The 57,671-nt window shown below is 47.7% G+C and carries 49 protein-coding genes (1 of these 49 running past the window's edge); 24 read left to right on the top strand and 25 right to left on the bottom strand.

The annotated features are described in order from the left end of the window. Window positions 1–59: 59 nt before the first annotated feature. Both NG796_RS21530 and ribBA read right to left on the bottom strand, forming a co-directional pair. On the bottom strand, window positions 60–536 hold the full coding sequence (locus tag NG796_RS21530) for a DUF4118 domain-containing protein (RefSeq protein ID WP_261209160.1): 477 nt from the start codon (window positions 534–536) through the stop codon (window positions 60–62). A gap of 306 nt (window positions 537–842) precedes the next feature. Then, entirely contained in the window at window positions 843–2,540 is a 1,698-nt protein-coding gene (gene ribBA / locus NG796_RS21535; protein WP_261209161.1) for a bifunctional 3,4-dihydroxy-2-butanone-4-phosphate synthase/GTP cyclohydrolase II, read from the bottom strand. Window positions 2,541–2,818: 278 nt separating this feature from the next. Here ribBA and NG796_RS21540 point away from each other — a divergent pair, with 278 nt between their 5' ends. From NG796_RS21540 to NG796_RS21555, 4 genes are all read left to right on the top strand, one after another. Further along, window positions 2,819–3,976, top strand: coding sequence for an ABC transporter permease (locus NG796_RS21540; protein WP_261209162.1), 1,158 nt, complete (start codon window positions 2,819–2,821; stop codon window positions 3,974–3,976). A 2-nt stretch (window positions 3,977–3,978) separates the two neighbouring features. Continuing rightward, window positions 3,979–4,668 carry an ABC transporter ATP-binding protein gene (locus tag NG796_RS21545; protein WP_261209163.1) on the top strand — a complete coding sequence of 230 codons (690 nt, stop codon included), beginning with the start codon at window positions 3,979–3,981 and terminating at the stop codon, window positions 4,666–4,668. Between the two features lie 85 nt (window positions 4,669–4,753). Beyond that, window positions 4,754–6,784, top strand: coding sequence for an NAD-dependent DNA ligase LigA (gene ligA, locus NG796_RS21550; RefSeq protein WP_261209164.1), 2,031 nt, complete (start codon window positions 4,754–4,756; stop codon window positions 6,782–6,784). 261 nt (window positions 6,785–7,045) lie between these two features. Next, window positions 7,046–8,011 (top strand): DMT family transporter, encoded by a 966-nt coding sequence (locus tag NG796_RS21555; protein WP_261209165.1) that lies wholly within the window; start codon window positions 7,046–7,048, stop codon window positions 8,009–8,011. A 110-nt stretch (window positions 8,012–8,121) separates the two neighbouring features. Here the strand turns inward: NG796_RS21555 and NG796_RS21560 are convergent, their stop codons facing one another. Then, on the bottom strand, window positions 8,122–8,247 hold the full coding sequence (locus NG796_RS21560; protein ID WP_261209166.1) for a hypothetical protein: 126 nt from the start codon (window positions 8,245–8,247) through the stop codon (window positions 8,122–8,124). Between the two features lie 156 nt (window positions 8,248–8,403). Next, on the bottom strand, window positions 8,404–8,529 hold the full coding sequence (locus tag NG796_RS21565; RefSeq protein ID WP_261209167.1) for a hypothetical protein: 126 nt from the start codon (window positions 8,527–8,529) through the stop codon (window positions 8,404–8,406). Window positions 8,530–8,885: 356 nt separating this feature from the next. Between NG796_RS21565 and NG796_RS21570 the strand changes: the two genes are divergently transcribed. Then, entirely contained in the window at window positions 8,886–9,605 is a 720-nt protein-coding gene (locus NG796_RS21570) for an SAM-dependent methyltransferase (RefSeq protein WP_261209168.1), read from the top strand. A gap of 49 nt (window positions 9,606–9,654) precedes the next feature. On the opposite strand, the gene NG796_RS21575 is transcribed toward NG796_RS21570, so the two are convergent. Further along, window positions 9,655–10,755, bottom strand: coding sequence for an iron-containing redox enzyme family protein (locus NG796_RS21575; protein WP_261209169.1), 1,101 nt, complete (start codon window positions 10,753–10,755; stop codon window positions 9,655–9,657). Between the two features lie 316 nt (window positions 10,756–11,071). Between NG796_RS21575 and NG796_RS21580 the strand changes: the two genes are divergently transcribed. Continuing rightward, window positions 11,072–11,281 carry an MBL fold metallo-hydrolase gene (locus NG796_RS21580; RefSeq protein ID WP_261209170.1) on the top strand — a complete coding sequence of 70 codons (210 nt, stop codon included), beginning with the start codon at window positions 11,072–11,074 and terminating at the stop codon, window positions 11,279–11,281. Window positions 11,282–11,302: 21 nt separating this feature from the next. On the opposite strand, the gene atpC is transcribed toward NG796_RS21580, so the two are convergent. Then, entirely contained in the window at window positions 11,303–11,785 is a 483-nt protein-coding gene (gene atpC, locus NG796_RS21585) for an ATP synthase F1 subunit epsilon (protein WP_261209171.1), read from the bottom strand. A gap of 1,288 nt (window positions 11,786–13,073) precedes the next feature. Here atpC and NG796_RS21590 point away from each other — a divergent pair. Continuing rightward, on the top strand, window positions 13,074–15,884 hold the full coding sequence (locus tag NG796_RS21590) for a response regulator (RefSeq protein WP_261209172.1): 2,811 nt from the start codon (window positions 13,074–13,076) through the stop codon (window positions 15,882–15,884). Between the two features lie 85 nt (window positions 15,885–15,969). Here the strand turns inward: NG796_RS21590 and NG796_RS21595 are convergent, their stop codons facing one another. From NG796_RS21595 to csaB, 5 genes are all read right to left on the bottom strand, one after another. Next, the gene (locus tag NG796_RS21595) at window positions 15,970–16,902 is read right to left on the bottom strand and encodes a YsnF/AvaK domain-containing protein (protein ID WP_261209173.1); all 933 of its coding nucleotides are present in this window, start codon (window positions 16,900–16,902) and stop codon (window positions 15,970–15,972) included. Between the two features lie 221 nt (window positions 16,903–17,123). Beyond that, on the bottom strand, window positions 17,124–17,999 hold the full coding sequence (locus NG796_RS21600) for a DUF2382 domain-containing protein (protein WP_261209174.1): 876 nt from the start codon (window positions 17,997–17,999) through the stop codon (window positions 17,124–17,126). Between the two features lie 507 nt (window positions 18,000–18,506). Further along, on the bottom strand, window positions 18,507–19,928 hold the full coding sequence (locus tag NG796_RS21605) for an NCS2 family permease (protein WP_261209175.1): 1,422 nt from the start codon (window positions 19,926–19,928) through the stop codon (window positions 18,507–18,509). 91 nt (window positions 19,929–20,019) lie between these two features. Then, window positions 20,020–20,670, bottom strand: coding sequence for a tRNA (guanosine(46)-N7)-methyltransferase TrmB (gene trmB / locus NG796_RS21610; RefSeq protein ID WP_261209176.1), 651 nt, complete (start codon window positions 20,668–20,670; stop codon window positions 20,020–20,022). 284 nt (window positions 20,671–20,954) lie between these two features. Continuing rightward, complete coding sequence (gene csaB, locus NG796_RS21615; protein ID WP_261209177.1) at window positions 20,955–22,019, bottom strand: polysaccharide pyruvyl transferase CsaB; 1,065 nt, start codon at window positions 22,017–22,019, stop codon at window positions 20,955–20,957. 293 nt (window positions 22,020–22,312) lie between these two features. Here csaB and NG796_RS21620 point away from each other — a divergent pair, with 293 nt between their 5' ends. Both NG796_RS21620 and NG796_RS21625 read left to right on the top strand, forming a co-directional pair. Then, window positions 22,313–22,687, top strand: a complete 375-nt coding sequence (locus NG796_RS21620; RefSeq protein WP_261209179.1) for a DUF2499 domain-containing protein — start codon at window positions 22,313–22,315, stop codon at window positions 22,685–22,687. Window positions 22,688–22,840: 153 nt separating this feature from the next. Then, window positions 22,841–23,134: a DUF3593 domain-containing protein gene (locus tag NG796_RS21625; protein WP_261209181.1), complete on the top strand. Its 294-nt coding sequence runs from the start codon at window positions 22,841–22,843 to the stop codon at window positions 23,132–23,134. A gap of 331 nt (window positions 23,135–23,465) precedes the next feature. Here NG796_RS21625 and NG796_RS21630 read toward each other — a convergent pair whose 3' ends face one another. From NG796_RS21630 to gshA, 3 genes are all read right to left on the bottom strand, one after another. After that, window positions 23,466–26,066: a peptidoglycan DD-metalloendopeptidase family protein gene (locus NG796_RS21630; RefSeq protein WP_261209183.1), complete on the bottom strand. Its 2,601-nt coding sequence runs from the start codon at window positions 26,064–26,066 to the stop codon at window positions 23,466–23,468. Between the two features lie 1,028 nt (window positions 26,067–27,094). Next, on the bottom strand, window positions 27,095–27,556 hold the full coding sequence (locus NG796_RS21635) for a tRNA (cytidine(34)-2'-O)-methyltransferase (protein ID WP_261209185.1): 462 nt from the start codon (window positions 27,554–27,556) through the stop codon (window positions 27,095–27,097). A 170-nt stretch (window positions 27,557–27,726) separates the two neighbouring features. Beyond that, window positions 27,727–28,878, bottom strand: a complete 1,152-nt coding sequence (gshA, locus tag NG796_RS21640; RefSeq protein WP_261209186.1) for a glutamate--cysteine ligase — start codon at window positions 28,876–28,878, stop codon at window positions 27,727–27,729. A gap of 741 nt (window positions 28,879–29,619) precedes the next feature. On the opposite strand from gshA, the gene NG796_RS21645 reads away from it, so the two are divergent. Continuing rightward, window positions 29,620–30,912: a glucose-1-phosphate adenylyltransferase gene (locus NG796_RS21645; RefSeq protein WP_261209188.1), complete on the top strand. Its 1,293-nt coding sequence runs from the start codon at window positions 29,620–29,622 to the stop codon at window positions 30,910–30,912. Between the two features lie 557 nt (window positions 30,913–31,469). After that, the gene (locus tag NG796_RS21650; protein WP_261209190.1) at window positions 31,470–32,504 is read left to right on the top strand and encodes a DnaJ C-terminal domain-containing protein; all 1,035 of its coding nucleotides are present in this window, start codon (window positions 31,470–31,472) and stop codon (window positions 32,502–32,504) included. 91 nt (window positions 32,505–32,595) lie between these two features. Here the strand turns inward: NG796_RS21650 and purF are convergent, their stop codons facing one another. Beyond that, window positions 32,596–34,134, bottom strand: coding sequence for an amidophosphoribosyltransferase (gene purF, locus NG796_RS21655; RefSeq protein ID WP_261209191.1), 1,539 nt, complete (start codon window positions 34,132–34,134; stop codon window positions 32,596–32,598). A 33-nt stretch (window positions 34,135–34,167) separates the two neighbouring features. Beyond that, complete coding sequence (purL, locus tag NG796_RS21660) at window positions 34,168–36,537, bottom strand: phosphoribosylformylglycinamidine synthase subunit PurL (RefSeq protein ID WP_261209192.1); 2,370 nt, start codon at window positions 36,535–36,537, stop codon at window positions 34,168–34,170. A 93-nt stretch (window positions 36,538–36,630) separates the two neighbouring features. On the opposite strand from purL, the gene NG796_RS21665 reads away from it, so the two are divergent. From NG796_RS21665 to NG796_RS21680, 4 genes are all read left to right on the top strand, one after another. Then, window positions 36,631–36,756, top strand: a complete 126-nt coding sequence (locus NG796_RS21665; protein WP_261209194.1) for a hypothetical protein — start codon at window positions 36,631–36,633, stop codon at window positions 36,754–36,756. 25 nt (window positions 36,757–36,781) lie between these two features. Beyond that, window positions 36,782–37,264, top strand: a complete 483-nt coding sequence (locus NG796_RS21670; RefSeq protein WP_261209195.1) for a hypothetical protein — start codon at window positions 36,782–36,784, stop codon at window positions 37,262–37,264. Between the two features lie 17 nt (window positions 37,265–37,281). Beyond that, complete coding sequence (locus NG796_RS21675) at window positions 37,282–38,172, top strand: phospholipase D-like domain-containing protein (RefSeq protein WP_261209196.1); 891 nt, start codon at window positions 37,282–37,284, stop codon at window positions 38,170–38,172. Window positions 38,173–38,480: 308 nt separating this feature from the next. Continuing rightward, on the top strand, window positions 38,481–38,861 hold the full coding sequence (locus NG796_RS21680) for a hypothetical protein (RefSeq protein ID WP_261209197.1): 381 nt from the start codon (window positions 38,481–38,483) through the stop codon (window positions 38,859–38,861). A 184-nt stretch (window positions 38,862–39,045) separates the two neighbouring features. Here NG796_RS21680 and NG796_RS21685 read toward each other — a convergent pair whose 3' ends face one another. The 6 genes from NG796_RS21685 to NG796_RS21710 form a co-directional block, all read right to left on the bottom strand. Continuing rightward, on the bottom strand, window positions 39,046–39,411 hold the full coding sequence (locus NG796_RS21685) for a type II toxin-antitoxin system death-on-curing family toxin (RefSeq protein ID WP_317619341.1): 366 nt from the start codon (window positions 39,409–39,411) through the stop codon (window positions 39,046–39,048). A 10-nt stretch (window positions 39,412–39,421) separates the two neighbouring features. Further along, entirely contained in the window at window positions 39,422–39,625 is a 204-nt protein-coding gene (locus NG796_RS21690; protein ID WP_261209199.1) for a hypothetical protein, read from the bottom strand. Between the two features lie 281 nt (window positions 39,626–39,906). Then, window positions 39,907–41,097, bottom strand: a complete 1,191-nt coding sequence (locus tag NG796_RS21695) for a TRC40/GET3/ArsA family transport-energizing ATPase (RefSeq protein ID WP_261209200.1) — start codon at window positions 41,095–41,097, stop codon at window positions 39,907–39,909. Window positions 41,098–41,140: 43 nt separating this feature from the next. Beyond that, entirely contained in the window at window positions 41,141–41,539 is a 399-nt protein-coding gene (locus NG796_RS21700) for a DUF2358 domain-containing protein (RefSeq protein ID WP_261209201.1), read from the bottom strand. Between the two features lie 130 nt (window positions 41,540–41,669). Continuing rightward, entirely contained in the window at window positions 41,670–42,914 is a 1,245-nt protein-coding gene (locus tag NG796_RS21705) for a DUF4912 domain-containing protein (RefSeq protein WP_261209202.1), read from the bottom strand. Between the two features lie 963 nt (window positions 42,915–43,877). Then, window positions 43,878–46,172 (bottom strand): IMS domain-containing protein, encoded by a 2,295-nt coding sequence (locus tag NG796_RS21710; protein ID WP_261209203.1) that lies wholly within the window; start codon window positions 46,170–46,172, stop codon window positions 43,878–43,880. Between the two features lie 546 nt (window positions 46,173–46,718). On the opposite strand from NG796_RS21710, the gene pdhA reads away from it, so the two are divergent. Further along, complete coding sequence (gene pdhA, locus NG796_RS21715; protein WP_261209205.1) at window positions 46,719–47,750, top strand: pyruvate dehydrogenase (acetyl-transferring) E1 component subunit alpha; 1,032 nt, start codon at window positions 46,719–46,721, stop codon at window positions 47,748–47,750. Window positions 47,751–48,126: 376 nt separating this feature from the next. Here pdhA and NG796_RS21720 read toward each other — a convergent pair whose 3' ends face one another. After that, window positions 48,127–48,483: a hypothetical protein gene (locus NG796_RS21720; RefSeq protein ID WP_261209206.1), complete on the bottom strand. Its 357-nt coding sequence runs from the start codon at window positions 48,481–48,483 to the stop codon at window positions 48,127–48,129. 170 nt (window positions 48,484–48,653) lie between these two features. Next, complete coding sequence (locus NG796_RS21725; protein WP_261209207.1) at window positions 48,654–49,799, bottom strand: FAD-dependent oxidoreductase; 1,146 nt, start codon at window positions 49,797–49,799, stop codon at window positions 48,654–48,656. Between the two features lie 204 nt (window positions 49,800–50,003). Between NG796_RS21725 and argS the strand changes: the two genes are divergently transcribed. From argS to NG796_RS21760, 7 genes are all read left to right on the top strand, one after another. Continuing rightward, complete coding sequence (gene argS / locus NG796_RS21730) at window positions 50,004–51,761, top strand: arginine--tRNA ligase (RefSeq protein WP_261209209.1); 1,758 nt, start codon at window positions 50,004–50,006, stop codon at window positions 51,759–51,761. Window positions 51,762–52,103: 342 nt separating this feature from the next. After that, on the top strand, window positions 52,104–52,613 hold the full coding sequence (locus NG796_RS21735) for a hypothetical protein (RefSeq protein ID WP_261209210.1): 510 nt from the start codon (window positions 52,104–52,106) through the stop codon (window positions 52,611–52,613). A gap of 131 nt (window positions 52,614–52,744) precedes the next feature. After that, a complete protein-coding gene (locus NG796_RS21740) occupies window positions 52,745–52,963 on the top strand; it encodes a hypothetical protein (protein WP_261209211.1) in 219 nt (72 codons plus the stop codon). 173 nt (window positions 52,964–53,136) lie between these two features. Then, window positions 53,137–53,937: a sulfite exporter TauE/SafE family protein gene (locus NG796_RS21745; RefSeq protein WP_261209212.1), complete on the top strand. Its 801-nt coding sequence runs from the start codon at window positions 53,137–53,139 to the stop codon at window positions 53,935–53,937. Between the two features lie 80 nt (window positions 53,938–54,017). Next, window positions 54,018–54,401: a sulfite exporter TauE/SafE family protein gene (locus tag NG796_RS21750; protein WP_261209213.1), complete on the top strand. Its 384-nt coding sequence runs from the start codon at window positions 54,018–54,020 to the stop codon at window positions 54,399–54,401. Window positions 54,402–54,539: 138 nt separating this feature from the next. Further along, a complete protein-coding gene (locus tag NG796_RS21755; protein WP_261209214.1) occupies window positions 54,540–55,889 on the top strand; it encodes a GH1 family beta-glucosidase in 1,350 nt (449 codons plus the stop codon). A gap of 157 nt (window positions 55,890–56,046) precedes the next feature. After that, window positions 56,047–56,271 (top strand): UPF0175 family protein, encoded by a 225-nt coding sequence (locus tag NG796_RS21760; RefSeq protein ID WP_261209215.1) that lies wholly within the window; start codon window positions 56,047–56,049, stop codon window positions 56,269–56,271. A 190-nt stretch (window positions 56,272–56,461) separates the two neighbouring features. On the opposite strand, the gene NG796_RS21765 is transcribed toward NG796_RS21760, so the two are convergent. Continuing rightward, entirely contained in the window at window positions 56,462–56,623 is a 162-nt protein-coding gene (locus tag NG796_RS21765; protein WP_261209216.1) for a hypothetical protein, read from the bottom strand. Window positions 56,624–57,518: 895 nt separating this feature from the next. Here NG796_RS21765 and NG796_RS21770 point away from each other — a divergent pair. Continuing rightward, window positions 57,519–57,671 carry the 5' portion of a hypothetical protein gene (locus tag NG796_RS21770; protein ID WP_261209217.1) on the top strand. The gene runs 6 nt beyond the window's last position, so 153 of the gene's 159 nt are visible here — the first part of the coding sequence; it begins with the start codon at window positions 57,519–57,521; its stop codon lies off the right edge, out of view.

Here is a 57,671-nt window from a genome sequence, read left to right on the forward strand (position 1 = left end):
GCCAAGGGGAGCCTAGATGCAAGTCGGGCTCCCCTCTTTATTGCTTTCGTGTCACTGGCTTAGTCTAAACTCCAGTGATTCACATAGCGGGTTCGCCCTGCCTCATCCAAAATCCAGATGCCTTCTGAGGCGGTTTCCACAATCCGACGATAGCGTTCCTCACTCTGCTGAAGCTGATTCAAGCTGATTTCTAACTGCCGCTTTGTCTGATGGAGGTTGGCGTTCAGCTTGGCGATCACGAGGGTTGCTAGGACAAACAACCCCATTCGCAACAGGCTAGGTCCACTGAACACGGTTAAACTATGGACCGGAACGACTAAAAAATAGTCGAGGGCTAACACCGAGAGTACCGTGGTCACCAGTCCCGGACCCATTCCCCCATACCAAGTCATCCCCGTTACGGCTAGAAAAAAGAATACAAACAGGGTTGAAGCCAGGAGGGGTTTGAACGCAAGGGTCAGGAGTAAGGCAATGACAACAGCTAAGACAGCCGCGCTATAGGAGAACACCGGCGATCGGGGGATGGGTCGCACCATTGAGACTCTTTACATTAGGATAAAGGAAGCTTGCTCACAAACTTATAGTTTTAAAGTAACAAGAAAAGCCTGCATTTTTACCCAAATCTTTCTCAATTCTTAATCGGCGGTTGATCTGACCTATCAAGACCTTCCCCTCCGGTGTTGATCAAGGGGGACGAGGAGAATTTTGAAAGGCGTTTAATCCACCCCAGAAATTTGAGGAGGGTTATCCCCCTAGTTGTAGCAACAGCTACTTAATCTCTGTTCCATTTGTCTTATAAAATCCCCCTCGATTTCTCTGCTCTAATTCCCCTACTTTTACCTTTACCCCTTAAAGCAATAGATCACTTGAGGATGTAAGCGATCGCACAGTTCCGAAGGCATTTTGCTCAAGGGGAAAGACTGGCGTTGTAGTTGCACCCCCAGATTGGTCAGGGGATCGACGCCGGTGGAGACCAGGAACTGGAGTTGATCAATATCCGCCCAGAGAATCAGGCGATCGAGAATCCTAAAGGTCGCCTGAACATAAGGATGTTCAGCATGGGTAAACCAATCCGTTGTCGCTAAATGCGCTTGGTCAAATCCCAGGTGAAAAGTTAACTGGGGTTTGCCAAATAAGGCCACGGTGACGGGGCGTTTTTCTTCTTGGAGAACCAGATGGTGCTCATCGGCCAGTTCGCGAATTTTTTCTAAATGTTCATACCGGGCTTGGACCTGGGCGGGAGGGGCCTCTTCCAGATCCGGTTCTTGCCAATGGATTGCTACGGTGACCAAATAGGTTTGTAAGAGCATATGCCCTAATTTTTCCGCCTTGGTTGCCAAATAGGTGCAATTAAACGGATTGGACTCAATCAGCAGGGGAACGCGATCGACCATTTCTAAGCCATATCCCTTTAATCCCGCAATTTTGCGCGGATTATTGGTAATCAGGCGGATTTTGCTCACCCCCAAATCATTGAGAATTTGCGCCCCTACCCCATAATTGCGCAAGTCCGCCGGAAAGCCTAAACGCTCATTGGCTTCCACGGTATCCAAGCCCATATCTTGCAGAGAATAGGCTTTGAGTTTATTAATCAGGCCAATTCCCCGGCCTTCCTGACGCAGGTAGACGACCACCCCCTCTCCGGCATTTTCAATCATTTTCAGGGCGGCTTGGAGTTGCATTCGGCAGTCACAGCGTAGGGACCCGAGGGCATCCCCAGTTAAGCATTCCGAATGGACCCGGACCATGACGGCTTTATCGGTAAAATTGGCCGGGTCTCCCTTGACGATCGCCACATGGTCTGTATTGTCCAGGGTATTGCGATAGGCGTAGATCTGGAACTGGCCGAATTCCGTGGGTAATGCCGCCACGGTTTCCCGAATCACAAATCGCTCATGTTGGAGGCGATAGGCGATTAAATCAGCAATGCTGATCATTTTCAGGTTATATTTGGCCGCATATTCGATTAGTTCGGGCAATCGTGCCATTGAGCCATCGGGATTCTGAATTTCGCAGATTACCCCAGCCGGATAGAGTCCCGCGAGTTCACTCAAGTCTACGGCAGCTTCCGTATGGCCTGCCCGTTTCAGGACCCCCCCAGACCGGGCCCGCAAGGGAAAAATATGACCGGGACGGCGCAAATCCTTGGGTTTGGTGTTGGGATTAATGGCAACCTGGATGGTTCGGGCGCGGTCCTCGGCAGAAATGCCCGTGGTGACTCCTTGCTGAGGAGAGGCATCAATACTGACGGTGAAGGCGGTTTGATTGGTGTCAGTGTTGGTGGTTACCATTAAGGGGAGGTCAAGCTGATCCAGGCGATCGCCGGTCATCGCTAGACAAATCAACCCTCGACCATGCACCGCCATAAAATTTACGATTTCCGGTGTTACAAACTGAGCCGCACAGATCAGATCCCCTTCATTTTCTCGGTTTTCATCATCGACCACGATAATGGACCGGCCTGCTGCAATTTCAGCGAGGGCCTCCTCTATTGAGTCAAACTCAAACGATTGTTTTGCGGCGTTTTCTGGCAATTCCACAGATAAAATCTTTCGCGTAAATGTAATGTTGTTTTGATTTAGGCAAGCTAAGTTTATTGTAGCCCGTTTCCCGACCGGAAATTTTGGACGGATTTAGAGTAAACCGGAATGGTTTGCGGCGATTTAGGGTCAAGGCATGATTTTGAAGTTCTGTCAATCGCGGAATTTGGGGGCGATCGCGGAGGGTTGGGGTCGGATCAGACTGACTGTCCGGAGTTAATAACGAGGGCTAAGGGTGGTTACAGGGGAAGGGAGTCAGATTTTGGGGCGATCGCGCTATGATAGCCTTCACGGGTGAACAAGAACACTTCATCGATTGGATAGGATACTCAATTATGGTTCCCGTTGCCCTGCGAATGATTTGGGAAGCGAAAGGACGCTTTGCGATCGCCGTTCTGGGGATTGCTTTTAGTGTCATGCTGATGCTCTTTTTACTCGGGGTTTACCAAGGAGTAAAATTTGGCTCAAAAAGTTATGTGTTACATACCCAAGCTGAGGTTTGGGTCAGTCAACGTAACACCCGAAACTTAATTAAGACCTCTTCTTTTTTACCGGAAACCCTTGGTAATTCCCTCAGCCAAGTAGAGGGGGTTAAAAGCGTGGATAGTCTGCTGCGGACCATAGCCCCTGCTGAATTTCCCGATAAAACAGTGACTTTATACATCTTCGGATTTGACACCGAAAGTCAAATCGGCGCACCGGAAATCAGTTCAGGAACCTCCAATCTCAAACCCCAAGAAATTATTTTAGACCGAGCGTTTACGGCCACCCATAACCTTAAGCTTGGGGATTCTCTTTTCCTGCAAGGGTATCCTTTTAAAATCGTTGGAATTAGCCGAGGTACTAACTTAATTGTCGGCCAATTTGCCTTTACTCGTATTGATGAAGTTCCTCGGTTACTAGGCTTACGAAATGTCCGCAGCTTTTTCCTCCTCAATTTGGACTCCGATTCCCCAAAAATCATCTCCCGCTTAGAAGAACAATTTCCGGATTTAGTCTTTATTCCTAAAGCTGAATTTGCCGAAAATAATGTAGAAGAAATGGAAATTGGCGTCTTGCCCATTCTCTGGACCATCGTCTTATTTGGAGCAATTACTGGAGGAACGGTGATTGTCCTGATGATGTACACTTCGGTCCTCGAAAAACGGGAAGACTATGCCATGTTAAAAGCCGTCGGTGCATCTCAAAATTTCTTGGGAACCCTGGTTTTAAAACAATCCATGTTAGCCGCATTATTGGGCTTTTCCCTGGGACTAATTGTGGATATTACCTTCGCCCCCTTGCTGAGTGAAGTGATTCCTTCTATATTATTAGTCTTTACCTGGCAGGATGCGGCTGGAGTATTAGTCGCTTGCTTGATTCTGGGAGCGATCGGGACTTTAGCCCCGATTAGAACCTTAAAAAATATCTATCCCGCAGAAGTATTTAGAGCTTAATTATGTCGCCTTATTCTATCTTAAAAGCTGAACATTTGTACAAAATGTATGGGCAAAAAAATCTGAACTTAGTCCAAGCCGTTGAAAATGTCAGCCTAGAGTTAAACGCTGGAGAACTCGTCATGATTAGCGGCCCTAATGGCAGTGGCAAAACTACCCTCCTCTCCTTGTTAGGCTGTATGGGTAAACCCACAGAAGGCAGGATAAAAATTCTGGATTGCGAAGTCACGGGTCTCCCCCAAACTGAACTGACAGACTTTAGATTAAAAAACATTGGATTTATCTTTCAAACCTTCCGCCTCCTCAATTTTCTAACCGTCCTAGAAAACGTCAAACTGATTTTAAATTTAGCCGGAAAATCGGGAATAGCCGCCCATCAACGGGCTAAAACTTTATTAGAAGAATTAAACATCGCCCATCGGGCTAATTTCTTTCCCCCTGCCTTAAGTGGCGGGGAAAAACAACGGGTAGCGATCGCCCGTGCCCTCGCCAACGACCCCCCCTTACTCTTAGCTGATGAACCCACCGGCAGCCTAGACTATCACACGGGACAATCGGTGATCCAACTATTAAGTAACGTTGCCAAAACCCATCAAAAAGCCGTGGCGATCGTCACCCATGACCCCCGCATCGAACACTATGCCGATCGCATCCTTAAAATGGAAGATGGACATCTAACAGCAAGAGAATAACCCTCAAAAATCAAGCGGGTTGTAATAACGATTTGCTTTCGTTATCTCCCCCTCCTAATCAAAAACAATCAATCCTACAAAACCCATGCCAGAACCCACCCTAGAACTGCAACAGAGAATCGAACAACTCCGCCAACAAATCCAAAAAGCCAGCTATGCCTACTATGTCTTAGACAATCCCATCATGGAGGATAGCGTTTACGATCGCCTCTATCGAGAATTGCAACAACTCGAAGAAGAAAATCCCCAATTCATCACCCCCGACAGTCCCACCCAGCGCGTAGGAGAAAAACCCGCTACCCAATTCCAAACCGTCCGCCATAACATTCCCCTTTACAGCTTAGAAAATGCTTTTAATCTTCAGGAATTTTCCCAATGGCAGGACCGCTGGCAACGGATTGTTTCTACTTCTAACTTTGAATATGTTGCCGAATTAAAAATTGATGGGTCAGCCTTAGCCTTAACTTATGAAAATGGCTTATTAGTCCGAGGTGCAACCCGAGGGGATGGCATAGAAGGGGAAGAAATTACCCAAAATGTTAGAACCATTCGGGCGATTCCCTTGCGGTTAACTTTAGAAAACCCACCACCGTTAGTTGAAGTGCGCGGCGAAGCCTTTTTAGGATTAGAAGTCTTTGCTAAAATTAATCAAGAAAGAACACAATCGGGAGAAGCAGAATTTGCCAATCCCCGGAATGCGGCAGCCGGGACTTTGAGACAATTGGATTCCCGGATTGTTGCGCAACGGCGATTAGATTTTTTTGCTTATACCTTGCAGATTCCAGGGGTGGATGATGATGTTGTTGCCCATACTCAATGGCAATCCTTGGAACTCTTACAAGAAATGGGGTTTAAAGTCAACCCCAACCGCACTTTATGTCAATCCTTAGAAGCCGTTGAATCCTATTATAATGAGTGGGATATCAGGCGGAAAGATTTGCCTTATATGACTGATGGGGTGGTGGTAAAAATTAATCCTATCCCCCTGCAAAAACAACTGGGATTCACTCAAAAATTCCCCCGATGGGCGATCGCCCTCAAATATCCCGCAGAAGAAGCCCCGACGCAAATTGAAGCCGTTACAGTGCAAGTCGGACGAACGGGGGCTTTAACTCCTGTGGCAGAATTAACCCCAGTCCAATTAGCGGGAACCACCGTCTCGCGTGCCTCCTTACATAATAGCGATCGCCTTGCTGAATTAGATTTGCATATTGGCGATACTGCGATCGTCAGAAAAGCCGGAGAAATCATCCCAGAAGTCGTCCGGATTCTGCCCGAATTACGCCGCCAAGGTGCTCAACGTTTCCAAATGCCGACTCACTGTCCCGAATGCGGACAACCTGTAGTTAAACCCGCCACGGAAGCTGTCACCCGCTGTATCAATTTGTCTTGTCCCGCAATTTTGCGCGGTGCTCTCATTCATTGGGGGAGTCGCGATGCCTTAGATATTAACGGATTAGGAGAAAAACTTGTTCAGCAATTCGTCGATCGCCAATTAGTTAATTCTGTCGCAGAACTTTACGAGTTAGATGTAGAAACGTTATCTCAATTAGAACGATTTGGCAAAAAATCCGCCCAAAAATTAGTCGAGGCGATCGCGCAATCCACCCAAAAACCTTGGTCCCGCGTCCTCTATGGATTAGGCATTCGTCATGTTGGCAGTGTGAATGCCCAATTATTAACGGAAAAATTCCCCACGGTTGACCAATTAGCTGCCGCATCCGCTGCCCAAATTGAAAGCGTTTATGGGATTGGTGCAGAAATTGCTAATTCAGTCGCCGACTGGTTCCGAGTCCCGGCTAATCAAACCTTAATTGACCGTCTCAAAGCCGCTGGTTTACAATTTGCTGCCACTCCCGTTGCGGAAAAAATGGGGAATCAATCCCCTGCTATTTTTGCCGGAAAAACCTTTGTGATTACGGGAACGCTGCCCACTCTCAAACGCGATGAAGCTAAAGATTTAATTCAAAATGCTGGAGGGAAAGTCACCGGGTCAGTGAGTGCAAAAACTGATTACTTACTCCTCGGGGAAGATGCCGGGTCTAAGTTCAAAAAAGCCCAAGAGTTAGGCATTAAACAACTCTCTGAAGCTGAGTTTCTGGAGTTATTGGGGTAGTTCAAAAAATAGAATCTTCTAGGAGAGATCCCCCCAACCCCCCTTAAAAAGGGGGGCTTTAGAAATATAGAGTAGCCTGGGTAGGCAGGCTTCGTCCGTATAGCCGCACCCTAAAGGGGGTGGGTTTTTACAAACCTATTACTACCGAATTTAGTATTATGGGAAATGTTGCATAATAGAAGAGTGACAACTTTTTCTTCTTTTTAAATCAACATAATGAGTTTAGAAAATCAACCTACTCCTCTGCCAACTAAATCTCCCATGAAACTTCACGAAAGTTCCGGGCGGTGGCGGTTGGGGTTGGGTCTGTGCCTGGTGACGGTCATCTTATGGGGAGTGCTACCGATCGCCCTTAAGGTAACCCTTCAAGCCCTTGATGTTTATACCGTGACTTGGTTTCGGTTTTCCTTGTCATTTGGAATCTTAGTCGCCGTTTTAGGGATGCGCCAGCAACTTCCTTCCCTGGAAAAACTGCGAGGAACATCGTGGAAATTACTGGCGATCGCCACAGGCTTTTTGGCCGTCAATTATGGACTGTATTTACAAGGATTGGCGCAAACTTCTCCCGCCAATGCTCAAGTCTTTATTCAGTTAGCGCCGGTGTTAATGGGATTAGGAGCGATCGCCATTTTCAAAGAACGCTATACCCTGCGTCAATGGGCCGGATTGGGCATTTTAACCCTAGGCTTTGTAGTATTTTTTCATGAACAATTACAAACGGTCCTGGCCGCACCTCGCACTTATTTAATCGGCAATATCATTCTGGTGATTGCCGCAGCCGCTTGGGCTGTTTATGCCCTAGCACAAAAACAACTCTTACAACAGTTATCTTCTTCTAATATCATGCTGTTGTTATATGGAATTTGTGCTATCTTATTCTTGCCTTTTTCCAGTCCTAGCCAACTGTTAACCCTAACTCCCTTAGAATGGGGAATGTTGATTTTCTGTGGGTTAAATACCGTCGTAGCCTACGGCGCTTTTGCTGAATCTTTAGCCCATTGGGATGCTTCTAAAGTTAGTGCCATTTTAGCCACAGCACCCATTATAACGTTATTCTCAGTCTGGGTAATTTCCCTGGGAATTCCTCTGCCGATCGCCCCAGAACAATTAACGGTTTTAGCCGTAATTGGCGCAATGTTAGTCGTTACTGGATCAGTGGCGATCGCCCTGGGAAAACGCCCTCATTCCCCTACAAAATCGGGGCAATTCTCACAAAAATCTGGATGAAGCCCGCTTACAGAAAAAAACGACTTTTTATACCAATTCCCTCAATCTTAACTACAGATACGGGGCTGGCTCACAGCTCAATTCGGGAGCATCAAACGTGATGTGTAGCTTTATTTTAGGGAATTGGTATAAGGCAGCCGCCGCACTCGTCTGAGGGCTACGGTCAAATTTGCGGAGAGTTTTGCGATCGCGTCTGTGGGCATTAACCGCCGCCGCAATTTCCTCATGATTGTCATAGTTCTGCTGGCGAACGAATCAACTCGATAACTGTTAGGTCTGGCAGTTTGGAGAATCAACCAGGGCCAAACCCAACGGAATTAATGATGATCACGTTATTCAAATGTGGAGCCCCGATAAAGCAGGATCCACTCAAAAAATTTATCTAAGGCACGTTAAAAGGTCTCGGGGAGTTGACGACTGTGATCAAGCTGCACCCCTTCGTTAGTTAGGGTAGCGATCGCCTCACTTTCTAAACTCGGTTGCGATCGGGCATTTACATTATCCCCGACCCCGACCACCGGATCAAGTTGCCAGGAAACTACTGTACCTCAGAATCTGGGGTGGCAACGGGTGCTGAATTAATCGGTTGGCGTTGCAGAAGCGGAACTGAAGAATTAAAAAAGGTTATATCTGACACTATTTAAATTTACAATTGGTTGCTGAGGTAGTATCTCAACAGCAATCGCTTTAATTGCAATCTATCAATCGGATTAATCTAGTTAAATTTATTATATGCCCGCAGTAATAGTTACTAGATTGCAGTCTGTAAAACAGGAATAGAAAGTTCACAATTTGATAAAATAGCTCTTGGGGTAGAGGGCGGTAATATTAATGATTAGATACTTTTAAAATAGTCAACTTTAATATAGGATTTATGCTCACTTTATCCCATGCCTTAAAACAGGTATTCCACTGCCCGGAAGAATCGGATTTTTACGCGCACTGCTTGGAAAGTTTAGTGTTAAATGCCAGCGATAATTTTCGACTTATCGTAGAGTTAGGTTCAGGAGAGGGAAGTCCAGTTATTAAATCTTTGCTGAGAACGGATTTTGACGGGACAATACAGGGATTTGAGCTAAATAAAGTAGCCTGGAAAATTGCTCAGTCTCAAATTAAGGAATATGAACTGAGCGAACGATACACCGTCAACAATTGTTCTTTTTTTGATTCGCCTTTATACGAGTCGGCGGATTGTGTCATCTCAAATCCGCCTTATTTGCCAGCGGTGGATGATAAAATTTACCAGCCGCTGTTGCACGGTGGGAATGATGGTTGTGCAATTGCTAAAAAACTTTTATCTCTCGGCTGCGACGAAGTTTTGCTGATGGTTTCTAGCTATTCTAATCCGGTGGGTTTGATTGATTATGCATTGAATCGAGGCTACTCGGTTGCAAATTTTGAAATTACACCTTTAAATTTTGGCTATTATAGCTCGGAACCCAAGGTAAAAAGCGCGATCGCCACTCTCCGAAAACAGGGAATGGCTTTTTATTCGGAAAATATCTATCTGCTGGGTGGAGTTTTGTTTAAGAAGCACCACAAAGCGCAAAGAGATTTGTCGAGGGAGCTAATTAAGTTAATGACAGCATTTTAAGCTATATCCTAGGGTGCGTCAGTCTCTGACCCACCCTAGGATATAGCGGTTAATTCTGTTCTGTGGCTTGGATCGATCGCACTACAGCAGCCGCAGCCCGATCGCCGATCGACTTCTCCTGATCGTACCCCAACACCAGCTCCCACGCCTCCTGCGGGTATCTATCAACCAGCGGGATCGCCACTTCATCCAACATCCAGCGACCGTGACGCTCATCTTCTTTGATGTGCAGTTCCCAATAACCCATCGCAGCCTGGGAGAGGCCCAGACGCTGGGCGGCAGCTAGATAATTGCGGTAAGCGACAGGGCCCGCCACCTCAAAATAAGTGAGTCCACCGTTGTAGCGCAGAAAATGGCGCTTGCGTTCGGTAAGCAGAAAGTTGTGATTAATGCCGCAGAACACTTGCCAAGGCACTAAATCGAAGTACGCTTCCGGTTCCGTACTCATATCGAATTCAGCCAGCATTTGAGCAAAAAAGGTCGAGTGCTTGCGGGGGAGGCGGCCGCCGCCGTATTCTTCGATCAGCACTCGGGTAAGGGTGCACTGAATTTCGTTGCCAGCGCCGCCGAGGATGCGAGAAAGGCGGCTGGCTTCAACTAAACCATCGAAAGAGGCGATCGCCAGCAAGTGTCTGTATCCGGCTGCTGTCATCTGTTCGCGCAAATAGCAATCAAGCTCACTTAGCGGAGGATCGACATCGGCGGCGGCGCGATCGCGCAGCGCTTGCTTGACATCGGGCAATTTTTGCAGCGCTGCAACGTCGATTTGCGCGATTTCCCACTGCTGCCAAGGTTCCTCAATGCGATCGCGCACAGAACGCAAATAGTGCGATCGTTCGTTGTTGTAGCGCTGTAAATCGTCGTACCAAAACAAGTTGAGGCGGTTGATGCGGTAAAGCACGCGCTGCAAGAAGCGGTGAGCGGCCTCATCCCCCGGTTCCTGTTGGTAAGCGGATTGAATTGCATCGGCGATCGCGCTTTCAAAATCGCTGACAAGTGACGGTTTTGTCGCCACCATTTTATCTAAATCCTCGACTTCTAGCAAATTGACAAATTGCCCCTCGGCTGCTTCATAATTTGGGAGTAAGGATTGCTTTTTGGAAAGACTCGGCGAGTGTGAAAAAGGAAGTATCTCTATCGTGTTTGGCATGGAATCAAATTATGCTAATTCTAATTATTGTGCTGCCTACCCAAACAGCAAACCGTTCCAGATTGCTGAGGATTATGGCTACTTCATTTCACGATACCGAACCAGTCAGCCACATACACCCTTCCATTGATAGAGATTTGATCGCTACCGTCTCTACCCTTTTCAACTTGTGAGTAAAGGTAGCAACGTTTATGGAAAGTGGGATTAACTTAAGCCCCAACCCCGATAATTCTCGGTTCGTTACTTCTATAACTGGCGCGGACCAAAGCTGCCAAAAGAGGACCCAAAGCTAATCCGACAACGACTGCAACTAACAGTGGATCCGGCAGTAGCGGATCCACTGTTCAGGCAACTCAAGGCCCTCGGTGCTGAGTTAACGGCAATTTTCAATACCCACCAGCACTCGGATCATGTGGGGGGTAATCAGACATTGATAGAGCATTGGACCGGGATAACCGTTTACGCAGGCGGGCTTTATCCCCAAGTGCCCCACTATGCACGGGTGGGGGTTTTTACAGAGCTATAAATCCTAAATTCTTGAAAGCTTTTATAAATGTTCAATCATTGTTAAAGCGGAAACTGCTGAATTTTTTGAAACAATCGGATCGGGGATATTCAGTTGTAAAGAACGCGGGAATTCGCGGGCGGCAGTATCCCGGGCACGGGCTTGTTTTAGAAAAAGTTGGGCGCGGATTTTTTCTCGGGAATTTTGGGACTGAGTTAACTGTTCCTGTGCTTTTTCCAAGTCGGCGTGAGCAATCTCTAAGTCAATGCGATCGCCTCGTTCAGCATCGTTCACTAAAACGGTCACAATATCTCCTTCAATTTGTGCCAATCCTGCCTTTACAAAAATTGGAATCCAAGTCTTTTGATAGCGGATTTTCATGACTCCGACTTCAATAAAGGTAACCATCGCCACATGACCACATAAAATCCCGACTTGTCCGGTAGTTGTGGGCAAAATCACCTCGGAACTGGGAGTATTCCAGACGGTTTTTGAGGGAGTGATGACATAAACGTTCAAAATCATAGGAGTTGGAGGGTATTATATTGATGAGCAGATGATTTAAACGTTCTCGGATGTCAACGGCGATATTATAACGCTTTTCTGTTCGGTTAGGATACTCCAATCGGCTACCGCATTTCCTCTGAGATAGACTGTAGAGGAATTCACCCCTGTTCTCTGATTACATCCCACCCTTTGCCTCACTCCTGGGGACTTGACGGGAATCAGGGGATAGGGGTTGAGTCTTGATGGCATGGATGGACCAAGAACTGGGTTGATTGTCCCTAGGGGTCCCTTGGGGTCCACCCCTGGAGACTCCTACCCCTGTCTCGATGATGCTCTGGATTTCGATGGATCCAAACTAGGCTCTAGGTGAGATCCCTGAAGAGTTCTCCTTTCATAGGTGACCTGAATCCTAGGTAAAATCCCGGGAGCCGTCTGGGTACGAGCACGGAGATATGATAGGATGAAATATAGCCGGTTATTAAGGGAGCGATCGCTCTCGGTTTTTTTCCCCGTTAGATTAGGCGGCAAATTTTGTTAAATTTTTTAACATAACTTGAGTGGATTGTGTGATAAAAAAATACGAGATAGCCCGTCTAAATTTAAGGGATAAGGTCAGAATGGGTAACCGGCGGTGGGTTTCCCCCTGAACTCTGGACCCGGATAATTTATGTCGGTCTCTATTTGGAATGGAAAGTAAAGCCTTCAAAATAGAGTTAGAAAGTTAACAATTATTCATACATCTGATGAATACGGAGGAATTTCAGCCCTTGGTATTCGTGACTCTCTACGGGAAAGTAGGCGATCGCCAGAGGGCCAAAGGATCAACTCTCACGGGAGGGAGGATCAAGGCCAAATTTTTCCGAAATCCTCGTTAAAAATATATCCGTAGTTCTCCTTTAAATTGGCGGTTGGTTCTCTTTTACCCTAGAAAATATACTGATAGTGGGGATAGATTTTATCCCCGTAATTTCTCGAATTGAGGTGACTTTAGTTTACAATTGAACCATAGGTAATTTTTCTGGAGGAGTGCAAGGAATGGAGTAGAGGGTCTCAGATAAATCTTAAGAATAGCCCCAGGTTTGAACGGTCTGGAACAATCGTAAGCCCTCAACTTAACGGTGCGTTCTATTTTCACCGCAGCTTGAACAGTCCAGAGATTTTCTTCTGAGACCTCTTGGGGAGGCGGGTTCAGTGACCGCAAATTTTTATTCAAAATTGCTAAAAAGAACCGCCGGATTAACAATAGATGCTTTTTTAACTCGCTGACTCATTAGGAGTCTAATTCATACCCTTACAATAAATTACTATGAGAATTTTACTGGTGGAGGATGACGAACCGATCGCCCAAGCACTCGTCACTACATTGAAACACCAAAACCATGTAGTAGATGTAGCGACGGATGGGATACTAGGCTTAGAATTAGCGGAAGCCTGTGACTATGACCTGCTGTTGCTGGATGTCATGCTACCGAAACTAGATGGAATTAGTTTATGCCGGAAGTTACGCAGTTCTGGCTATCAAATGCCCATCCTATTGCTCACGGCGAAAGATAGTATAGAAGATAAAGTTAGAGGACTCGATGCCGGGGCCGATGATTATCTCGTCAAACCCTTTGAATTACCTGAACTTACCGCCCGAATGCGGGCTTTATTACGTCGGGGAACTGCGCCTTTACCCCCGGTGTTAGAGTGGGGACCGTTACAACTGAATCCGAGTAACTGTGACGTTACCTATAACACTCAACCCGTAACCTTGACCCCAACGGAATATCGTCTGCTGGAACTGTTCATGAGAAACAGCACCCGGGTTTATAGTCGCAGTGCAATTCTGGATCATTTATGGGCTTTTGATGAACCCCCCTCAGAAGATACGATTAGAGCCCATATCAAAGGGTTACGGCAAAAACTTAAATCCAGCGGTGCCCCCACTGATGCGATCGAAACCGTCTATGGGTTGGGGTATCGACTCAAACCCCTGAGTGAGGAAAAATGGGTACAACCGCCTCGGATCCTGATGGCAGGATTGCCGGACGAGTTGGGGTTTTGGTTGCAACAGCGCTTGGGAAATGCGGTGGTGCGGGTCACCCATACGGGAGAAGATACCCGAACCGAACTGAGCGATCGCCAATGGTCCTTGGTTATTTTAGATCAACATTTGCGCCATCCCTCCCCAGCAGAACTGCTCAACCCGATCACTAACAAAGGGCAATCCGCCCCCCCCTTTCCGGTGATTTATTGCGGGATAAAAGGGCTAGAACCCTACCCCGTCGCCCCCTTGGGCAAAGGTCGAAAACCCAAAGAAAGCCGGAATAGCTCAACGGCACAACAACAATGGGAAACCCTAGATCGGGTCAGTGCCTTTCTCTATCACCCGCTAGATGGGGAGGAACTCGCCCGTGAAGTGGCTAAACTCCTGAATCTGAACTTATCAGACCCCCAAACTACGGCGAAACAGGACCCCACTATTGTGGCGGCCATTGGTAAAGTCTGGGAACGGTTCAAGGACAGGATTGCGGACCGAGTAACGGCGATCGAACAGGCCAGTCAGGCCCTACAATATGGCGAATTACCCCCAGAATTGCACGCCCAGGCAAAACAGGAAGCGCACAAATTGGCGGGGTCTTTAGGCACCTTTGGGTTAACTCAAGGTTCAGTGATTGCGCGGGAAGTGGAACAGTTGTTGCAGAGTCCCACCCTGAATTCTACCCAATCTGGGGATCTCACGAAATTAGTACAGGCCCTACGATCGCAGATTGACCAGGCCCCCATCGAGAGCGATCGCCGCCGGGGAAGTCCCCTCAACGATCGCCCCGTGCTCCTGATGATTGAGGGGGACCAAGAACTGTGCCAACAGATTGGAGTTGAGGTCAAAGGGTGGGGAATCAAGGTGGTCAATAGTGACTCGATCGCCTCTGCCCGAACTGCGATCGCCGATCGCCGTCCCGATGCCGTCTTATTAGATTTATCGGCAGAAGATCCCCTCACCATCAACCCCAATATTAAAGAAGAAGGATTATCCTTACTCTCGGAACTCGCCAATGGGTTCCCACCCCTCCCGGTTCTGGTTGTTACCGACCAAAGTCGGGTAGAGGACCGATTAGAAGTCGCTCGACTCGGGGGCCGTGCTTTCTTACAAAAACCTGTGAGACCCGCTCAAATCATGGAAGCGGTGTTGCAAGTGTTGCAAGGCGTGCAGACCACGGAAGCTAAAATCATGGTGGTGGATGATGACCCGCAAATTCTCTCCCTGGTGAAACATTTTCTGGAACCTTGGGGCATGAAAACCATTGCCCTCTCTAACGTCGAGCGCTTCTGGGAAACCCTAGAAGTGTCCTCCCCGGATCTGCTAATTCTCGATGTAGAATTACCCCACCTCAATGGAATTGAACTCTGTCAGGTTGTGCGCAACGACCCGCGATGGAACAGTCTGCCGGTCTTATTTTTGACCGCCCATACAGGTCCAGATATCGTCCATCAAGTGTTTGCTGCCGGTGCCGATGATTATATTAGTAAACCCATCGTCGGTCCAGAACTGGTCACCCGCATCCTCAACCGTCTTGAACGCATTCAGTTACTGCGAAATATGGCGGAAACTGATCCGCTTACTGGGGTTGCAAACCGGCGCAAATCCATCACCGAATTCGACAAGTTTCTGCACCTGTGTCAACTGCATGGACAAACCTTATGTCTGGCGATGGTAGACCTTGATCGCTTTAAGCAAGTCAATGATATCCACGGTCATGCAATGGGAGACGCCGTGCTCCGGCAATTTGGTAAGCTCTTACTTCGTACCTTTCGGAGTGAGGATATTGTTGCTCGTTGGGGTGGGGAAGAATTTGTAGTGGGAATGTATGGCATGAATAAGGAGTCCGGGGCGCAACGCCTAAGTGAGTTACTCCAAGTGCTCCATGCGGAACCCTTTTTGATTGGGGAAGAGCGTCTACACCTGACCTTTAGTGGCGGGGTGGCGCAGTATCCCGACGATGGTCAAACGGTGGATACCTTGTATCGCTGTGCGGATCAAGCGCTCTATCAAGCTAAATCTGCCGGTCGCGATCGCATCATTGCCTATAATCATCACGGGGAACCGATGGCCGATTATAGCGCATCAGGTTAATCCCTCCCCCAATTCCAGCCGCAAAAACGGGTGGAGGTTCACACCTCCACCCGTTTTTAGGCCCGTATCCTTAACTCTGGGGAATTCAAGATTGCGGCGTAGAATAGCGATCGAACCAAGACTGATAGGTATTGCGAAACCGTTCCTCTTCCACTACGAGTTCAATTCGCACTGTTGCACAACCGTTCGGATGTCGCTTGGAAATTTCTTCTAAAATTCGGGCCGCAATTTCCGGGGAGTGAAATTCTCCGCTGACTCGATGAGTTCCTGGCTCTTGTGAGATGCCCGACGCCGTAGGCGTGATTCCCGGCGCTTCATCGGATAGGATCCGATAACCGTCTCCCTCTCCTAAAATAATTTCCGTGAGTTTTTTATACTCGGGACTGACTTGCTCAACAATTAATTTTTCGCGACGGATGGGGACTTCAATCATCCGGGTTTCAATTTCTTTCCGGACAACCACCTCACCGACTTTGCGCTTGTGGCGATTGAGCACTAATCGTTCTTCGCGCAAGGGAATGTTACTGGCAATTACTTCTTTGCGGATTTGCTTGAAGTCAGCCAAGGAGCTTTGTGAGTCGATTTGATGCGATCGCTCCTCAATGGCGATCAAGTCTGGACTCGCCGGGGTGGGAACCGGCTCTACCCACTCTCCCGGTAATTCTGATGCATCAATTGCAGTTCGGTAGACTGGGGTTTGATATTCCGGTAGGGCGGCCAAGTGGTCTCTCGTCAGTAAGACAAAAACGGTATTTGTCCCATATTCTATTTTTTCAATCAAATCGCTCCTCACCTTCACCAACCGACCGGGGCGATCGTCTACTAGAGACACAATTAAGTTGAGTTGATTATCCGGTTCTACCGTTAAATCTATCACTCGCCCCAAGGGTTGTCCTTCGGAATCTCGCACTGTAAAATCAATCAGTTGACTCTTGAGGTTATCCAAGCGCGCTGGAAGTTCCCTCTCAGTTTGACCATACCCAAGGGTATCCTCGCTCCCCCTTACTTGATCATTCATAACTTGATTATTCCTTTAGGGTTATTTGAAAAATTTGGACGAAATTTTAAAACCATTTTAAGTCATTCTACCTGAGCCAAAAGCCGTGGTGTGATCAGCTTTTGACTCAGGTTAGTTTAGGCATCTTTCGGAGTAATTTCCGGCCCGATTCCCCAGTTTCGGGGGTCGGGCCGAGAGGTTACCCGCGCCCGGTTATTGTGAGATCCAGAAGCTAGAAGCTATTACTTCCGGGGGCGTCGTTCTACCACGGGTTTACCGTCGGTATCCACTTGCAATTCTTCCCGACGCAGGGTTTCTTGAGCTTCTACCATGTCGCGTTCCACTTCCTTATGGATTTCGACATTTTCGCGGACAAAGGCTTCTTTATGGATATCAGCCGTTTCTTCGTACACTTCGGCGCGTGCGACTTCGCCTTCTTGGAAACTCACCGTTCCTGGAGCAACGGGTTGGGCATCGCTCATTCCGGCACTGGTGCGTTCAATAACAATCCGCTCTTTCTCTACAGGAACCGCCGCGCGAGCGACTTCAGTTTCTACCCGTTTACCGATCGCAACTTCTCCAGCTTTGTAACGGTTCTTGTTAGCAATCAAACGTTCTTCGTACAGTTTGATATTCTGGTGATCGGTATCGTTGCGGTCGTAAAGATGAGGTTCTTGATCGTAATTGTAGGTGTCACGATCAGTAGTTGCTGCCTTGGAGACAGCTGGTGTAGCTGCTGCGCCGGTTACCGCCGTGCGATCGCGGTAGACATCGCGGACCCGCTCTTCATACTCGTAATCGATGGGTTGCAGTTCGTCATATTCGGGCAACTGTTCGGCTTGATTTTTGTCCACTAAGCCGATCGCATAAATCCGTCCGGCATCGTAATCAATTCGAGCTGACCCAATGGGAAGCAGCACTTTTTTACCGAAGATCCAGAACCCAGTATCAACCACTAAGTAACGGAAACGGCCCGTTTCATCTAATAGAATATCGTGAACTGAACCGATTTTTTCATCGGTTGTACCCGCATAGATATCCATTCCTTTGATATCTGTGCCACCAAAAATTTCGTCTCGATAGTTGGGATAAAAATCGTGAATTTTGACTAAAGCCATGATAAAAATGTATCCTTCATTCCTGTGTACCCCTTCATTTTAAATAGAATTATTCCCAAACACCCTCTACCTCCGGGGAGATCTACACCTTCAACTTTTGAACGATTTAAGATTGAATTTTAAACAGAATAAAAAAAAGTAATATTGAGTTAATTTACTTAGCTAAAGTCAAGATTTAACCGCTTTCCCTGGCGATCGCTCAGTAGACTGGATTCCAGCGCGTAACTACGGGTAAGACAGTGATATATTGCATCTATCCGATGAGGTATCTTTAGATACATTTAGAAAAAAATTCTATCTCTAAAGACATTAACACAAAGTAACAACGGGTTACTCAGGGTGAGTGAATCCTATCCGGTTTGTTCGATTACCCCTACTAACCTAACCCCCCAACCCCCATCCTGGCAAAGGAAGGGGGAGCAGAAGAAGAACTATTTTTTTACATTAATCCATAGACTTCGTTTTTGATCCACTCATATACCATGCCCTTTTTTAGGCAGGGGATATCTACAGAGAGGGAGTCACTGCCATATAAACAAAGCGCAAGACAAAAATACCGGCTAGAATCCATTGGGTGAGAACCGTTTCTCGCGCTTTTCCTTGAAACATCTTGATCAGCGGATAAGCGATCGCCTCGACTGCTAACCCTTCCGCGATGGAAAAGCTCAACGGCATCACCAAAATCGTTAAAAATGAAGGAATCGATTCGGCGGGGTCATCCCAGCGAATCCGCCTCACATTCCCCGCCATCAATACCCCCACAATCACTAAAGCGGGTGCTGTGGCAAACCCGGGTACAGCTTGTAACAACGGAATAAAAAAGATAGATAAGACAAATAACAACGCGGCGATCGCCCCGGTAAACCCGGTGCGCCCCCCTTCCGCCACTCCCGCCGCCGACTCAATATAAGTCGTCACCGTAGAAGTGCCCAGAATCGCCCCTGCCGTCGTCCCGATCGCATCTGCCATCAAAGCTTCTGTCGCCCGAGGCAGTTCACCATTTTCTCGAATGTATCCCGCCTGGACCCCCACCCCCGCCAAAGTCCCAATCGTATCAAACAAATCCACAAACAAAAAGACAAAGGTAACCGCGATAAAATCCCAGAGATTACTTCTGCCAATGCCTGCCAAACCGGCGATCGCCTGTCCGAATAAATGGGTGGGAAACGTGGGAAATGCCGCAATGCCCTGGGGAGGCGGTACAATGCCCAAAATCCAGCCCAGGAGTGCCGTTGCCAGAATCCCCCACAACAGTGCCCCAGTAATTCGACGCGCCACTGCTGCACTGGTGATTACAATTCCGGCGATCGCCACTAATGTTGCCGGTTCCCTCAAATTACCCAATCCCGTAATTGTCACTGGGTTGGCTACAATAATTCCTGCCCCTCCCGTTGCCGGATCTCCAGACAGGGCAACATAAGCTAAAAAAAAGCCAATGCCAGCAGCAGTCGCGTGTTTCAGGCATTCTGGAATCGCTTTAATAATTTGGTTCCGCACCTTGGAAAACGTGAGGAGAATAAACAATATCCCTTCAATAAAAATAGCAGCTAGGGCAACCCGCCACTCAATGCCTAAACCCATGACAACGGAGAAGGCAAAAAAGGCATTTAATCCCATCCCTGGGGCGAGGGCAAAGGGATAGTTAGATGTCACTGCCATCACTAAAGTGGCGATCGCTGACGAGAGTGCGGTGGCAATGACTAACTCCCCAAATAAATCCCCGGGACTCTCTAAAAATATCGCATTGGATAAAATTGCTGGATTCACGGCTAAGATATAAGCCATCGTCATAAACGTAGTCATCCCAGCAATAATTTCCGTGCGAAAATTTGTGTGATTTTCCCGAAATTTGAAAAATTGGGCAATCGCAAGTCGGAAATTCTGATTCCCATTGGGAGGAATCGGATTTGGGCGATCGTCTGGATTCATCTTCTCTAGTCTCCCTCAAAAAAAGAAAATCAGCCTCCAGTTTAAAGGACCACCCGATCCGATACTGCAATTCCCCATACTTTTACCCGCTTTATCCAGGAATTTCCCTTTTTTTAAGGAAGACAACCCGGTAAACCGGCTCATTTTTATCTAAGGTGGACTGTTCTCGTTCCGTCGCCACTGGCAGCGGATTTTCCGGTAGCCATTCCCCGTCCCCTTGCTGTTCAAAACTGGGATGTTCCGCAAAGCGATCGCGCATTTCTACCGCCACATCATGAACATCCGATTGCAGAAAAACCATTCCTCCCGGGACAAGATACTTTGCCACATTTGCCACTAATTCCGGTTGGACCACCCGCCGTTTTTGATGGCGCTTTTTAAACCAAGGGTCGGGAAATTGAATTGAAACTCGATGCAAAATCCCAGGAGGTAAGCTCTCAATCAAGGGCGCAAAGGCATGATTGATATTACAAAAAATAAAGTGTAGATTGCTTAATTCTTGTTCATCTCGTTCAGCGAGTGCCGTTTCTACTAAAGACTCGCGAATTTCAACTCCCAGAAAATTCCAATCGGGTTCCGTGGCCGCCATTTGTAATAAAAAACGCCCCCAAGCACAGCCAATATCTAAATGCAAAGGTAGGGCTGGATTGGTATAGATTTCTGCCCAGTTTGGGGGTTCAATCGGGGTTTGATAGGCATAACTGAGGGGATTAACGTGCTGTCGAACTCGTACTCGAACCAATCTAAAGACCTCCTAGAAAATTAGGCAATGGGGAGTATAATAAACCTCTGGCAAAGTTCTTTAAAGCCCCCTTAAAAAAGAGAGTTGTAGGGATCAATCCAGATTTTTGCAAGATATCTAATTTTATCCCATTTTGCTTCCGTTTGCAAAAAGTCAGACTTGATTTAGGACCGGGTAGATTTCAATTAAAAACTGGGTTTCTGTAAAAAATTGGGAGTAATCTACCCTAAATTAGGGCTAGAAATCCCGTTTTACTCCCGGGGTTTTTATTTGATAAAAATTCATTAGGGTCTGGTGAAAAAATTGGCAAAGAAAGTATGCAAGAGTTCTTCATGAATCAAGGCACGATCGACAATGGCTTGAATGGAAATATCAGAAAGTGGCTCACCATTGGCATAGTGTTCTATCCAAAGTTTACTAATGATATTAGGGTCTTCGGGGATGTCCGTTAATTCCCAGCCTGGGAGTTCTAACTCAGTCATGAGTTGAGTCACTTTCGGATCATAACTAATCGCGAAACAGCGACATCCTTCCGCAGCCGCCATAATTAAACTGTGAAATCGCATTCCGATAGTCATGTCAACCCCGCGAAAGAGTCCTTTAAGTTCCCGGGGGTCTTCAATCATAAATAGATGATTGGGTCCGGGAAGTTGGGCTTGAATCGATTGAGCGATCGGCAAATCTTGAGACGCTTGAAAGGGAACCAATAACAGACAAGTATTAGTAGCTTTTTGAAAGGAAATTAAGGCACGGGTGAGAGTGTCTAATCGGGCAGGAGTTAACAGAGGATGCGATCGCAAGTTTACCGCAACCCGAGGGGCGGGTAAATCCCATAACCCGGGAACAGGTTTCCCCTCTAACGCCCAAACCGGATCTGGTGCCATTGTAAAGGGAATCTGCCATTCGGCGAGTAAAGCAGCCGAACCGCGATCGCGCACACTCACCCGAGTGCATCGAGAAAACGTCTGTTTTGCAATCTGGCGGGTGAAGGGGCGTTGTAAAGGACCTACCCCTTGTCCCCAGGCGATCGTTTTTAATCCCAGTCCCTGCGCCAATCCCATCAACCCGGCATAATACAAGGGGCTAACTGCGCTGGTGACATCTTGGATCAAGCTGCCTCCCCCCCAAATAAACACATCTGACTGCCGCAGCAGTTGCCCGACAGAAACTACTGACATTCGATTACAGGCAGAGACTTGATAGCGATCGCGAGTCTGGGGGGGATTGCCCGAGAGTACCACTGGGGTGACCCCTTCCGGCAGCATCTGCAATAACGAGGCTAACAGCGCCTCATCCCCAGCATTCCCTTTTCCATAATATCCACAACAGACCGCCCGAATTGGCCCCACAATCTTTCTCCTGTCAAACTCAGCAATGGATTAAATATTTTGCACTTCCCTCATAACAGGATTAACCCATCACCCTTGTCAAGAGGTTGGAGTCCTCCCCGATCAGGTTAAAATAAAACACAACAAAGGCTAATACGGAATCCGGTTGGAGTAGGTCTTTCAAAACCCACACCCTCAAAGGTGGGGTTATAGGGACAAAGCCTGCCTATGCAGGCTCATACAGAAAATCGATTTTTAACCCCTGGATTGGTATAAGCGCCTCTTGTGTTGTCTATTTTTTACCGATTAAATTCATGCACGCCCTGTCTCTTCCCACCTGGATGATTCACATTTCCAGCGTCATTGAGTGGATCGCCGCCATTTGGCTGATTTGGCGCTATGGCGAACTAACGGGCGATCGCTATTGGCGAGGATTATCCTTTGCCATGCTTCCGGCATTGGTGGGGGCGATGTGTGCTTGTACCTGGCACTATTTTGATAATCCCACCTCCTTAGACTGGTTAGTAACCCTACAAGCCACCATGACGGTAGTAGGAAACTGTACCCTCTGTCTAGCAGCTTGGTGGATTTGGCGATCGACAAAACTTCACGACAAATCGAAGAATTCTACGGTAATGGAGGAGAGTCAAGAACCGGCGATCGGATCTCCATCAAGAGACGGGAGATAAGGAGGATGCGGGAGATAGGGAGGATGGGGGAGATAGGGAGGATGGGGAAGATGGGGGAGATGATGCGGAAAAAATAACAGGATAAACCCGGGCAAAGTTAACGCACTCCTCCAAATTTTGTAGATAAAATCCAGAAGTTTTTAAGATAAACCGATGATTTCTAAAGATACGTTGTTTGCAGTTTCCCTATTTCCTTATCTGGGATTTTTATGGTTTATCACGCGATCGGGGAAAATGCCCCGGTTAGCATTGATTGGGTTTTACGGCACTTTAGTCTTTGTTGCTGTCACCATTCCCACGGGGATTTACGCCCTCAAAGTCTATCACCAGTCCTTAGCAAATGTGGATCTTTTGCATGGAGGAGCAGAAGTCTTTTTGACCCTCTCTAATATTTTAATCGTATTGGGATTCCGGCAGGCACTTCAGCGATCGGGTGAGGAGGGTTGATGGGGAGATAGGGGAGATGGGGGAGATAGGGGAGATAGGGGAGATAGGGGAGATAGGGGGGATAGGGGAGATAGGGGAGATAGGGGAGATAGGGAGGGTAGGGGAGATAGGGGAGATGTTCAACGTCCCGACTTCAGTCGTTTTTTCTCCCCCATCCTCCCCATCCTCCCCATCCTCCCCATCCTCCCCATCTCCCCCATCCTCCCCATCCTCCCCATCCTCCCCATCTCCCCCATCCCCCAATAAAAAAGCCCGCCATAATACGGGCTAAATCAAGAGGGGGAAGTCGGATATAATTCCGAAACCCCCTCGATCAGAATAGATGGGTAATTTATTCTGGTGGCAGTAGTGCCATTGGATTGACCGCACCTTGTCCAGAGGCATGGATTTCAAAGTGCAGGTGGGGTCCAGTGCTGAAGCCGGTGCTTCCCATTTCAGCAACTTGTTGACCTTGTTCGACTTGCTGTCCTTCTTGCACCATAATCCGGTGATTGTGGGCGTATAAGGTAACACTGCCATCAGGATGCTCGATCTCAACCAGATTTCCATAACCACCGGAGTTCCACCCCGCAGTGATAACTACACCAGTGGCGGCGGCATAAATCGGGGTGCCGGTGGGTCCGGCGATATCGATTCCCTTGTGCATCCGACCCCAGCGCCAGCCATAACCAGAAGTGAACACGCCATGAGCAGGCCAAATAAAGCCATTAAAGGTAGGCTGACTGTCGGGAAGATAGGTATCTGGAGCTTTTAACGGGGGCAACTCCGGAGAGACTATCTGTCCCACAGCAGGTTGCATCAGGGGTGCATAGGTTTCCGATCCAACGGGCGCTACCGCGAGGATCTCTTCTCTTTGGCTTTCCTGTGCTCTGGGGGCGTTTTCTAAGGTTTCGTTGGGCTGTGGGTTGAACTGGGGATTGATCCGTTCTGATGGCCCAGCGGGGGCAGTGGAAGTGGTCCGAACAGCCAAGGTATTCGGAAGGGTCGCTGGAACGGATTCCCCGCTGGCTTCTAAACTGAGGTTTTCAGTTTTGTATTTTTCGCGAAGTTTTTCGATTTCCGCTCGTAAACTATCGACGTAACGGGTTTCGAGTAGCTCCGGTTCTATCCCATGAGCCTGTATGGACTCAGTGAACGAGCTGCCTTCATCCGCCTGGGCAGAAAGTTGCGGTTCAACTCTAGGAGAGTTTTCAGCGACGGAGGTCTCGTCTTGGGGTTGAGAAGTTGTCTCTACTGCCTCAATTTGGGAGTGTTGACCGAGGGCTTCTTGTTCCCGATACTTTTGCCGCAGTTTGAGAATGTCAGCCCTTAACCCATCAATATGGTCACTTTCATTGGCTTCCGTTTCCACGGAGGGAGCCGCTTGAGCGATGAGGGTTGCGGTGCTGCTTGCCGATCGCATCTCTTCGCTGACTGAGCGATCGCCAGTCATCAAGTCTGATGCGCTTTCCGGAGTTCGCTCAATCACTGAGACGGCGGTTTCCGGAATCGAGGCGATCGCTTCTGATGGTTTATTTGGGGCAATCAGTGCAAAGGTGGTGTCTGTTGTGACTGATTTAGGTAAGGCAACGACATCACTTTTTGCTGATGCGGACAGATCCCTTGCTTCCTCGCGGTTTAGGTGACTCAGGTCCCCGGCGATGGAGTTAGGTCCCGATTCCGTTGAACTCAACGGAATTTTAATGGTCTGATTGACTTCGAGTAAGTCTGGATCGTTGAGGCTATTCGCTTCAGCGATTTTTTCTGCCGATACGCCATTCCGGAGGGCGATCGCATCGAGGGTATCTCCGAAACTGACTTGGTAGATGCGCGTCGCTGATGCGCTTTCTACCGCAGGAATCGCGATCGCCCCATTCATATCCGGTTCAGCCAGGTTTAACGCCGTGGGGTCGTCATTTTCGCTTTCCGGGAAGCTCGATAACTCAGGCTGTAAAGCTTCTTCCTGACGGGTTTCCTGTTCGGGGGTCACTAAGGGAACGAATCCCGAGGTCTCACCGGCGTTCACTTCCGCTGTAGCCGGTTGGGAAATTTCCTGTGCGTTCCCGGTGGAATTTTCTTCCAAGTAGGATTGCCAACCTGGGGAAGTTCGTTGGGAATTGACCTGGGACGGGGTAGCTTCCCCCTCGGGCCTTATGCCACCGAGTAAGGGTTCGCTTGTTCTACCCTCCAAGGAGAGGGAGTTTACAACGGTCCCTTCCGTGGACTCTTGACCTTCAACCTGGGGAACTAATCCAGATGGAGCCATTTCCGGCCCGGGGCCGTCCGACTCCTGAGACATTCCCAGGGATGATTCAACGACTGAACTGACCGACTCCTCACCCCACCACTCCGCCAGACTTGGATCCAGGGTGGGTTCATCGGATTGAACCACTCCTGCGCTGGAAACCCCGGAATCAGAGCGAATTTCGTCTATTTGCCAGCTAAAACTTGCGCCAGCAGGGTTCCCTTCGCGAGCCAATTCCTGTGGGTATGGAAGGGTTAAGTTGACTTCCCCGGTTCCTTCGGCTTGGCCGCGATCGCCTGGATTAGAGGCCATCTGTGAGGGTACCGGACCCTGTTCAGTTAGGGTCCAGGGAGTTGCTTCTTCCTGAACTTGGGGTTCTACAGCAGACGGATCTACAGTAGTTTGTTCTGCTATCTGGGTTCCGGCCTCATCTGTTGAGGCTGCTTCTGCCTCCAGTGTGGACCAAGAACCGGGATCGGTAGCAGAGGTATCTGCTGCGATCGGTGGCTCTGATGCTCCAGCACCTTCGCCTTGTTGAGGCAGCAATATGCTAGACGCCCCCATCGAAATTGCAAGTCCAATCATGGCTGCCGAGGTACGAACCTTACGGGGGCCAGCGAGTACCTGTCTAATCTCTGCTACCGTCCGATTGCTATCGGCGGCACAGGAGGGAACAGGTTTTACCTTCTGCGGAAATGCTCGTTTCAAAAAAACGACCTCCTAACGACCAGTGCTTAACTGTCTTTATAAGTCAATGAATTTACCACCAGTCTATGATGCAGATCACATCACTGAGAGACCGAAGTCACTGACAACAGAATGTTACTTAGGCAAGATTACCCTGATTTTCTGTTTTCGACAAGTTGGTAGTGTTCACAAAATGTTAACGGGCAATTTATATTCCTTTATCCAGCGCTTCTTTCAGGCGAAATTAACTTCTGCGCTTTCGCGTTCCGTTCTGCCTTGAATTCTAGGGGACAAGCTCCATGTTTCAGAAAAAAGCTGCTGTTTGGTGATTATAAGGCATTTAGACCGGAATCCCTGTTTCAATCGCTACGAATCTGGTTGAATAACCCTGTTGCTCTATTTAGCGCCCTTTTTAGGGCCCTTAATTGGGACCTAAAATCCGGGGAAAAACTCGCACTTGGGTCGGTTTACAGATACCGTAACTCTTGCCCCCATCCGGGTTGTTTGCTGATTTAACAGAACTGGACCCAGACTGGAATTGACCCGACTCCCGATTTAAGTAAATGTACCAGGTTTGGTTTGAGGTATTTTCCCTCAATCCTTCAGATGAGACTTTAAGCAGATTTAACTCTAAAGCACAACCGTATCCCGGGGATACTCCTAGTTTTGATTCTCTTCCCCCATTCCGGTCGTTCGTTCCAAGAATTTGGCTCTCTAAGCCTACGGGATAAGGGTTTGAAGGGAATCGCCCCCTAAAATTGAATGATGAAATTCTATGGAGAAAAGGCGATCGCCACCCGGGTAGTTCTATATGAATTTCTTATGATTTGCGGAAATTCAATCCCGGATGGGGTGAGGCATTTTTAGCCCGCCCCCGTGAGGTCCCTTCAAGTCATTTCCTCCAGAAAATCTAGGGCGGGGGTAGAGAAAGGGGAAGAAAAACCAGGTTTGTGGAGAAAATCTGGAGCCATTAGGCCCAAATCCAGGGAGTGAAACCTGGTTTCTTGTCCCTGTTTAGAATGGAATACTCACCCAAAGTCCTAGTCTCGTCAGTGGAGTTGACCCAATTGGCGGAGCGCTTCAAATAGACCTAAAGCCGCACTGACAGACAAATTCAGACTGCGAACCTTGGGATGGGTCATGGGGATATAAAGGGTGCGATCGCACTCCGCCAAGAGTTCGGGAGATAACCCCGTGGTTTCGGAACCAAACAATAACCAGTCATTGGGTTGAAATTCAAACTCAATGTAATTATCAGCCCCTCGGGCACTAAACCCTAATTGACGACCTCCACCCTGACGGTGAAACGCCCGAAACGCCGCTAAATCCTCATGGTAGTGAACATCGACATAGGGCCAATAATCCAATCCCGCCCGTTTGAGATAGCGATCGCTAATCTCAAATCCCAAGGGAGCAACTAAATGAAGCGGCGTCCCCGTCGCCGCACAGGTGCGGGCAATATTGCCCGTATTGGGAGGAATTTGGGGATGAACTAAGACAACTTGAGGCATGGAGCGCGTACCGTTTCTCTATCCAACTCGGTATCCAAGGCGATCGGGGTTCCCGATCCGAGGCTATCCGGGTATCATTTAACCAGAAACCGGGTTCAATGATAGAAATTTTTAATCATCCGACCTTGAACCCGATTGATTAGATATTCTGATTGACTCCGGGGACTTGATCAGGCAACCCAAGGGTGACAGAGTTTATCTTCTAATTCCGCCTCTTGGTCACTCATCGAGGCGATCGCCCCTTGAATCACTTGCCGAGGGTCCAGCCCCCGGTCCACCGACTTTAACCACCGTTGCGCTTCATTCCCTTCCCGCAGAATTTTTTTCAGGGGAGACAGAAAACAGCTAAATCCATGTCTCTTCGCCGTCGGCAACACCTCTTCATAGAGTTCCTCAATCCAATCTCGGGCCAGAATCGTTCTCCCATCTTGCCAGTGCCGCAATTGAGCATCTAAACTGCGGTGAGCTACGGCAGACTCATTGGCATCGGTGAGGGCAATTAGGTCATCAGCGCGGGTTTGTGCCGGTAACAAGCTCAGTTCTAAGGGGTCTAGGTGGGGATTTTCAATTAACTGCCACAACCGGGCCTCTAGGAACGCAGAAATGGCAAGTAAGGCGATCGGGTCGGAGACTAATTCACAGATTCGCAATTCTAGGCGATTGAGAGTGTAGGGACGGCGATCGCCATTGGGACGCACCGAACTCCAAAAATGCCGGACATTTTGAAACACCCCCGTCTCTAACTGTTGCTCCGTCCACCGGATAAAATGAGCATGATTTTCAAACAACGGGGCCGTTTCCGGCACTTGCGGGAACAGATGCCAGCGCGTAGAGTGATACCCCGTCACTTCCCCATCCAGGAACGGCGAGGCCGCACTCAGGGCCAAATACAACGGGGCCTCCAAGTGAATCAACCGACAAGCGCGCATCAGCAAATCTGGATTATCGATGCCCACATTAATGTGAACACTCGCCGTTACCACTTTCGTCCCATAAGTGTTCTCGATATACCCGTGATAGGGGTTATGGGGGTCCGATCGATAAAAGTGGTCGGTCCTACCCAAAGAGAGGCTACTCCCGGGAATTAATGTGTAATTCCCCACCGTCTGGAGATACTCCCGCAGGATTCGCCGAGGCCGGACCAGTTCACATAACAACTGCTCATACCGCAACAGGGGTGGCGTCGTATATTCTACATTCCGGTTATCGGGCTCCCTCATAAAGCGCGGTAGAGCCTCCACAATTTTATCGGAGAGTCCGACAATATCTCCCTGGGGCGTCCCCGTATAAATTTCCACCTCAAAGCCTTTCGATAGCAGCATGATTTATCCTCCGCTCAATAGTTCTGCCTGAAATCGGGTGAATCGCAAGGGTGTCATCCTCATCCTAAATCCCTCCCTCATGATGAAAGAGGAATTTGGATTGAGCTTCCCCTTCTTCCATTATGAGAGCACAGGTGCGGGGATATTGACAGAAGAAGCGATCTGCGGCCCCCTTTCTGGTCCCTAGGAGAGGGCGCTCATGAAAAATTTGCCCTTTCAGGGTTGTCCCCGTTTTATTCAAATAAATACTGCCCTGGGTCTGGTCCTGGGATAAGGAATCTCTTTGACCCAAATTTCCTTGCTCCCAATTCTGTGCCTGATTTGTACTGAGGATGGCCTACAGATGGATTGCAACTCTTTCAATGAGCTGATGTTTTCTCTCCCAGACGGTTTTTCACCGAAGAAAAGCCCGATTCTCGAAGATTAAAACCAGAGTGGGTAAGGGTTCTGAGACCATTTCTCCTTTCAGGGTTTGCCGTGGCACTTAGAATTCCCTAGCAAACTCACCCCCTCCCCCCCTTGTCAATGGTTCCACACAATCAGACACTTAACTTGTTAAGAGCAGCCGTCAGCCATCAGCTATCGGCTATGCTTGCACCTGCGTGCAAGTACCGAGTCCCCGGGTTTTGCAATGGCAGCTACGCTTTCTGTTAAGACTGGCCGCTGATTCAAGGCGAACGACTCGGAGGCGACCGGCTGAGTGCTCACGGCTGACCGCGTGACGCTGTTGAGAGGTTTTTCGTGAAAAAAGTCTTAGCCATTATTCTTGGAGGAGGCGCTGGCACCCGTCTCTACCCATTAACCAAGATGCGGGCCAAACCAGCCGTGCCACTGGCCGGGAAATATCGCCTGATCGATATTCCCGTGAGTAACTGTATTAACTCTGACATTCTCAAAATCTACGTTCTAACTCAGTTCAACTCGGCGTCTTTAAACCGTCACCTTGCTCGTGCCTACAATTTCTCTGGCTTTAGCGAGGGGTTTGTAGAGGTCCTGGCGGCCCAGCAAACGGCGGAAAATCCGACCAGTTGGTTCCAGGGGACCGCTGATGCAGTTCGCAAATATCTGTGGCTGTTTGAAGAATGGGATATTGATCAATATTTGATTTTGTCCGGGGACCATCTTTATCGGATGGACTATCGCGAGTTTTTGCAACGCCATCGCGAAACCAATGCCGATATTACCCTCTCGGTATTGCCGATTGATGAGAAACGGGCTTCAGATTTTGGTCTGATGAAGATTGACGACAATGGCCGAGTGGTTTCCTTTAGCGAAAAGCCCAAAGGAGATGCTTTGCGCCAAATGGCGGTCGATACGACGGCTTTGGGTTTAACCCCAGAGGAAGCTCAAAAAACGCCTTACATTGCCTCAATGGGGATTTATGTCTTTAATAAAGATGTAATGGCGAAGCTACTCCGGGAATCTACCGATCGCACGGATTTTGGGAAGGAAATTATTCCCGCTTCCTCAAGCGAGTATAACGTTCAAGCCTATTTGTTTAAAGGGTACTGGGAAGATATCGGAACGATGGAATCGTTCTACGATGCTAATTTGGCCTTAACGAAGCAACCTCACCCACCCTTTAGCTTCTATGATGAAAAAGCACCCATTTACACTCGTCCCCGGTATTTGCCGCCGACTAAGTTGTTAGATGCTCATGTCACAGAGTCGATTATTGGGGAAGGTTGTATTCTCAAGGAATGTCGGATTGAACATTCGGTGTTAGGGGTGCGAGCGCGCATTGAAGCGGGCTGTTTGATTCAAGATAGTCTGATTATGGGTTCGGACTTCTACGAACCCTTTGCTGAACGCCAATCCGGTTCTCAAAAAGGTGGGGTTCCCTTGGGAATTGGTTCGGATACGACGATTCGTCGGGCGATCGTTGATAAAAATGCCCGCATCGGTCGCAAGGTACAAATTATCAATAAAGACCATGTGGAAGAAGCCAATCGCGAAAGTGAGGGGTTCTATATCCGTAATGGAATTGTCGTCGTTCTGAAAAATGCCATCATTACTGATGGAACTGTGATTTAAAAGGGTTAAATTTTCCCTATTTTCTTTGAGCAGGAATGGCTTAATAGTCCATTTTTCCTGCTCAAAGAAAAAAAGTTCCTTTCCCTTAAATTCTGTATCAAACCTTCAGTCGTTATCTTTCAACTGTTCATAGAAACGACTGAAATTGTTTCTGGGTTGATCATCACAACAACCAGCACCGTTAGAACGCCAATACAGTATTAAGTTCAAAGGACAAAAAAGCGGGGTTCTCGACCTTTCTAGGTTGCTGATGCCTACAGATGTTCTAAAGAAACCCCGTTTGTCCTTCCCCATACTGTACCAATGCCCTAGGGATTTAAACCAGGCCCTCGGTCTGCGGAAGCAACGACCCCAGTCGTGACGTTGAAGATTTGAAGGGGAAGGACTGAACTGCTGAGATTGAAGACAGTACGGAAATTGCGTTAGAACCCCAGAGTAAGAACCGAACTGAAGCCGGGGTTAAATTTAGATACCCTAGATTAGGAGCACCGATCGCCTCGGCTGCTTCCAGAAAAAAACTATAGACTAAATCTTTAATCGGTATAGGAGGAATATTAATGGCTGCGACCGACTTCAAGGACTACTACGCAATTCTAGGAGTCAGTAAAACCGCAAGTGTTGATGAAATTAAGAAGGCTTTTCGTAAACTTGCTCGCAAATATCATCCGGATATGAATCCAGGAAACGCTCAAGCTGAAGCTAAGTTTAAAGAAGTTTCAGAAGCGTATGAAGTGCTGGGTGACTCAGACAAACGCAAAAAATACGACCAATTCGGACAATATTGGCGTCAAGCGGATGGTGCAGCCGGTGCAGCAGGATGGCCCCCCGGTGGTGGGAATGTGGATTTTGGCGGCTTCGATTTTAGCCAATTCTCTAGCTTTGATGATTTTATCAATGCGTTGCTCGGTCGCGTCGGGGGGCCTGGGGCGGGTCGCCCTCGTCCGGGAGGGGCCAGTTACAATTATCGTAATCCGCGTTCGACTTCGACGAGTGGGGTTGGGGGGTTTGAGGATTTTGCGTCGGGGTTTGGAGGCGATCGCCCTACGGGTGGGACCTCTGCGGACCGGGAAAGTAGTATTACCCTGACGTTTTCTGAGGCGTTTCAAGGGACCCAAAAGCGCTTAAATTTGGGGACGGAGGCGATCGATGTCCGGATTCCCGCAGGGGCCAAACCAGGGACCCGGATTCGAGTTCGCGGCAAGGGTTTGGTGAATTCCTACAACCAACAACGGGGGGATTTGTATTTGAAGGTGGAAATCCAACCCCACTCGTTTTTCCAGTTTGAGGGAGATAATCTGATCTGTGAGGTCCCCGTGGCCCCGGATGAGGCGGTGTTGGGGGCAACCATTGAGATTCCTACTCCCGATGGAACGGTGAAAATGAATGTTCCTGCGGGAATTCGATCAGGACAAACCCTACGACTCCGAGGTAAGGGATGGAAAACTGCCAAGGGCGATCGCACGGATCAGTTGGTCAGAATTGCGATCGCCCCTCCCAAAGACCTCAATTCTACGGAAAAGGACCTCTACGAAAAGATTCGCAATGCCCGTCACTACAACCCCCGCAGTCATTTACAGTCGGTCCGATTGTAAGCGACTGCCTGAAAAAAGCTGATATCCCCGTAGGGTGTCATGACAAAAACAAAGCCCGCGCAGGCGGGCTTTGTTCCTATAACCCGAGGCTTTAGCCTGCGGGGGTAGGGGAAAGGGCCTTCTCCATAATCAACTTAGAACGTTTCACAGGGTCGGGGATTTGAATCGGATAATCGCCGGTGAAACAGGCGGAACAGAAGCGGCTAGGGTCTTCTCCCGTAGCAATCAGCATTCCTTCCCAACTCAGATAAGCCAGGGAATCTACTTCGATTTGCGCTTCAATTTCCGCTACAGATTTAGTCGCCGCAATCAGTTGATCCTGACTGTCGGTGTCGATGCCATAGAAGCAGGGATGAGTCACGGGAGGGGATGAAATCCTCATGTGTACTTCCGTTGCACCAGCATCCCGCAACGCTTTGACGATTTTGCGGCTGGTGGTGCCGCGCACGATGGAATCATCTACCATTAAGACTTTTTTGCCGACGAGGACATCTTTCAGGGGATTGAGCTTCATTTTAATCCCGGACTCCCTCATGTGCTGAGTCGGTTGGATGAAGGTGCGCCCAACATAACGGTTTTTAATCAGTCCCTCTGCGTAGGGAATGCCCGATGTCTGGGAAAAGCCGATCGCTGCTGGAATGCCTGAGTCAGGAACGCCAATGACGATATCCACATCTGCCGGAGATTCCTTCGCCAGTTGTCGTCCCAATTGCAGGCGATAGCTATACAAGGACTCATTGCACATGATGCTATCGGGGCGCGCAAAGTATATCATTTCAAAGATACAGAGTTTGCGTTGGGATTCTTTACTCCAATGGAATGAGGCTAATCCTTCTTCTCCAATCCAGACTAATTCTCCCGGTTCCACATCCCGCAGGTATTCTGCACCGATGATGTCTAATCCACAGGTTTCCGACGCTAGAACATAGCGGGTGGGGTTGCCTTCTAAGGTCCCAATCACCAGGGGACGAATGCCGTTGGGGTCCCGGGCTCCCATGATGCCTTTCGGGGTGGCGATCGCCAAGCTATAGGCTCCTTTACACCGATGAAAAGCGCTGATAGCGGCATCTAACCAATCTTTGCCCTTATCCACTTCCAACCCGATCGCCCAGGCAATCATTTCTGAATCCGTTGTCGTAATCAGGTTGCACTGTTGTTCGATCAACTCTTGACCCAGAGCGGCAGTATTGACAAGATTACCATTATGTGCTAGTGCCAACGGACCTAACCGAGTCGGGACGATCGCCGGTTGAGCATTCACCACCCGACTGGTTCCCGTCGTCGAATACCGGGTATGTCCCACCGCCAAATGTCCGGGTAATTCGTCCAGAATCGTCTCATTAAAGACTTGGGACACTAGCCCCATCCCTTTATGGAGATGGACTTGGGCATTACTGTCAAATGTCGCAATTCCAGCGGATTCTTGACCCCGATGCTGAAGGGCATAGAGACCAAAATAAGTCATTTTCGCCACATCTTCACCGGGGGCATAAACGCCAAACACGCCACAGGCTTCTTCTGGTTTATCCGGGCGGTTGGACATAGCCGGGTTAACCTCAGTTGGTTCACTCAAAGACTCTGCGGATGCAGGATAATGCTCGTCAGAGGACAAGGGACGATTGGGGATCATGCTTACGGCTTCGCTCCTGTTTGGGGTAGTAGATCAACCGGGAAGGTTTGGGGATGCAGATAGGCGACGTTCGATGGCATTCGACCAGCGATCGCGCATATCTGTCATACTAACGTCAATTAAGGGAAGGTTAACATCGGAATTAACGATTAAACCCGTCGGGATTTCCGATACTTCCCCAATTTTTTGCCAATTTCCTGCCAAGTGCTCTTGTAAATAAGATTCCCAGTTTTCCACCTGTTCTGGAGACACCGAGACTACAATCCGTGCACCCCCTTCGGCAAACAGGATTTCATCCCAACGCGAGACGGCTGCTGCATCAGTATTTAAGGTGATTTTCGCCCCTAAATTCCCGCCAATACAGGATTCAGCCAAAGCCACCATTAAGCCGCCTTCCGCCGAATCGTGAGCCGATTGTACCCACCCTTGGCGAATCCCTTCTCTTACAGTTGCTTGCACTTGTCGTTCCAACGGATAATCCACAACGGGCGGTTTGCCCGCAACCATCTCGTGAATGGCGGCTAAATATTCCGAACCGCCTAAAGACACATTCTGGGTTATGGCAGTAATTGGTAATCCTAATAGATAAATCCGATCCCCAGGATTGCGCCACCCTTGTCCACAAACTTGGGTAATATCGGGAATCAATCCCACCATGCCAATCACGGGTGTGGGATAAATAGGCGTCGGGTCCCCTTTGGCATCGAGGGTTTCATTGTAAAGAGAGACATTCCCCCCAGTCACCGGAGTAGCAAACTCGCTACAAGCTTCAGAGATACCTTTACAGGCTGATGCTAACTGCCAATAGCCGATGGGTTTTTCGGGACTACCGAAATTGAGATTATCTGTAACAGCAATGGGTTCGGCACCCACACAGCTTAAATTCCGGGCAGCTTCTGCTACTACTGCCTTTGCTCCTTCGTAGGGGTCCAGATACACATACCGGGAATTGCAATCTACCGTAGCGGCAACTCCGCGATGGGTGGCGGGACTGGAGGAGAGGGGTGCTTGGGGACGTAACCGAACGACTGCCGCATCTCCCCCTCCCGGCAGCAAGACAGTATTATTCTGTACCTGATGATCATATTGCCGATACACCCATCGCTTCGAGGCAATGGTGGGAGTATCTAATAATTGCAATAAAATCTCAGTCCAACTCTGGGATTTGCCTTGAATCTCGATACCTTCTGGGGTGCAAGGAGGAAGAGTCTCCGGAGTCCATTCCCATGCTTTTTGGGCATATTCTGGGGGTTCTGCCATTAACTGGCGATCGTAAATTGGCGTATCTTCCGCTAAAGCGCGGCAGGGGATTTCTGCGGCAACGCCCCCTTGATGGAGAATCCGCACAATCGGTTCAGCAATCACCGTCCCGGCAATCACCGCCTGAAGTCCCCAACGATGGAAAATATCAATCAGTTCTTGTTCCCGTCCCTTGTGCGCCACAAACAGCATTCGTTCCTGGGATTCGGAGAGGAGGAACTCGTAGGGTACCATGCCGGTTTCTCGGACAGGGATTAAGTCTAAATCCAGTTCAATGCCGAGATTACCTTTCGCTGCCATTTCCGAGGTGGAACAGGTAATTCCCGCAGCGCCCATATCCTGGGCGGCAACCACTGCGCCGGTGTTGAAGGCTTCTAAACAGGCTTCAATCAGAGATTTTTCTAAGAAGGGGTCGCCCACTTGAACCGCAGGGCGATCGTCTGCGGATTTATCCGTCAATTCTGCACTGGCGAAACTCGCGCCTCCCATGCCATCTCTGCCGGTGGTAGAACCAACATAGAGGACGGGATTACCGACACCGGAAGCCCCCGATTTAACAATTTCTGGAGTTTCCATAATCCCCAGTGCCATGACATTAACGAGGGGATTGCCAGTATAGGCGCGATCGAAGTACACTTCGCCGCCTACGGTGGGGACCCCAACACAGTTACCATAGTGGCTGATTCCTTCTACAACGCCAGTGAAGATGCGGCGAGTGCGGGGGTCTTCGATATTTCCGAAGCGCAGGGAGTTGAGAAGGGCGATGGGACGAGCACCCATTGTAAAGATATCTCGGAGGATGCCGCCAACCCCGGTGGCTGCACCTTGGAAGGGTTCGATCGCCGAGGGGTGGTTATGGGATTCGATTTTAAAGGCGAGTCGCAATCCGTCTCCGCAGTCTATTACCCCAGCATTTTCTCCAGGACCGACTAGGATGCGATCGCCGGTGGTGGGAAACTGTTTCAGCAGGGGACGCGAATTCTTATAACAACAGTGTTCAGACCACATCACGCCAAACATTCCCAATTCTGCTTTATTGGGATGGCGTTCTAGCCGTTTGACGATTTCTTCATATTCTGCCGGTTTCAGACTTTCGGCAGCGATTTCTTCCGGAGAAAAGGGGGCGTTTGAGATTGCAGACATGGATTACGGCGTTGCACCAGAGTACAGTAACCCTATTTTATCTGGACTTGGGCCATTCCTACGGTTTGATATGTTTTCCTAACAATTCGCCTAATGCTGAGTTGGTCTAGCGATCGCCGCAGCTATGGCATAATGGGTACGGATTGCTTTCAGATGAAGTTTACGACTTGTTATCGGGTAAATGAGGGGTGGAGCGATCGCGCAGGATCCCTAAATTGAAATTGGGCCAGCAAATAATATCGTAATGTCTCGTAACGAAGCGAACACCCGAAAAGAATTAATCGATAAAGCCTTACAGATAGCGGGATGGAATCTCGAAGATCCAAACCAGGTGGGGATAGAGATTCCGGTAGATGGCTACGATGCAGCACCTTGGAACGGAGTTACGGACTATTGTCTGTATCAGCCGAACGGCGAGGCGATCGCGGTTGTGGAGGCGAAGCGACAAAGCCGCGATCCCAGGGTAGCAGAACAGCAGGTGAGGCATTACGTTACAGAGATTGAGAAGCGCCAGAGGTGTTTTTCCTCTAAGCTAAGAACGGCGACACCGAAACAGTTAAATCGCATTATCGCAGATATGTTTTTGAAGAAGCGTAAATTGGAGGTAGCAGATTTGTATGAAGAACCGCTGGAGCGTTTTGGTAGTGAGTATGCTGTGGAACGATGGTTTACCGAGAAACAACAAGCGGAAGATTTGATTGAGTTTACTGAGAACTTGGTAGCTTAAAATATCCAAATAATAATATGTCACGTTTTTTTGATAATACGGAAAAAGCATTTTTAAATGTACTAAGAGAAACGATTAAAACATCTAGCCATATTGATATTTGTGTGGGTTACTTTAATTTAGGTGGGTGGCTGCTAATTGCTGACTTAGTTGATAGATTTTTTACCTTTGAAAGGAGCCGTTGTCGTTTACTTGTAGGTATAAGACCTAGACAAACTGAAATATATGAAACCTTAATTCGTGGAGTATTACCTACACAAAAAGATAAATTGCTAAAATTCACAAATCAACTAAGACTCGGAGAAGTTGAATTAAGATTTACTGTAGCATCTAACATTCATGCCAAACTTTATCTTATATATCAACAGAAATCAAAAATAGCGACTACTGCATTTTTGGGTAGTAGTAACCTCACTTATTCCGGGCTAGAACATCGATTGGGAGAATTAAATGCAAGATTTGATGCTCCAGAAGATTGCCAGGAACTCCAGCAGTGGTTTGATAAACAATGGTCTTCCACGTATGTCAACGATTTTTCCCAAGGTTTTGCTGAATTAATCCTCAAAAAGCAACCACATTTTGCTGCCGACCTTATCGAGGATGTAGCACATTTCTTTATAGAATGGGAAGTAGATTATTTAACTTGTAGTAATGGAAATGATTATTCATTAGAAGAATATATAATTTACGATCCCCGAGAACAAACATATGAAATCAGTTCAGAATTTGAACCTTTTCTCAAAGGTTTAATTAATGAATATGGTGCAAGAGGAATTTACTTGCCTTGGGATAATAATCCAAATTGTGGAACTTTGATGGATATAGTTAATCGGGACGAATCCTCGGATTCTTATTGGGATAGAGATTTTTATTTAAGCTCAAAGCATTTAGCTGAAAAGGATGATTAAAGGATTGGTAAAAAAATTAAAATGGGATAGCCAATGAGTAATAAAGAAGGTTATTATAGATTATTTAGATGTAAATAAAATTGCTTTTTCAGTCACATTTTCTCATGGGTGGAAAAGCTTAACTTTTGGATTTAATTTATATAAAGTTTGGGTCGAGCCATTAGCAAAGAAAGTGATTGGTTCGTGAAATTTGAAGTTACAGGCTTTTCTGGGATCTCTCGACGCATTAGAACGGTTTGGATTGTGCTATTTGATTAAGATGTTGCTAGGTTTGTAACAGCAGTACCGGATAGATTAGGAGGGTTGTAATGGCTCAATTTCAGCTATTTGATGGGGTTAAACTCACGGAAGCAATTCCCTTAACCGATGGGGGAGTGGCGCAGGTGGAAACCGTTGGCACAATTGTGGAAGTTCTGGGAGAGGGAAAGGCTTATCTTGTCGAATTGTTTGGGGGTTGGGTTAAGTACGATGAAAAGGGTAATTTTGTGTCAGCGACTCAGGATGAAGCTGATTCGTTTATGGAGACAATCGGAGTAGAAACCGTTTACCCTCATCAATTAGTTTTAACCATTCCTGCTCGTGAAGCGATGGGAGTTCGAGAACATTTAACAGTAGTCTTAGATAATTTATCGGATGATTTAGTTGCTGAAGTTCGCGATTTTGCCGAATTTTTACAGCAGAAACAGTAACAAAAGTAAGTCAGTTAATCAAATTCTAGCCGACCCGGAACTGAAATCGAAAGTTGATAGAATTTGGGATAGATTATGGTCGTCGGGACTGTCTAACCCGAAGGGGGCATTTGAGATTGCAGATATGGATTAGGGCGTTGCACCAGAGTACAGTAAACCTATTTTATCTGGATTTGGGCCATTCCTACGGTTTGATATGTTTTCCTAAGAATTCGCCTAATGCTTCCTTACTCATTTTGTCTTCCACCACATCCAGGACCATCTGGTATGTCGCATCCGGTGACAAGTTGAGGCGGTATCCGTTGATTCTGAGGAATGTCAACATTACCGCTAAGGCAGTGCGCTTGTTACCATCCACAAAGGGATGATTCTTTGCCAAATGGTAGAGGTAGGCTGCGGCTTGTTCTGGTAGAGTGGGATGCAGAAATTGTCCGCCAAAGGTAGCTTGAGGTTGAGCTAGTGCGGAGTCGAGTAACCCTTCGTCTCTGATCCCAGAAGTGCCGCCAAATTTGTTGAGTTGACGGTTATGGATATCCAGAACTTCGGACATTTCAATAAATCTAGGAGTCTGCAAGGCGACGGAAAACCTCCTCCCATTCTTGTTCGACGGCTAAATAAGCCTGCTGGACTTCTTCTTTGGAGGCATAAGTAAATAAGGGTTGGTCTGGCGATCGCCCTTGTTCGGTGGCTTTACTATTTTCGGGAGTCGATTCAGTAGAGCTATACTGATCAACCAGGTTGATTTGTTTTGAACTCGGTTCCATTTTACTTCCTTCAAAACTACTATTTTTGTAAATTATAGCATATATCAGTCTTCACTAGGTTGTAAAAAAATATTCAACCTTGAAAGTCCTGGATCCTGGAGGGCAAGCATCTTGATCCCTTGCTTTATTCCAACTCATTTAGGCTTGCTATAGCAACGACTTCAGTCGTGATAACGCACCCAGATAACGACTGAAGTCGTTACTACAAACTGAAGAAGATTAGCCCGCGTAGGCGGGCTTTGTTTGGATAGCCCCACCCTTGAGGGTGCGGGCTATATTTCCTACACCTTAGCGACTTCTGAAAAGCGAATCTTCAGATAGTCATCTTCCATTTTTGCGCCGGAGGGTTGTAAGGCTGCTAAGGCTTGGGGTAACACTAAATTTCGACGATGGTTGCCAATGGTAATATTCAACTCATCGGCACTTTTACTGAGATTAATTTGGTCTTTAGGAATCCCTGGTAAATACAGTTCTAAACTGTATTCATTTTGGTGTTGGACGACGCGAACGGTGGTTTCTTTATAGTAAACTTGACTGGGGTCTTCGTCTTTTTCGTACAAGGTTTCTTTGAGGCGATCGAGCGCTTCTAAGCCGCACATTTCCTCAGAATAAAGCGGCACTTCTTTCACCGGCAAGGGACGGAAATTTTCGTGAATTTCTTCTCGGTACTGCTTTTGGTTTTCTTTCCAGCGTTGAAAGAAGGGGTCTGTTACGGTTTCTGGAATAATGCGATTGGCAATAATCAAATCGGTGGCTACATTATATAAGCTCAAATAGGCATGAGCGCGTAAGGATTCTTTAATCACCATTTTTTCGGGGTTGGTGACTAAGCGCACGGAGGTTTGAGTATTGTCGGTTAATACTTTTTCTAATGCCTCAATTTGTTCATAAAACTCATAAGGCGCATCCATCACTTCTTTATCCGGGAGGGAAAAACCTGCGATCGGGCGGAAGATGGGTTCGACGAAGGGCCGGAGGGCGACAGATATGCCTTGGAAGGGTTTATAAAATCGTCTCATGTACCAGCCCCCGACTTCGGGTAAGCTGAGTAAACGCAGGGCGGTCCCGGTGGGTGCGGAGTCAATAATTAGGACATCATAGAAGCCTTCGTCATAATGCCGTTTCATCCGCACTAGACCAAAGATTTCATCCATGCCGGGTAAAATGGCGAGTTCTTCGGCTTGAATGCCATCAAGTCCTCGGGCTTGCAACACTTGAGTAATATAACGTTTAACCGAGCCCCAGTTAGCCTCTAATTCGATGAGTGCGTCGAGTTCTGCTCCCCAGAGGTTCTCTCTCACGAGGCGAGGTTCATGACCTAATTCCATGTCAAAGCTATCGGCCAAGGAATGAGCTGGATCGGTACTCAATACTAAGGTTTTATAGCCTAATTCGGCGCATTGTAATCCGGTGGCAGCGGCAACGGATGTTTTACCCACGCCGCCTTTCCCGGTCATTAAAATTAATCGCATGGATCTTTTACCCCTGCCTGAGAATTGTTAACATCTCTTTACTTTAGCGGTTTTTTTCCGAAACCTGTGGTTTGAAGTGCTGTTTGAGGACGTCGAGGCGGGAGATATCCCAGTAATCGATGTGGGAGATGATTTTTCCTTCGGGGTTGAGTTGCAATTCGCTGCGTCCCGAGATGGCGATCCGAGGTTGCCAGGGGAGGGGGGTGGTCCAATTCAGGGTCCAGCGGGTTTCGATGGTGTCATCGATGCGGCGAATGTCATGTAAGTCCATTTTGATTTGTTTAAACCAGGTGGACATGAAGCCAATCATTTGGCGGTAGCGATCGCACCCCCGAAATTCAGTCATCGGGTCTTTAAAATAAACCGTTTCGCTATAAAGGCTATAGGTCTGATTTTCGGGAAACTGTTGATAGTCTTGTTTGAGAATTTCAATAATGTCCATAAAAAATATACGAAAATTGCTGCAACTTTTAAGAGCAATAATAAACCCCCGGCAATCGCCAGGGGTTGATTGAAAAGGTGATTTACATGAAGGATTGAAAAAGAATTTTCAACCCCTCAATTTCTAACCTTTATGCAAACCATTCTTCGACGGCTTCTTCTTTGGTGTTGGTCCGACGAGCAGGAGTGATCCGATTAAAGTTCATGTGAATCTCGCGGGTTTGTTCACCGTCGGAAGCGACTGCTACGATGGGGTAGTCGATGATGCCATCTTGGAAGGACATCTGGAAGCGGAAGGTCCCATCGGCATTCAGTTTGATAGGACGTCCACCGATAGTCACGGTGGCATCAGGTTCGGTGGCACCGTAGACGATCAATTCAGCATCCGCAACGAGCCAGAATTTGCGAGGACGGTTCGGAGGTGCGGAGGCAAATCCTGCACCGGACATATTCATGCCGACGCCGGACATATTCATGCCGATACCAGAAGCGGTGGGAACCGCCCACATTCCCACGCCGGAGGGGAAGACGTAGGAACTGAGGGACTGTTCGGGGGCCATCGAACCGGGAACGTGCTGCATGGACCCGAAGAGGGAACCGGCAACGCGCTGAGATTCGGCACTTTCGGCCATACCAAAGATTTCGTCGTAGATGGCGTTGGGGCTTGCCACTGGCGCTTTCTTGCTGGGGGGAACCAGTTGCATGAAGGTTTTGCCGCGCAGATCTTCTTCCCATTCGATGGTGAGGAAGTGGTCTTCAATCCAGTCGGAGGGATAAACCGGAGGAATGTGGACGAGGGCGGAACGGGAGAGGACTAACCAGCGACCATCGGCACAACGGTAGCCGATATCAACGACGTAATCGCGATCGCTCACGGGGATCGGTAAGTACCATTCCCGGGCGAGTTCGTCGCAAGGATATTCTTGAATGCTGTGGGGGCTTTGGGTTTCGATGTTGATGTCGGTCACATCGTACAGGCGCAGGGCTAATTGTTGGCCCCCTTGACGGCGCATTTCTTCTTTGTTGGTGTTGGGAATATCCCAGTAGCTATAGGCCCATTGGGGATCGCGGGGTAACAGCATGATTCGGCTTTCACCGTAACCACCAGGTAAATCGCCGAGTCCTTCATCGACTGAGGCGAGAGTTCCACCTGTCCGATCTTCTTGACCCAGTTCAAATTTTGCTGCTTCCACTTCTTCCTGTGCCTCCAATGTACGGGTTTGTTCTACGGAAATCTTGGTGCGTTGTTTTTCTTGAATGGATGCCAGAAGTTGAGATTTCCTCATCCGGCTATAACGAGAGATTCCATATTCACTTGCAACTCGGCGGAGTTGCCGGAGGGTCATCTCTTCTAATGGGGGTCGTTCTTTTGCCATTGTTCTCGTGGCCTCCTATGTTTCGGCTATACGGCAGGTGGGTTGCTTCCGATGTTAAAATTTCTCGTTGTGGTTGATATTGGTTCGAGGAATTACTTCGGAATGTTAGGTAGCCTTGCCTGTAAATGAGCGATCGCGATCCTCCTTCCCTATCCTTAAAGTTTTTATGGCGGGACAAATCCCGAGTTAATTGTGTGAATGGAATTTGTACCGCAGGATAATAAAACTGTTGTCTTACGGTTACCTGGTTGATAAAAATTAGCGGCGGCTCGATCGCCGTTTTTCTTTGTCCCTACGGCTAAGGTCCTGCTAGACGGGTGTGCACTTTGGACTGACTCTGGGTTTTCTTTTGCAACTTTTGATTCAAAAATTCTGAATCAGGATTCGCTTGGGAATAAACCCCCGAGAGTCTTTTTCGTTGAACGGGTCCTCGCTGGATACGCGGACCTATCGTTACCCGAATGGGACTGACCAAATGTTTCCCGAAGTTGAGGGTTTTCCACCTCAAGGGTGTTGACTCTCGATTGGGTCCCTTGGCTGTTGAGTACAGCTTTTTTTTGGGATCGTGGGGGATCGCTTGGTTATGTCTATGTTGCAGAAAAGATTCGATAGGGTCAAGGGGGTACGGCAGGTGATTCTAGGTCAATCTACGGGTTATTACGGATTTACAAGCAGTTCGGGGATCGTAATGTCAGGAATTCTTGATATAAGCCTGGGATCGGGGATCGGGTCCCTAACCGTTTATGTCAAGATTTGATGACAATTGGGGAGCGATCGCTCTTAAGCCTTATAGGGCGGGAGATGTGGGATAGGAAAGACGGGGGATCCCTCGTTATATGGGATCTGATATTGAACGGTTTATAAAAACCCGATGGGGTATGACAGGGCTTCAGCCCTGTCCCGACAAAGAAAAAAACCGAGGGGGTTGGTCCCCATCGGCTTAAATCCTGACTTAATTCGCATTTAGGGTAGGATGACCCAATCCCGAATGCGCCACTGACCGTCTTGGCGAACGAACTGATACTGAACCCGTAAATTGTCATCACGAGTGTTACTGAGTTGTCCATTCTCAAATAACCGGGCGGTTTCACTGACCTGGGCCTCTATGGTGGCGCGGTTAGGGTCTGTGGGACTCATTTCAAAGCCGGTTTCTTTAATACTGTGGTCATATTCCCAATACCAATTTTCCTGACGGGCAGCTTCGGCGCGGCGTTGCCACAAGGAGAGGGCTGGATCCATCAAGATTTCGGGTAATTTTTCCACCTTATGGGTGCTGCCGAGGGCTTCGGATTTGATGGTGAACCATTTTTGAAGGACGCCCTGGGCGATCGCCTGGTTGATAGGTCCGGTCGCCCCTAGTTCTTCTGGGGTGGGTTGAGTGGCGATCGGGATCGCAGATTGGTCAAGCTGAATGCTCAACTGTTCCCCGCGTAATGAGGGTCCTGTTTGAAATAATCCAGCCATCCATCGGAGGGAGTTAATCAGCAACCAAAGCAGCAATAACCCTAGTAATCCACCGACGCCTAATAAAATTAAGCGCTCTAGTTTGGGGTTTTTGCCTTTAGCGCCGGTGCGTCCGACGCCACTGCGACGAGATGGGGGGGTTTCAATGGGTTCTAATCCTCGGACTCGGGCGGCGACGGGTAATTTGCTGCGATCGTCGCGTTTCCCATTACCGGATGCGCTGCGGTCCTCGCTGGGACGAGAGCGATCGCGGATTCTGCCGGGACCCGCAGTATCTGGACTAGAACTGGTGCGAATGGCTGTGGGAAGGGTTGCCAAGGACACGGCTGAGGACGAGAGACTGGGATTTTTGCCGGGAGTCCCATTGCTGGCCCCATTACTATCTAACCGCAAGGTCGTCATGAATGCCGTATCCCGTCTTGGGGTCGGTTGCGGTAATCCAATGGTGACGGGATTTGGGGGCGGTGGGACCACCATCCACTCGTTCACTTCATCGGCAGTTGTTTCGGGGAGGGCCTCTAAATAAGCCTGCACCTGTTCATCGGCAAAATAATCTTTTAACGATGCCTGGGCGGTTGCTAAATCCCGGAAATGGGGAAAGACCTCGGATTGTAGCCACCTTTCGGCATACAAGCACAATCCCGGGAGTAAATCCGGTGAATTCCGCGAATTTTCCCGAATAAAGGTGAGGGTTTCCTGTTCCTGAGTCAATTCCAGGGATTGGGCCGCATCCTCGGTTTGTCCTAATAGAAGGGAACAGACGGATTGTTCCAGGTGGACGTCCTGACGTCGCCCTAAATGAGTCAACAGCATTTGACCCCGGCGGATCAGGGCCGGTTGGCGGGCGGCAAATCCTCGGGCAACGAGGGCATAAACGGCGAGGTAGGTGGCAACAGCGGAGGGACGACGGGCTTCGGCTTCAAATAATTCCTGTTGTTCAGCGGCAGTAAGGTGGCTTCTGAGTTGCTGAATAAAGCGTAAAAAATCATCTACGGACAACCCGGAGCGATCGTCCCCGGTACCATCAATTCCACCCCGTTCCTGCAACATATCTTGCAAGAGTTGCAATCCCCGTTGCCGTTCTTTGCCTCGGGTTTCTGGGAGGGCCAATAGTTCTAAAATCCGGTAGGGTCGGAGTTTATAGAGGTCCGCTTGCATTTCTCCGCGCACTGCGGGAAAGAGTCCTTCGCGCAAGAGCATTTCTTGGCCGTTTTCTAGGGAGATGGCAGCATTTTCATATTTACCCCCCTGCCATTGTTCCCGCCCCAGTTCTAAACAGGCGAGGGCTAAGGTGAGGATAATATCTGCCTCTACGAGTTTGGGGTCTCCGAAGCGGCCATTTTTTAAACTAATGTTGCTACCGCTGAGGACTGGGAGTCCGAGTTTCAAGACCAGTTCATATTCCCCAAGTTCTTGGAGAATCAGTAAGGACCCGATGAAGCCTTCCGAGGGAACATCGATGCTGGGAGTATTCGGGTCAAGGTAAGAGTCACTTGACTCTAGTCCCCCTCTTCCCTTGGAAGAGTCGGCGGGGGCTGACTCTAGTTCATAGGCTTTAGCCAGAAAGCTGGCGTCATATTTTTGACGCTCTTCGGGATCGCTCAGAACGGTATAGGCTTCGTCAATGAGTTGTCTGCGAGCACTTGTGGCGACTTCAGAATATTCCCGCCTTGGGAGTTGCTCTTTGCGATCGCGATGGGCCTGCTTAAGCTGTTCAGCATAGCCAGGGGTTTCGACCCCAGGTACCTGAATTGGCAGGCCGAGAATCCGGTAATAATCGAGTGGCACTAGCACAATCTACTTCCCCTGCTTGATGAGCAACCAGACAAACCAATAGCAGCAAATATAAACGACTAAAAGAGTCCGATAATTATAGCCTTTAGTTTCTATGATAAAAGGTTTCAGAGTTATCTTATCTGGAGAATTGCGCCGTACTTCAAGGTTAATTTAGGGTTCTGCCGTACTAAAGAGGGTTTGCGTGGCTTGCCCGGTGTTGGCTTCTATTTAACAAGGTCCAGGGAGCTTCGTCAACTGGGGGCCAATTCAGTTGGGTTTTCCTGGGGCAGTTGTCCTTACCCCTATAAGCGATCGAACCTTTATGATATGATGTTTGCCCTAGTGGCGATGCTGGTGGATTAATCCCTGATTGGGATAAAACGATAGGGATTGAAATCAATTTAAAGTGACGACAACCGCCGGGGTTCTCCAGCAAAGGGATTGGTTTTCCAGGTTTCCTAACAAAAAAAACTGGGTTTCTTATGTTTTAAGGGGTTAAACCCGGGCAATTCGCTTTTCTTCCGAGGTCTCAACCCTCGGGTTCCAAGCTACCAGGAGACTGTGATGATTCAGGAACGGACTTTACCAACATTTGACGTAAGCACCGTACAACTGTCAAAAGAAGACGGTTTGATGTTGTACGAAGATATGGTTTTAGGGCGCTTCTTTGAGGACAAATGCGCCGAGATGTACTACCGAGGCCGAATGTTTGGTTTTGTCCACCTCTACAATGGACAGGAGGCGGTCTCAACCGGAGTGATCCGGGCGATGAAACGGGATTGGGACTATGTTTGTAGCACCTATCGGGATCACGTTCATGCCTTGAGTGCGGGGGTTCCTGCTAGAGAGGTGATGGCGGAGTTATTCGGCAAGGCGACGGGATGCAGCAAGGGCCGTGGCGGTTCTATGCACTTGTTCTCGGGAGAACATAACTTGTTGGGCGGTTTTGCATTTGTGGCGGAAGGCATTCCGGTGGCAACTGGGGCCGCGTTTCAAAGCAAGTATCGTCGGGAAGCAATGGGAGACGCCGGTTCGGATAGCGTGACGGCTTGTTTCTTTGGCGATGGGGCCTGCAATAATGGGCAGTTTTTTGAGTGTTTGAATATGGCGGCACTCTGGAAGTTACCCATTATTTATGTGGTAGAAAATAATAAATGGGCGATCGGGATGGCCCACGAACGGGCTACTTCTGAACCGGAAATTTATAAGAAGGCTGCGGCGTTTGGGATGGTTGGCGTCGAAGTGGATGGAATGGATGTTTTGGCGGTTCGGACTGCGGCCCTAGAAGCAGTGAAACGCGCCCGCGCCGGAGAAGGTCCTACCTTGATTGAAGCAATGACCTATCGGTTCCGGGGTCACTCCCTGGCAGATCCCGATGAACTTCGCAGCAAGGAAGAAAAGGAATTTTGGCTGTCTCGGGACCCGATTAAACAGTTGAGTGCTTATCTGACGGAGAAGAATTTGGCAACCGCCGAGGAACTCAAGGAAATTGAGAATAAAGTGCAAGCGATTGTGGATGAGTCGGTGCAGTTTGCGGAGAATAGTCCCGAACCCGACCCTTCGGAGTTATATCGCTATGTGTTTGCGGAAGATTAGCCAATTGTAAGTCAATTTCGGCTATTCCTCAGAGGGGGTGCGAGAATGCGCCCCTTTTTTTGGGTAGGTGCGGGTTACGATAGACTTTTGAATGCCGGATTCCGTATCCTACCCGGATTTGGTATCCTCCGGCATCCGGTACTCGGAGATCGGTAAAAACCTTTGGAAAATAAAAAAAGCTGAAACCTTTGCAGCATGAGGGTTACAGCTTTTTTTATACCCTAGACTTAGGAGAGGTTTAGGGTGATGTCTTAGTTAGGAAGGGAAAGAAAAAGGCTCAGTTTAACCCAAACGTTATCCCGATAGGTTTGCCTTGATTTTAAGATGAAACTAAAGGAAAAGGGTTAGAACCCGTTCAAGGGTTTGATTGAAAAACTTATTCAGTATCGGTTAACTTTTCTATCAAGCCTTGGGCTTTTTCAGCTAAACCCGGTGCGGGATTTTCATCTCGATATTCAGAAAGATTTTCTTCATAGGCTTTTTCTTCTGTGTGGATATCTTTAGCTTCTTTTAGCATTTTTTCGTAGGATTCTTCTCGGCTCTCTAATTGATTGTCCCGTTTGTTGTTATCGATTTTATATTCTTCTTTGACTAATCTTGAATCTAAGCCGGTTGCGGCTTGGCTGGGATGAGCGAAGGCGAAGGCACCGGAAAGGCTGATGAAGGTAAAGGCACAGGCGATCGCCATCAGTCCCAAGCGGACTTGTTTTAAAGCGGATAAAATGCGTTGCATATCTAATGACCTCTTGATTAGGGAACTTGTAAAACGAGAATTTGGTTATATTTAGCATCCTAAGATACCGTTGCAGGCTCTTACCTCTACCGAGAGATAGATTAAAGTCGGTCCTGGGTTGTCTAGGGGAGATAGGGTTAACTTTTTAGGGCGATCGCCGGGATTTCAAGTCACGGATTAAACTGGTCCATAAACCGCCGATCAATCCAATCTTTCCAAGTCCAAATTAACCGAAACGGACCTAACCCAAATTTCCCTCGGGAGGCGACTGCTTTTCCCGTACCCGTACCAATTAAGGTTAAAAATTGCTGTTGCGGATGGTAAGAAATTAAGGGTTTATCCTGTAAACTGCGGCAGAGATTTTCAAACAAAGGTTTTCCCTGGCGTACGGCAAAGACTCCTGCTTTGGGTCGCGGATTGTTGAGCAGGGTGGCAATATCTCCGGAAGCAAAGACGGTAGAATGAGAAATAGATTGTAAGTGGTCATTGACTTGGATAAACCCGCGATCGTCTGTGGATAATCCCGAGGCGGATAGCCAATCGGGTGCAGAAGCTTGAGTCACCCAAAATACTTGCTCACACTCTATTTGTAATCCTGATTTACAGTCTAATTTTAGGCGTTCTGAGGGGAGCTTTTCTAACCGGCTAACGGTTTGATTGAGGTGTAGGTGAATTCCCCGATCCTGCATGATGCGGGTTAAGGTTTGAGCAGCATAGCGACTGTGGCTGGAGAGAATGTGACTGCTGCGATGAAAGAGATGATATTCTATATTTTTGTGGTATTTTTGCTCTAATATTTTGTTCAGATGCGCTTGAATCGATAAGGTTAATTCAACCCCACCAGCACCTCCCCCGACAATAGCTACACTGCGGAATTGTTGGGGAGACTGCATGACTTCTTCTCGAAATTGCTGCCAGAATTCTAATAATTTGGGGACGGGTTTAGCGGGAATGCCATAAGTGGCGGCACCGGGGACATTGAGAGTAGCAGGAGTGCTACCAATATCAATAGAAAGGATATCAAAAGGAACGGGGGGATGATGGGTACAGAGGACTTGATTTTGTTGTAAATCAAGACCGATCGCGCGATCGCAATAAAATTCGGCCTCCGCTAAATTTGCCAAGGGTCTCAAATCAATATGTGCTTCTTCAAAGGTATAAAACCCCGCCAAATAACCGGGTAACATTCCCGAATAGGGAGTCTGAAGCACATCGCTAATTAAGGTGATGTGAATTCCAGGGACGGGAGACTTGGCAAACTCTCGCAAGGCGATCGCATGACTATGACCCCCACCGATTAAAACAAGGTGTTTCATTATTTTAGTAGTGGTTGCAGGATTCGAGGTAATCATGTCGGAAATCTGACATCGGACATCCAGACTTGACCACATTCATTTTACTCTACCTCATTCTCCTCCCACCTTATCCATCATTAATCACCAAAAATGATAGGATGAGAGAGAACTAGATTGCTAAAAAAACTGCGTCAATCTTCTGGAGTTGCCATCTTATCGCGTCTTATGAAATCAACCAACGAACTGCTAAGAAACCAAGTAGAAAAAGCCCTAATCGCTGCCTTTGGGGAAGAACTGGCCGGGACTGATCCGGTTTTAGTACCAACGACTAATCCCAAATTTGGGGATTATCAAGCAAATTTAGCCATGTCTTTGGCAAAGCCTTTAAAGCAAAAGCCCCGGGATATTGCCCAAAAAATCATAGAGAATATCGATGTCTCAGAATTTTGTGAACCGCCAGAAATTGCCGGACCGGGCTTTATTAATTTTACCCTAAAACGGAGTTATTTAGAACAGCAACTCGCCGCCATTGAAGGGGATGAACGGTTAGGAATTGAACCCGTTACCCACCCGCAACGAGTGGTAGTAGATTTTTCTAGTCCCAATATTGCAAAAGAAATGCACGTGGGACATTTGCGTTCTACAATTATTGGAGATAGCATCGCCCGAATTTTAGAATTTTGGGGACATGATGTCTTGCGCCTCAATCATGTAGGAGATTGGGGGACACAATTTGGGATGTTGATTACCTATTTACGGGAAGTATCTCCCGATGCCTTAACCACGGCGAATGCGTTAGAGTTAGGGGATTTAGTGGCCTTTTATAAAAAGGCGAAACAGCGCTTTGATGAAGATGAAGAATTCCGGGAGATGTCTCGGCAGCAAGTGGTCAAATTGCAAGCAGGCGATCGCGAGGCAATCCGCGCCTGGGAACTGCTGTGCGAACAATCCCGCCAGGAGTTTCAACAAATTTATAACTTGTTGGATATTCAGCTAACTGAACGAGGAGAATCCTTCTATAATCCGTTGCTTTCTAAAGTTGTAGAAGATTTAGAAAATCAAGGATTATTAGTGGAAGACCAAGGTGCAAAATGTGTCTTTTTAGAGGGATTTACTAACAAAGAAGGGGAACCCCAACCGTTAATCGTTCAGAAGACCAATGGGGGATATAATTATGCCACCACTGACCTAGCGGCATTGCGGTATCGGATTGAAGAAGATAAATGCGATCGTATCATCTATGTCACCGATAGCGGTCAATCCACCCACTTTGCTCAATTCTTTCAAGTTGCTAGACGCGCCGATTGGATTCCCGACAATATTGACGTGGTTCATGTCCCCTTTGGATTAGTTTTAGGAGAAGGTGGAAAGAAACTCAAAACCCGTGAAGGAGACACCGTGCGCTTGCGGGATTTATTAGATGAAGCCGTCCTCCGTGCACGCGCTCAACTCGAAAGCATTATCCAAGAAGAAGGCCGTTCCGAAAGCGCAGAATTCATCGAAAATGTCTCCCGCGTCGTTGGAATTGGTGCGGTCAAATATGCCGACCTTAGTCAAAATCGGAGCAGTAGTTATATCTTTAGTTACGATAAAATGCTCTCCCTCCAAGGCAATACCGCACCCTATATGCTCTATGCCTTTGTCCGCATTCAGGGAATTAGCCGCCAAGGCAATATCGATTTCGACAATCTCAGTTCTGATATTCAAATTAAATTGGAAGAAGAGACGGAATTAGCCTTAGCCAAACATATCCTGAGTTTAAGTGAAGTTCTCAAAGAAGTAGAAAAAGAGTTGTTGCCGAATCGTCTGTGTGAGTACCTCTATCAACTCAGCAAAAAATTCAATCAGTTCTACGAAAACTGTCCCGTATTGCAAGCAGACGAACCACAGCGCACCTCCCGCTTATTGCTTTGTGATTTAGCAGCAAAAACCTTAAAACTTGGGTTGTCTTTATTAGGGATCCAACTCATTGACCGGATGTAAAGCATTGGGTGCATTAGAGCCTGAGTTTTGGATTCGTAATGCACCCAATTATATCAAACTCTATTCGTTTGAATCATGTACGATATCTTATGTCGATTTCTAATTGATAAATTTAGCCGGGACTTTGCCTCCTTGTTAATGGGAAAACCCATCGACTTAACGATTTTCAGTCCCAAAGAACTCTCCGTACTCCGTAGAACCCATTCGCGCCGATTCTCTGATTCTCCACCAGTCCGAACATTCGGTATTGCATATAGAATTCCCAACCGACCCCGATGAAGAGATTCCATTTCGCATGGCCGACTATCGGCTACGCGGGTATCGACGCTTTCGGGAAAAGATATGCGCCAGGTGGTGATTTACCTCAGAAAAACCAATTCGTCATTAGTCCATCAAACCGAATTTATTCTCCCACAAATGACTCATCGGTTTGAGGTCATCCGTCTCTGGGAGCAACCCACCGAACTGTTTTTAAATGCACCGGGTTTATTTCCATTTGCTGCCTTAACCCGCACAGAAAATGCCGAAGAGGTGTTAAACGAAGTTGCTCAATTAATTGAACGCATCGATAACCGACAACAACAGGCGAATTTAGTAGCGGCTTCTTCGGTTCTAGCTGGGTTAGTATTAGATCGAGAGTTAATTAACAGGATTCTCCGGAGGGACATTATGCGTGAGTCACCCATTTATCAAGACATTTTAGCCGAAGGACGCCAGGAAGGACGCCAGGAAGCGATCGCCGAAATTGCCAGGAATCTACTGCTCAGTGGAATGTCCGTGGAACAAATCATGAATGTCACAGGATTAACCCGAGAACGAGTTGAGCAATTGACTAACCGCGATTCCGAGTAATTCGCTGGATCCGGTTCAGTTGAAAAGTTGGGTAAAAATGCCTGGATTCGATGCCAATACAGGGATGACAGGCATTTTTATTTAAACTTATCAACAGAGTTAATCCATCTTTATAGACTTCTATTATTGCTATGCGTGAATCATCCATTTATCAAGAGATTTTTGCCGAAGGTTTCGAGATTGGTTTCAAAGAAGGACTAGAAGAAGCACGTCAGGAAGCACGCCAGGAAACGATCGCCGAAATTGCCAGGAATCTACTGCTCAGTGGAATGTCCGTGGAACAAATCATGAATGTTACGGAATTAACCCGAGAACAAATTGAAGAACTAACCCCCCGCGACTCCGAGTAAGGCGCTAGATCCGGTGCAGTAGAAAAATTGGGTAAAAAATGCCTGGATTCGATGCCAATGCAGGAATGACAGGCATTTTTATTTAAAGGTATCCCCGCTTACCCACGGAGTGAATCCATCGTTGTAAACTTCTATAATGGCAGAATAAACCGCCATTTTAAGGAGCTTCTTAAATGAATTTAGCGATACTGTTCGGGTTGGGAATTTGTACTGGATTGCTGGCGGGACTGTTTGGATTAGGCGGAGGAATTTTGATTGTCCCCGTCTTAAACTTATGGGGATTTCCTGTAGTGACTGCTGCTGCCACCAGTTTAATTGGGGTATTTTTAACCGCACTATCTGGCACGATTCGATATAGTTGGACCAACCAACTAAACTGGCGAAATGCGTTGCAAATTGCTCTGTTTGGGGTTCCTGCGGTCCAAATGGGAGCTTGGCTGGCTCGACATCTTCCTGATAGCTGGTTGGCTATTTCTTTTTCTATATTATTATTAGGAGCTATTTATTTAATGGGATTAAGAAAGACCTTAATTGATACGGAAAGTTTTGCCAACTTACTAGACTTAGATTCTTCGGACATTTCGGGCAAAAATCAGACCCGTTCCCGGTGGGAGTTTGCCAAAATTGGTTGTCTCGGAGGTGCGATCGCCGGATTATTTGGGATTGGCGGTGGCATTGTTATGGTTCCCTTACAAGTCTTACTCCTGGGAGAATCCATCGCCTCCGCCGTCCCGACAACCCTCGCCGCAGTCACCGCGATCGCCGCTTCCGGTTTAGTCCAATATGCCTGGAATGGCAATGTTTTGTGGATTCCCGGTTTATGTATCGGTTGCGGTGGCATCCTCGGGGTGCAACTGGGAACCCGCCTCCTGCCTCACCTCAGCGCTACCTTAATTAATACTCTATTCCGCCTCATCCTATTTGTCTTATCTGTGTACATGATGCATCAAGGGTTAGTCAGCGCGATCGTATAAATCCCAAAAGTATTTGTTGGCTATTGACGATTGTCCCCCAACCGAGATAATCTAACCCCAACCTGATTAGATAAATTGCCATGTCTACCCTGTTAATTCAACTGCTTGTGATTGGATTAGTTGCCGGTGTCGCCGGTGGAATGTTTGGCATTGGTGGGGGTGCGATTATGGTCCCTGCAATGGTTTTGGTGCTGTCATTAGACCAAAAATTGGCAACGGGAACCTCTATCGCTGCTCAAATTTTACCCATTGGATTATTAGGTGCAATGGTCTATTATAAAAATGGCAATTTAAACTTTAAATATGCAGCAGTCATCGCATTGGGTTTACTCATTGGAAATTATTTTGGTGCTTTATTTGCCAATCAACCCTTTATCAGTAGCGAATTTATGAAAAAACTATATGGGGCTTTCTTATTCCTCCTTGGGTTTAGATATTTGTTTCCAAATTTGTTTACCCGGTAATGGCTATAAAATCCTACACTCTAAAGGGGGGGTCTACAGGGACAAAGCCTGCCTCCGCAGGCTGTTCAACAAAAAAACTTTAGACAATCCGATTTGATAGTATAGATTAAATTAATACAAATAGAGAGAGAAAGTTAAATGAGTTTAAGACAATTTCCCGAGGGATTTCTCTGGGGTGCAGCAACCGCTGCTTATCAAATCGAAGGCGCGTGGAATGAAGATGGCAAAGGGGAAAGTATCTGGGACCGATTCACCCATCGCCAGCATACAATTCTGAATGGGGACAACGGGGATGTTGCTTGTAACCACTATCATAAAATGCCGGAAGATGTGGCATTAATGCAGGCATTGGGGTTACAAACCTATCGCTTTTCTCTCTCTTGGCCTCGAATTCTACCGGAAGGAAGAGGTCAAGTCAATCCCAAAGGATTGGAGTTTTACGATCGCCTGGTAGACCATCTCCTGGAAGCCAATATTATCCCCAATATTACCTTAAATCATTGGGATTTACCCCAAACCCTCCAAGAACTTGGCGGATGGGTAAATCGCGATAGTATAGATTGGTTTGCAGACTATGCGCGAGTCGTGTTTGAGAAATTAGGCGATCGCGTTCCCTTGTGGACGACTCACAATGAACCAGCAGTCCTCGCCTTTATGGGATATGCTTTCGGGAACTTTGCTCCTGGTATAGCAGACTATTCCCAAGCCTATCAAACCTCACATCACCTGCTGGTTGCTCACGGAAAAGCCGTACAAATCTTTCGAGAAGGCAACTATAACGGTGAAATCGGCATTGTGCTAAGTGTGAATCACTATCAACCCGCCAGCGATCGCCAAGCAGACATCGCCGCCTGTGAGCGAATGTATCAAACCAGTACCGCCTTATTTGCTGATCCTCTATTCAAAGGAGAATATCCCGAACCCTTATTTAACTGGATTGGTTGCCACGCAACAAAAATAGAAACCGGAGATTTGGAACTCATATCGACCCCCATCGACTTTGTAGGGATTAACTATTATTTTACCTTAAACGTTGCCTTTGCTCAATGGGGAGGATTATTCAAACTAAACTCTACCCAAGTTTCTGCACCCGGTTGGGGTCAAACCGATATGGGATGGGGAGTCAATCCGCCCGGATTAACCTCAGTTTTGTTAGATTTTAAAAACCACTATGGCAATCCGAAACTCTATATTACTGAAGGCGGTTGTGCCTTGCAAGATACTCCCAATTACGAGGGATTTGTAGAAGATTGGGGACGCATTAATTACTTGCGATCGCACTTTATTGCCGCTCATGATGCCATTGCCGATGGCGTCAATTTACACGGATATTATGTGTGGACCCTGATGGATAACTTTGAATGGGCACATGGATTTTATCCCCGATTTGGATTAGTTCGCGTCGAATTTGACAGCGGTAAACGCATTCCCAAACAAAGTGCCTGGTGGTATCGCGAAGTCATGAACCGAAATGGGGTAGAGGAATAGGATTTCCACCGGATAATAGGCCCAAACCAAGAGGCGATCGCCCCAACCGATCCACCAGTAACCCTGCCGACAATGTAGGATACCCCACCAAGGGCGATCGCATCGACTTATAATAGAGTTAGCAATTTTATAAATAGTAGGGATAGAGTCAACCCTGATGAATGTAAGCGAACTCAAAATTAATTTACCCCCAGGCTTGTCTGAGGACGAAGCTAAACTTTTTTTAGCCATCAAACTTTATGAAGTGAGCAAAGTCTCTCTAGGACAAGCGGCACAATTAGCCGGATATTCTAAACGAAGTTTTATGGAAATTTTAGGAAAATATCAAGTTCCAGTCTTTGCCTATTCTACTGAAGAATGGCGAGAAGAATTGGGATTATAAGTTTTAGAAACACAGGAACCGATCGCCTATTCCGTACCCAGCAAAGCCCCCTCTCCTTACAAGCGGAAGTTTTTTACACTCATAGTGATTTCCCTTGTTATTAACTGCACCTCCCTCCGGTCCCCTCCCCTTGGCAAGGGGAGGGTTAGGGTGGGGTTCTTCTTGAGCGATCGCCTTCCCTTGTTATTAACTACACCTCCGGTCCCCTCCCCTTGGCAAGGGGAGGGTTAGGGTGGGGTTCTTCTTGAGCGATCGCCTCCTTATCCCCAACTTCACAGGAAGCCCGATCGCCCTTTGACACAATTTCCACCTCTATTGCATCCTTCCCGATAGAATTGCTCAAAATTCGCACTGTTTCATCCTTCCTCAACCCCTATCACTTCTCACTCACTTACAAATTATTCATTGTATTAAAAAAGTAAAGATTTTCTGGTAGTGGCTAAACTTGCGCCCACTCCCCAACATTCCCTCTGTAATTTCACTAATTGACTGATACATCAATTTTAAAATTCCCCGATATATTCGTATTAATACTATTGCCAAAAAACAGTAAATAACCATCAATTTACAAATATTAATTTAATAAATTTGTGGACAAAGAAAAATTGCGTGATATACTAACGGCAAGATTGCAAAACTACAGGAGGTCATCAAGAAAATCAGTAAATTCTTGGAATCACTCCCCATAAAATTAAAACGGTTTTCTCTACCGTTAAATCCACTATCTAACCGCTTCACCCAAAAAGTATCCCCCAATTGGTTGATTTTAAAAGTGCGCGGTTTGAGTTGAATCGCAAAAAACCAGTTCATCCAAGTAGGTGAACCTCAATAGACTTGAAACCCTAAATAAAAGACCCTTATCTGGTCATTCCCGCGTCAGACACCGAATCCAGGGTTCTTATCTCAGATTTCCTCTGGACTTTAATAATAAGCACCTCCAGATCTGTGCAACCCAGGTGTCACGCCCAATCGGGTTGATTGCACCTTTTCCACAGAGTCAGAATTGACCCCGTTTTACCCGCCTAACGTAAAGCTTTGTAACAATATCCGAGATTCGGCGTAAAAACCGCATTTTCCAGCAGAGACAGTCCTAGAGAAGGGAATAGAAGGCGATCGCACCCTGACCCGAATCAGACGGATCCCCCTAAATCCCCTTTAAAAAGGGGGACTTGGAAATCCACTCCGGTCCCGATCGCCCCCCAAACCCCAACCGTGATGCTGTTTGTAGCAAGGAGTGCGTTTATTTGATGAGTCTCATGCCTTGGCGATCGCCCATTGCCACTTCTCGGCAAAATTCCCCTAACCTTCCACAGGAGAGGGTTTCAGCGGCATCACCCCGTCAAATTTTCTCCCACCACCATTTATCCCTGCATAAAACTCATCCCGCTTCCCCAGTAAAT

It is taken from the genome of Laspinema sp. D2d (assembly GCF_025370755.1).
In the GTDB taxonomy this organism is placed as follows: Bacteria; Cyanobacteriota; Cyanobacteriia; order Cyanobacteriales; family Laspinemataceae; genus Laspinema.

Excerpts from the sequence above, each read along its gene's own strand:
- NG796_RS21635 (WP_261209185.1), bottom strand. The coding sequence starts at position 27,556 with ATGCCTCAAGTTGTCTTAGTTCATCCCCAAATTCCTCCCAATACGGGC.
- NG796_RS21600 (WP_261209174.1), bottom strand. The coding sequence starts at position 17,999 with ATGGCTTTAGTCAAAATTCACGATTTTTATCCCAACTATCGAGACGAA.
- NG796_RS21720 (WP_261209206.1), bottom strand. The coding sequence starts at position 48,483 with ATGCAACGCATTTTATCCGCTTTAAAACAAGTCCGCTTGGGACTGATG.
- argS (WP_261209209.1), top strand. The coding sequence starts at position 50,004 with ATGAAATCAACCAACGAACTGCTAAGAAACCAAGTAGAAAAAGCCCTA.
- NG796_RS21700 (WP_261209201.1), bottom strand. The coding sequence starts at position 41,539 with ATGGACATTATTGAAATTCTCAAACAAGACTATCAACAGTTTCCCGAA.
- NG796_RS21685 (WP_317619341.1), bottom strand. The coding sequence starts at position 39,411 with ATGTCCGAAGTTCTGGATATCCATAACCGTCAACTCAACAAATTTGGC.
- NG796_RS21690 (WP_261209199.1), bottom strand. The coding sequence starts at position 39,625 with ATGGAACCGAGTTCAAAACAAATCAACCTGGTTGATCAGTATAGCTCT.
- NG796_RS21625 (WP_261209181.1), top strand. The coding sequence starts at position 22,841 with ATGATTTCTAAAGATACGTTGTTTGCAGTTTCCCTATTTCCTTATCTG.
- NG796_RS21570 (WP_261209168.1), top strand. The coding sequence starts at position 8,886 with ATGCTCACTTTATCCCATGCCTTAAAACAGGTATTCCACTGCCCGGAA.
- NG796_RS21595 (WP_261209173.1), bottom strand. The coding sequence starts at position 16,902 with ATGAATGATCAAGTAAGGGGGAGCGAGGATACCCTTGGGTATGGTCAA.
- NG796_RS21540 (WP_261209162.1), top strand. The coding sequence starts at position 2,819 with ATGATAGCCTTCACGGGTGAACAAGAACACTTCATCGATTGGATAGGA.
- NG796_RS21740 (WP_261209211.1), top strand. The coding sequence starts at position 52,745 with ATGCGTGAATCATCCATTTATCAAGAGATTTTTGCCGAAGGTTTCGAG.
- NG796_RS21665 (WP_261209194.1), top strand. The coding sequence starts at position 36,631 with ATGCTGAGTTGGTCTAGCGATCGCCGCAGCTATGGCATAATGGGTACG.
- NG796_RS21705 (WP_261209202.1), bottom strand. The coding sequence starts at position 42,914 with ATGGCAAAAGAACGACCCCCATTAGAAGAGATGACCCTCCGGCAACTC.
- NG796_RS21605 (WP_261209175.1), bottom strand. The coding sequence starts at position 19,928 with ATGAATCCAGACGATCGCCCAAATCCGATTCCTCCCAATGGGAATCAG.
- NG796_RS21530 (WP_261209160.1), bottom strand. The coding sequence starts at position 536 with ATGGTGCGACCCATCCCCCGATCGCCGGTGTTCTCCTATAGCGCGGCT.
- NG796_RS21750 (WP_261209213.1), top strand. The coding sequence starts at position 54,018 with ATGTCTACCCTGTTAATTCAACTGCTTGTGATTGGATTAGTTGCCGGT.
- NG796_RS21760 (WP_261209215.1), top strand. The coding sequence starts at position 56,047 with ATGAATGTAAGCGAACTCAAAATTAATTTACCCCCAGGCTTGTCTGAG.
- purF (WP_261209191.1), bottom strand. The coding sequence starts at position 34,134 with ATGATCCCCAATCGTCCCTTGTCCTCTGACGAGCATTATCCTGCATCC.
- gshA (WP_261209186.1), bottom strand. The coding sequence starts at position 28,878 with ATGCTGCTATCGAAAGGCTTTGAGGTGGAAATTTATACGGGGACGCCC.
- NG796_RS21545 (WP_261209163.1), top strand. The coding sequence starts at position 3,979 with ATGTCGCCTTATTCTATCTTAAAAGCTGAACATTTGTACAAAATGTAT.
- NG796_RS21725 (WP_261209207.1), bottom strand. The coding sequence starts at position 49,799 with ATGAAACACCTTGTTTTAATCGGTGGGGGTCATAGTCATGCGATCGCC.
- ligA (WP_261209164.1), top strand. The coding sequence starts at position 4,754 with ATGCCAGAACCCACCCTAGAACTGCAACAGAGAATCGAACAACTCCGC.
- NG796_RS21620 (WP_261209179.1), top strand. The coding sequence starts at position 22,313 with ATGCACGCCCTGTCTCTTCCCACCTGGATGATTCACATTTCCAGCGTC.
- NG796_RS21555 (WP_261209165.1), top strand. The coding sequence starts at position 7,046 with ATGAAACTTCACGAAAGTTCCGGGCGGTGGCGGTTGGGGTTGGGTCTG.
- NG796_RS21675 (WP_261209196.1), top strand. The coding sequence starts at position 37,282 with ATGTCACGTTTTTTTGATAATACGGAAAAAGCATTTTTAAATGTACTA.
- atpC (WP_261209171.1), bottom strand. The coding sequence starts at position 11,785 with ATGATTTTGAACGTTTATGTCATCACTCCCTCAAAAACCGTCTGGAAT.
- NG796_RS21670 (WP_261209195.1), top strand. The coding sequence starts at position 36,782 with ATGTCTCGTAACGAAGCGAACACCCGAAAAGAATTAATCGATAAAGCC.
- NG796_RS21745 (WP_261209212.1), top strand. The coding sequence starts at position 53,137 with ATGAATTTAGCGATACTGTTCGGGTTGGGAATTTGTACTGGATTGCTG.
- NG796_RS21695 (WP_261209200.1), bottom strand. The coding sequence starts at position 41,097 with ATGCGATTAATTTTAATGACCGGGAAAGGCGGCGTGGGTAAAACATCC.
- NG796_RS21755 (WP_261209214.1), top strand. The coding sequence starts at position 54,540 with ATGAGTTTAAGACAATTTCCCGAGGGATTTCTCTGGGGTGCAGCAACC.
- NG796_RS21560 (WP_261209166.1), bottom strand. The coding sequence starts at position 8,247 with ATGACAATCATGAGGAAATTGCGGCGGCGGTTAATGCCCACAGACGCG.
- NG796_RS21680 (WP_261209197.1), top strand. The coding sequence starts at position 38,481 with ATGGCTCAATTTCAGCTATTTGATGGGGTTAAACTCACGGAAGCAATT.
- NG796_RS21735 (WP_261209210.1), top strand. The coding sequence starts at position 52,104 with ATGCGCCAGGTGGTGATTTACCTCAGAAAAACCAATTCGTCATTAGTC.
- NG796_RS21650 (WP_261209190.1), top strand. The coding sequence starts at position 31,470 with ATGGCTGCGACCGACTTCAAGGACTACTACGCAATTCTAGGAGTCAGT.
- NG796_RS21575 (WP_261209169.1), bottom strand. The coding sequence starts at position 10,755 with ATGCCAAACACGATAGAGATACTTCCTTTTTCACACTCGCCGAGTCTT.
- pdhA (WP_261209205.1), top strand. The coding sequence starts at position 46,719 with ATGATTCAGGAACGGACTTTACCAACATTTGACGTAAGCACCGTACAA.
- purL (WP_261209192.1), bottom strand. The coding sequence starts at position 36,537 with ATGTCTGCAATCTCAAACGCCCCCTTTTCTCCGGAAGAAATCGCTGCC.
- NG796_RS21590 (WP_261209172.1), top strand. The coding sequence starts at position 13,074 with ATGAGAATTTTACTGGTGGAGGATGACGAACCGATCGCCCAAGCACTC.